Origin of the sequence: Mycobacterium mantenii (genome assembly GCF_010731775.1) — a bacterium.
GTDB classification, from domain to species: Bacteria; Actinomycetota; Actinomycetes; order Mycobacteriales; family Mycobacteriaceae; genus Mycobacterium; species Mycobacterium mantenii.
This window is the reverse complement of record NZ_AP022590.1, coordinates 2,752,644-2,808,332: the sequence shown is the minus strand read 5'-3', so window position 1 is coordinate 2,808,332 and position 55,689 is coordinate 2,752,644. Positions and strand designations below refer to the sequence as shown.

Sequence of the window (55,689 nt, the reverse complement as noted above, 5' to 3'; positions counted from 1 at the left end):
GGGCAGCACCGCCGAGTCGGCCACCGCGTCGATGGCCAGCAGCGCGTGGTTGGTGACCACGATGTCCGCGCGGCCCGCGTGACTCCTGGCCCGTTCGGAGAAGCACTCGGTGCCGAACGGGCAGCGCGCCACGCCGAGGCATTCCCGCGCGGCGACGCTGACCTGCGACCAGGACCGGTCCGGGACGCCGGGCTTGAGATCGTCGCGATCACCCGACTCGGTGCTCGACGCCCATTCGGTGAGCCGTTGCACGTCGCGGCCCAGGGCGCTGACCGCCATGGGGTTGAAGAGTTCTTCCTGCGGCCGGTCGTCGGCTTCGTCACCTTCGGCCGCCCCGCCGTTGTGAAGCTTGTTCAAACACAGATAGTTTCGTCGGCCTTTGAGCAAGGCGAACCGCGGGCGGCGCGGCAGCGCATCGGCCAGCGCGTCGACCAGCCGGGGCAGATCGCGATCGACGAGCTGACGTTGCAGGGCGATCGTGGCCGTGGACACGACGACGGGGGACTCGTCGTCGAGAGCATGGACGATCGCGGGCACCAGGTACGCGAGCGACTTGCCGGTACCGGTGCCGGCCTGCACCACCAGATGCTCCTCGGTGGCGAAGGCCCGCGCCACCGCAGCGGCCATCTCCTGCTGGCCGCTGCGTTCACTGCCGCCGAGCGCGGCCACGGCGGTGGCCAGCAGCTCGGACACGGACACGTCGGACGTGGCTACCCTCTTCGCAATTCGGGGCGGTGCTACCGCCGGCCGGCGGGAATCAGCGTCGTCGTGACCGCGGGATCGCCGTGCGACAAGTTCAGTCCCTCCCACGGCAGACTGCGCAGCCCGGAAGTTACCAGCTCGCGCGCCGCGGCGAGGTTCGGTTTGGACACCAGCTCGCCGCCGCGGACCAGCGGGACGGTCACCATCCGGGCCGGTCCGGAGACGGCGGGCCGATGGCCGGCCGGATACACCACCTCCTCGGTGATGATGCCCGACCCGCGCGCCAGGCGCAGCGCCTCCTTGCGCCCCCCGCGGGATTCCTTGTGGCTGCTGCGTTTTTGCACCGGCAAGCCGTCCACCTCGACGAGTTTGTACACCATGTTCGCCGTCGGGGCGCCCGAGCCCGTCACCAGCGACGTGCCCACGCCGTAGCTGTCCACCGGCTCGGCGGCCAAGGCCGCGATGGAGAACTCGTCGAGGTCACCGGAGACCACGATGCGGGTTCGGGTGGCTCCCAACTTGTCGAGTTGCTCGCGCACCTGGCGGGCCAGCACGCCCAGCTCGCCGGAGTCGATGCGCACCGCACCCAGTTCGGTGCCGGCGGCGGCCACGGCATTGGCCACTCCGGCCGTCACGTCATAGGTGTCCACCAGCAGGGTGGTGTCCACGCCGAGCGCTTCGACCTGTGCGCGAAACGCCGCCAATTCGGTCGATTCCGTAGCGGAGTCGGCGCGGGAGTACAGCATGGTGAACGCGTGCGCGGAGGTGCCCTCGGCGGGTATCCCGTAGCAGCGCCGCGCCTCCAGGTTGGACGACGCGGCGAAGCCGGCGAGGTAGGCGGCGCGGGCCGCCGCGACCGCGGCCTGCTCATGGGTTCGTCGCGACCCCATCTCGATCAACGGGCGTCCCCTGGCCGCACTCACCATGCGCGCCGCGGCGGACGCGATCGCGCTGTCGTGATTGAAGATCGACAGGGCCAGCGTCTCGAGCACCACGCATTCGGCGAACGTCCCGCTCACCGACAGCACGGGTGATCCGGGGAAATACAGCTCGCCTTCGGCGTAACCGTCGATGTCACCGCCGAACCGAAATTCGCGCAAGTACCGCAACGTATCTGGGTCGAGGAATTGCCCCAGCAACTGGCATGCCTGGTCATCGAAGGTGAACTGCGGCAGCGCCTCGAGCAGCCGTCCGGTTCCGGCGACCACACCGTAGCGGCGCCCCTGGGGAAGTCGGCGGGCAAAAAGTTCGAAGGTGGTCCGTCGATCGGCACTGCCGTCGCGCAGCGCCGCCGCCAACATCGTTAACTCGTACTTGTCGGTCAGCAGCCCAGTAACGACCGGGTCGTTCATTCCATAACGGTATCGGCTGCCATCGGGGGCTCGGTAACGTCGCCCATCCCTCGGTATCGTGTAGGCCATGGTTGTTATGTCAGCGCCCACGAAGCCGGGCACTACAGGACAACGAGAGTCCGCTCCGGTAGAGGCCACGACAAGCCCGTGGGTGACGATCGTCTGGGACGACCCGGTCAACCTGATGACCTACGTGACGTATGTCTTCCAGAAGTTGTTCGGCTACAGCGAGCCGCACGCCACCAAGCTGATGCTGCAGGTGCACAACGAAGGAAAGGCCGTGGTGTCCGCCGGCAGCCGGGAGTCCATGGAAGTCGATGTGTCCAAGCTGCACGCCGCCGGTTTGTGGGCGACGATGCAGCAGGACCGCTGAAGCCCGAGGCGCTGGCGATTCCCTGTGCGCAAATGGAAGCGGGTCGAGACCGCCGACGGTCCCCGTTTTCGGTCGTCACTGGCCTCCCATGAGGCCGCCCTGCTCAGAAACTTGGCGACGGCGATGATCGGTCTGCTCGATGAGCGTGAATCTTCTTCGCCCGCAGATGAACTCGAGGAGATCACCGGGATCAAAACCGGAAACGCCGAACCGCCGAAAGATCCCACACTGCGAAGGCTGCTGCCCGACTTCTACCGGCAAGACGACGAGGACGACGCGTCGCCCGATGCCGCGGACAGCCTCAACGCCGCCCTGCGCAGCCTGCACGAGCCCGACATCGTCAACGCCAAACGCGTTGCTGCACAGCGGTTGCTGGATACGGTGCCCGACGACGGCGGCCGCTTCGAGCTCACCGAGGAGGACGCGAACTCCTGGATCGCGGCGGTCAACGACATCCGGCTGAGTTTGGGTGTCATGCTCGAGGTCGGGCCGGAAGGCCCGGAGCGTCTGCCAGCCGACCATCCGCTGGCAGTGCACTTCGACGTGTACCAGTGGCTGACCGTGCTGCAGGAGTACCTGGTCTTGGTGCTCATGGGGCCCCGATGACCGCCGCGGACGCCGGATGAACGCCATCACCGACGTCGGGGGTATCCGTGTCGGCCACTACCAACGACTCGACCCCGACGCGTCCCTGGGCGCGGGCTGGGCCCGCGGGGTGACCGTCGTGCTCACCCCGCCGGGCACCGTCGGCGCCGTTGATTGCCGCGGCGGGGCGCCCGGCACCCGGGAGACCGACCTGCTGGACCCGGCCAACACCGTGCGGTTCGTGGACGCGGTGTTGCTCGCCGGGGGCAGCGCCTACGGTCTGGCCGCCGCGGACGGTGTTATGCGCTTCCTGGAGGAACGCGAACGCGGTGTGGCGATGGACGGCGGGGTGGTGCCCATCGTGCCGGGAGCGGTGATCTTCGATCTGCCGGTCGGTGCCTGGGAGTGCCGGCCGACGGCCGAGTTCGGTTACGCGGCCTGTGTCGCCGCCGAGGACGGCATGGCGACGGCTGTCGGCAGCGTCGGCGCGGGCGTCGGGGCCCGTGCCGGGGTGCTCAAGGGCGGTGTGGGAACGACCTCAACAACGCTGCCGTGCGGCGTGACCGTCGGCACGGTGGTCGTGGTGAATTCCGCCGGTGAGGTCGCCGACCGGGCCACCGGCCTGCCGTGGATGGCCGACCTGATTCACCAGTTCGCGCTGCGGCCACCACCGGCGGAACAGGTCGAAGCCTTCGCGCAGTTGCCGACGGCGTCCACTCCGCTGCAGAACCCGCTCAACACCGTCATCGGGGTGGTGGCCACCGATGCCGCGCTGAGCCCGGCCGCGTGCCGTCGCGTCGCCGTGGCCGCCCAGGACGGCCTGGCCCGCACCGTCCGGCCGGCGCACACCCCGTACGACGGCGACACCGTGTTCGCGCTCGCGACCGGGGCCGTGGAGGTGCCACCCGCGGCCGACGCACCCGCCTCGTTTTCGCCGGAGATGCGGCTGGCCGCCGAGGTGGGAGCCGCGGCGGCCGACTGCGTGGCGCGCGCCGTGCTGGTCGGCGTGTTCGCCGCGGATTCGATCGCGGGGATACCGACCTACCGCGACGTGTTGCCCGGGGCGTTTCCCCGATGAAAAGTTCACCGCCGTCCGCCCCGGTAACCTGCAGCTATGGCTAAGACCACCGGGCGTCCCGGCGCACCGGCGACCCGGGCGGAGCAGCCCGCGTGGACGGTGGGCGCCGCCACGATCCTGACCTTCGTGGCGCTGCTCTACCTCATCGAGTTGATCGATCAGCTGTTGGGCCATTCTCTGGACCTCAACGGCATCAGGCCGCGGAAAACCGATGGCCTCTGGGGGATCGTTTTCGCCCCGGTTCTGCACGCCAACTGGCAACACCTCGCGGCCAATACCGTCCCGATGTTGGTGCTCGGATTCCTGATGACGCTGGCCGGCTTGTCGCGGTTCGTGTGGGCCACCGCGATTGTGTGGATCCTGGGCGGCTTCGGCACCTGGCTCATCGGCGACTGGGGTAGCAACTGCGGCCCCACCGACCACATCGGAGCCTCCGGGCTGATCTTCGGCTGGCTCGCCTTCTTACTTGTCTTCGGGATTTTTGTGCGCAGATTCTGGAACATCGTCATCGGGTTGGTGGTGCTGTTCGCCTACGGCGGCGTCCTGCTGGGTGCCATGCCCGTGCTCGGTCAATGCGGTGGCGTGTCCTGGCAGGGCCACCTGTGCGGGGCGTTCGCCGGCGTCGTGGCCGCCTACGTGTTGTCCGCACCGGAACGTAAGGGCCGGACGTCGAGGAAAGTCGGCGCCGCTGCGCCGCGGCCCAAGACATGAGCTCGGCACTGGCGCCCATCGGGGTCTTCGACTCCGGTGTCGGGGGACTCACCGTCGCGCGGGCGATCATCGATCAGCTGCCCGACGAGGACATCATCTACGTCGGCGATACCGGCCACGGTCCGTACGGTCCGCTGACCATCCCCGAGGTCCGGGCGCACGCCCTGGCCATCGGTGACGATCTCGTCGGCCGCGGCATCAAGGCGTTGGTCATCGCCTGCAACACCGCGTCCGCGGCTTGCCTGCGCGACGCCCGCGAACGCTACGACGTGCCCGTCGTCGAGGTGATCCTGCCCGCGGTGCGCCGTGCGGTCGCCACCACCCGCAACGGGCGGATCGGCGTCATCGGCACCCAGGCGACCATCAACTCGCATGCCTATCAGGACGCGTTCGCCGCCGCCCGCGACACCGAAATCACCGCGGTGGCCTGCCCGCGCTTCGTCGACTTCGTGGAGCGCGGCGTGACGAGCGGGCGTCAGGTGCTCGGGCTGGCCGAGGGCTATCTGGAGCCGCTGCAGGCCGCGCAGGTCGACACCCTGGTGCTCGGCTGCACGCACTACCCGCTGCTGTCCGGGCTGATCCAGCTGGCGATGGGTGACTACGTGACGCTGGTTTCCAGCGCCGAGGAAACCGCCAAGGAGGTGCTTCGGGTGCTCACCGAACAGGACCTGCTGCGCCCGCATGACGCACCGCCCGCGACCCGGGTCTTCGAAGCCACCGGCGACCCCGAGGCATTCACCGCCTTGGCGGCGCGATTCCTGGGCCCGGCGGTCGCCGGTGTGCGGCCCGTTCACCACGTCCGGATCGATTAGCCGTGCCGACGAGATTCTCATCACATCAATGCGGCGATGTTTTCGGCACGGTCCCATCGGGCATGGCACAGTAGTGTCCGTGCGAATAACCGTGCTCGGCTGCTCGGGCAGCGTGGTGGGGCCGGATTCGCCCGCGTCGGGTTACCTGCTCCGGGCACCGGACACTCCGCCGTTGGTCATCGACTTCGGCGGGGGCGTTCTCGGCGCGCTGCAGCGCTATGCCGATCCCGGATCCGTGCACGTGCTGTTGTCGCATTTGCATGCCGACCATTGTTTGGATTTGCCCGGACTTTTCGTGTGGCGGCGCTATCACCCGACGCGCCCCGACGGTAAGGCGTTGCTGTACGGCCCCGGGGACACCTGGTCGCGGTTGGGCGCGGCGTCGTCCCCTTACGGCGGCGAGATCGACGACTGCTCGGACATCTTCGATGTCCAGCATTGGGTCGATGGCGAGCCGGTGACGATCGGTGCGCTCACGGTGACCCCCCGAGTGGTGGCTCATCCGACCGAGTCCTACGGCCTGAAGATCACCGATCCCTCCGGCGCGTCGTTCGTCTACAGCGGTGACACCGGTGCCTGCGATCAGCTCGTCGACCTGGCTCGCGGCGCCGATGTTTTTCTCTGCGAGGCCTCCTGGACGCACTCCCCGGACCGTCCGCCCGCGCTGCATCTGTCGGGCACCGAGGCCGGCCGGGCCGCGGCCGAGGCCGGCGTTCACGAACTGTTGCTGACGCACATCCCGCCGTGGACCTCGCGGGAGGACGTGATCAGCGAGGCCAAGGCCGAGTTCGATGGGCCGGTGCACGCGGTGGTGTGCGGGGAGACGTTCGATATCCGCCGCTCCGAGAGGGTCTGAGCCGGCCGCGGCCGTGCCGAGTCGCCCGGCTCCTCAGCGCGGGGCGCGCATGGTCGGCGGGCTAGTGTTGGCGTCGTGACGAGACGAGAAGACGGCCGCCTCGACGACGAGCTTCGGCCCGTCGTCATCACCCGCGGTTTCACTGACCATCCCGCTGGTTCGGTGTTGATCGAATTCGGCCACACCAAGGTGATGTGCACCGCCAGCGTCACCGACGGAGTGCCGCGCTGGCGCAAGGGTTCGGGCCTGGGGTGGCTGACCGCCGAGTACGCGATGTTGCCGTCGGCGACTCACTCTCGCTCCGACCGCGAATCGGTGAAGGGCCGCCTGTCCGGGCGCACCCAGGAGATCAGCCGGCTGATCGGCCGGTCGCTGCGGGCCTGCATCGACCTGGCGGCGTTGGGGGAGAACACCATCGCCGTCGACTGCGACGTCTTGCAGGCCGACGGCGGCACCCGCACCGCGGCCATCACGGGTGCCTTCGTGGCGTTGTCCGATGCGGTGACCTATCTCGCCGCGGCGGGCAAGTTGTCCGACCCGCGGCCGTTATCGTGTGCGATCGCGGCGGTCAGCGTCGGCGTGGTCGACGGCCGGATCCGGGTCGATCTGCCCTATGAGGAGGACTCCCGCGCCGAGGTCGACATGAACGTCGTCGCCACCGACACCGGGACCCTGGTGGAGATTCAGGGAACCGGCGAGGGCGCGACCTTCCCGCGCTCGACGCTGGACAAGATGCTCGACGTGGCCCTGGCCGCATGCGAGAAGTTGTTCGCCGCGCAGCGCGAGGCGCTGCAGCTCCCGTACCCCGGTGACCTTCCCGAGGGGGCTCCGGCGCCGAAGGCGTTCGGCAGCTGACCGTGCCTGATGGTGACGACCCGCTGCGCCCGGCTTCGCCGCCCTTGCGATCGTCACGGCTCCTGGTCGTCAGCCGCAACCCGAAGAAGCTGGCCGAGTTGCGCCGGGTGCTCGACGCTGCCGGCCTGACGGGGCTGACGTTGGCGTCGCTCGACGATGTGGCGCCGTTCGAGGAAGCACCCGAGACGGGCGCGCTTTTCGAGGACAACGCCTTGGCCAAGGCGCGGGATGCGTTCACCGCGACCGGGCTGGCAAGTGTGGCCGACGATTCCGGGCTGGAGGTGGCCGCGCTCAACGGCATGCCGGGTGTGCTGTCAGCGCGCTGGGCGGGCAAGCACGGCGACGACGCCGGCAATACCGCATTGCTGCTGGCGCAATTGCGCGACGTGCCCGACGGTCGGCGCGGTGCGGCGTTCGTGTCCGCCTGTGCGCTCGTCTCGGCCGCCGGCGAGGTCGTCGTCCGCGGTGAGTGGCCCGGCAGCATTGCCCGGGAACCGCGCGGCGACGGCGGTTTCGGTTATGACCCGGTCTTCGTTCCCCATGGCTTCGACCGCACCGCGGCAGAGCTGAGTCCTGCGGAGAAGGACGCGGTCTCGCATCGCGGTCGCGCGCTGCGGCTGCTGTTGCCGGCGCTGGAAACGCTGGCCCGGTCGGGTTAGAACGCTCCGCGGGGCATCGGCAGCAGGCATCACTCCAGTCCCGGCGCAGGATGATTGACGTTTTGCCCGCCCTTGAGCGACAACTTGCTATTGCCCGGCGTTGTCGCGCAAAGCTGGGCACTCGCGGTGCCATGCCGGAAAGAGACCGCTGGGACGGAGGTGACCTAGAGGCCGAAGCGCGCCTTGACGTCCCGGGTTTGGAAATGCTCGACGATGATGCCGAGCAGCGGGATGGTCCCGGAGAGCAGCACGCCCACCGTCTTGCCGAGCGGCCAGCGCACCTTGATCGCCAGGTTGAAGGCGGTCAGCACGTAGATGAAATACACCCAGCCGTGGACGACTTCGATCCAGCGGATCTCGTGGCCGAAGGCGAGGTGCGAGACGATCTCGTAGCACAGCGCGATCAGCCACAGACCGGTCGTCCACGCCATGATCCGGTAGCCGAGCAACGCGGTGCGGATCTTGTCGACGGGGACTGCGGGCACTGGCGCCCCGGGCGTCTCCGGTGTGGTCATGCGGTTGTCCTCTTCTGCTTTTCGGCGTCTTGCGCGGCGAGCTCGGCCAGGTAGGTGTTGTACTCCCGCAGCGCGGGGTCGTCGGGTTCCTGCGGCGTGGGCTTGGGTCGCTCGGGCAACAGCCCGGCGGGTATCTCGGTCATGGCGTCGGCGCTGCGCGGCGGTGGGCCTTCCTCTTCGTAGCGAACGAATTTGCGGTAGGCGTACACGCAGAACCACGCGAAAAGCGGCCACTGCAACGCATAGCCGAGGTTCTGAAATGAGCCGGAAACGGACTGGAACCGGGTCCACTGCCACCAGCCCAGGGCCAGGCAGCCGCATGCCGCGACGATCACCAGAGCGATCAGCGCCGGCCTGCGACGATGTGTAGTGGACACCCCTTGACCGTACCGCTCACGATTTGAGCCCGACGAATTCGTCGAGGGTGCCGCCGACGGGTCGGACCGTGAGCTGAGCGGTACGATCGGCAGGCTGCGGGCGTGGCGAAACTGGAATACGCGCCGGCTTTAGGTGCCGGTGCTCGAAAGAGCGTGAGGGTTCGAGTCCCTCCGCCCGCACTCATCCTCCAACGGCGACCGCTTGGTGGTCGCCCGTATCTAGCTTCGCTTGCGAACCGTTGTCCCCAGCAACCCAACGACAGTCGGCACCGCGGCGATGCGGGCAACCAGCATGGCGATGGCGGGATGATCGCCACCTGACCGAGGAAGCACAACATCAGGAACACGACGGCTAGCAGCACCAGCCAAATTGCGCCCTTCTGCGAAAATTTCTCATTGATTGCGACCTACTAACCGGGCGCAACGCTCAGAATGGCTTGAAGTTTCCCGTCGGACGGCCCAAGGCCGATTCGAATCGCATGGCCAGACGGTGGGCAGCAGCAAACGAAGTTCTCAGCACCCGACACCAAGATTTCCAACGATGTGAGCGTCAAACCCTCCATGGCGGGTACCTGAAACTCACACGACGGAAGGGAGACGTCATGCTCACCGGAAGAGAGCCCACACCGCCAGGCGAAAAAGCCGTCACCGCAGAAGAAATCGAGCTCGCAGAACGCAGGGCCGCCGTAGCCCGAGAACGCGCCGTTTGCGCGGGGCTGTCCGCGGCGCAAAGCTTCGAAGACTCCGCGATCCAGCACGAACGAGTCGCGAAGCTACAGGACCGGGCCGTCGAACGGGGCGTGCTCGACGTTGACAGGCACCGCAGGTCTGCGGTCTTCCACCGCAAAGCGGCGGAAGACGACCGCAAGCTGGCCGAGCTGAAGCGGAAAGAATCCGCGGATTTCGGAGCCGGCTGCTAACCGGAACTCTCAGTCCGCCACGAATCTGGCGCGCACCTCTGGCGCCGGCAGCGGACAACTGTCGTACTTGCCGCCGACGCGATAGCGGACGGCGGCGAACCTGTCGTAGAGCCAGTCGCGCAGCGGAGCCGGAATGGCGCGCGCGACCGTCAACAGCCGCCACGCTCCGCCGAGATAATCGGCCACCCGCAGCACGGCATCGGACCGGACGGCCACCCGCTCCGAGGGCCGGCCAGGATCATCGACGAACACCACCGAATCGACGCCGCCGATGTCCGGATGCCGCTCGATGATCGCCTTGGCGAAGACACTTTCCAGGGCCGCGAAGCGCAGGGGACCGGTGGGATCGACGCGAAGGATCGTGCGCACCGACCGATTGCACACCCCGCACACCCCGTCGTACAGGAGCACCGGCGCCGTTGACTCACCGCTCATACGTGCCACGTTACCGACGGGCACGGACGGCGGAGGGCACCGAGGTTGACCTATGGTTAGGCAACCCTTAGTTTGTGGGGTAACGTACCCAGCCGTGACCGGCTGGCCGGTGATCACCTAGTCGAACCCAGGGTGTACGCGGCCATTGCCGGCCGCCTCGATCCGTGGCCTCACGACGGTGGTTCCGCCGGGTCGTCAGATCGGTGAGGCCGTGCGGCGCGGAGCGCCGCAAGAAAGGACCGGTGATGGCACGCGGATTCTCCGGTGTGATGCTGCGCAGCTTCGGTGCGCGCGACCACACCGCGACGGTGATCGAAACCGTCCGGATCGCCCCGCATTTCGTGCGGGTACGCATGACCTCGCCCACGCTCTTCGAAGACGTAGATGCCGAACCGGCCGCGTGGCTTCGGTTCTGGTTCCCGGACCCGGACGGGTCGAAGACGGAATTCCAGCGCGCGTACACGATCTCGGAGGCTGACGTCCCCGCCGGACACTTCGCTGTCGACATCGTGCTGCATGACCCCGCCGGTCCGGCATCGCTCTGGGCGCGCACCGTGCAGCCCGGGGCGAGCATCGCGGTGATGGCGCTGATGGGATCGTCGCGATTCGACGTGCCCGACGAGCAGCCGGCCGGTTACCTGCTGATCGGCGACTCGGCATCCATCCCGGGAATGAACGGGATCATCGGGGTCGTCCCCGACGACGTTCCGATCGAGATGTACCTCGAACAGCACGACGACAACGACACGTTGATCCCTATCGCCCGGCATCCCCGGCTGCGCGTGCACTGGGTAGCGCGCCACGACGAGAAGTCGCTTGCCGCCGCGATCGAGAGCAGGGATTGGTCCGACTGGTATGCGTGGGCGACGCCCGAGGCCACGACGCTCAAACAGGTGCGAACCCGGCTGCGCGACGAATTCGGCTTCCCCAAATCCGAGGTACACGCCCAGGCCTACTGGAGCGCCGGGCGCGCGATGGGCACCCGGCGCGGCGATGAGCCGGACTCGCCCGACACCATCGCACCCGGTGTATCCGCGGAAGACCTTGCGGCGCAGCTGGAATCGGCTCCGCAGGCGTCCGACGCGCCGCCCGTCCCGGTGGCCCGCGGAAACTGGCGTGCCCAGGGTGCGGGCCGGCTGCTCGCCCCGCTGCGCTCGGCGCTGATCCTCTCGGGCGTGTTGCAGGCGGTGATCACGCTGGTGCAACTGGCGCCGTTCGTGTTGCTGGTCGAGCTGGCCCGGCTCCTGGTGTCCGGGGCGCCGGCGTCGCGTCTGGTCGACATCGGCATCGCCGCGGTGTCGCTGCTGGGCCTGGGGGCGCTGCTCGGCGCCGCCCTCACGCTCTGGCTGCATGTCGTGGACGCGCGGTTCGCCCGGGACTTGCGTTCGCGCTTGTTGCGCAAGCTGTCTCGGTTACCGCTGGGCTGGTTCACCGCACGCGGGTCGGGGTCGATCAAGCAGCTGCTGACCGACGACACGCTGTCCTTGCACTACCTGGTCACCCACGCCATCCCGGACGCGGTCGCCGCGGCCGTCGCACCGGTCGCGGTGCTGGTCTACCTGTTCGCCGTCGACTGGCGGGTGGCGCTGGTGTTGTTTGCGCCCGTGCTGGCGTACCTGGTGCTGACGTCGTCGCTGACCATTCAGTCCGGTCCACGCATCCCGCAGTCGCAGCGCTGGGCGGAGACGATGAGCGGTGAGGCCGGCGCATATCTGGAGGGCCAGCCGGTCATTCGTGTCTTCGGCGGTGCCGCCGCGTCCAGTTTCCGGCGCCGGCTGGACGAATACGTCGGCTTCCTGGTCGCCTGGCAGCGCCCGCTGGCCGGCAAGAAGACGTTCATGGACCTGGTCACCCGTCCCTCGACATTCCTCTGGCTCATCGCGGTCACGGGCACACTGCTGGTGGTCACCGGCCGGATGAATCCGGTCGATCTGCTGCCGTTCCTGTTGCTGGGCACCACATTCGGCGCGCGACTGCTCGGCATCGCCTACGGCCTGGGCGGCATTCGCGCCGGCATGCTGGCCGCGCGGCGCCTGCAGAACACGCTCGACGAGGCCGACCTCGCGGTGCGAGACCACGACGAGACCACCGGGGAGCCGGCGGGGACGGTGGTGTTCGACAACGTCGGCTTCGGCTACCGCCCCGACGTCCCGGTCATTCACGACGTGTCGCTGACCTTGCGGCCCGGCACGGTCACCGCGCTGGTCGGCCCCTCCGGATCCGGCAAGTCGACGCTGGCCGCCTTGCTGGCCCGGTTCCACGACGTCCAGCAAGGTTCGATATGCGTTGGGGGACAGGACATTCGGTCGATGACCGCCGACCAGCTCTACGCCCAAGTCGGATTCGTCCTGCAGGAAACGCAATTGGTGCACGGTACCGTCGCCGAAAATATCGCGCTCGCCGTTCCCGATGCCACCGCGGCGCAAATTGAACAAGCGGCCCGTGAGGCGCAGATCCACGACCGCATCATGCGACTGCCGAACGGCTACGACACCATGCTGTGCGCCGGAAGCGGGCTTTCGGGCGGTGAACGCCAGCGGCTCACCATCGCCCGCGCGATCCTGGCCGACACCCCGGTGCTGATCCTGGACGAGGCCACCGCCTTCGCCGACCCGGAATCGGAATACCTTGTGCAGCAAGCGCTCAATCGATTGACCCAGGACCGCACAGTGCTGGTGATCGCGCATCGCTTGCACACGATCACCCGGGCCCACCAGATCGCCGTACTCGACCACGGCCGCATCGCCGAACGCGGCACGCACGACGAGCTGCTGGCCGCCGACGGTCGGTACCGACGGCTGTGGGACGGCGGCCGTCGCGCGCAGGTGGCCGCCGGCGCGGCCGGCGAGGTGGCGCGATGATCCGCACCTGGTTGGGTCTGGTTCCGGCGGACCGCCGCAGCCGGGTCATCACCTACATGGTGCTGGCGTTGGTCTCCGTGGTGGTGCGCGCGGTGGCCACCGTGCTGTTGGTCCCGCTGGTGGGGGCGTTGTTCGGCGACGTCCCGCAGCGCGCGTTGGTCTGGCTGGGCTGGCTGACCGCCGCGACCGTGACGGGCTGGGTCATCGACACCGCCACCGCGCGCATCGGTTTCAACCTGGGTTTCGCGGTGCTGGATCACAGCCAGCACGACGTGGCGGATCGATTGCCCGGCGTGCGGCTGGATTGGTTCACCGCCGAGCACACCGCGACGGCACGGCAGGCGATCGCTGCCACCGGGCCTGAACTCGTCGGCCTCGTCGTCAACCTGCTCACGCCGCTGATCTCCGCCGTCCTGCTGCCCGCGGCTATCGCCGTGGTTTTGTTGCCGGTCTCCTGGCAGCTGGGGGTCGCCGCGCTGGGGGGCCTGCCGCTGCTGTTGGGCGCGTTGTGGGCGTCGGCGCGCCTGGCGCGCCGCGCCGATGCCGCGGCGGCCGACGCCAACAGCGCGTTCACCGAGCGGATCATCGAGTTCGCCCGGACCCAGCAGGCGTTGCGGGCCGCGCGGCGCGTCGAGCCCGCGAGGAGTCTGGTCGGCGACGCGCTGGCGGCACAACACGGCGCCACCATGCGTCTGCTCTCCATGCAGGTTCCGGGCCAGCTGCTGTTCAGCCTCGCCAGCCAGCTAGCGCTGATCCTGCTGGCCGGGGCGACCACCGCGCTGACCGTGAACGGAACGCTCACGGTGCCCGAGGCCATCGCGTTGATCGTCGTCATCGTGCGCTACCTCGAGCCGTTCACCGCCCTCAGCGAGCTGGCGCCGGCGCTGGAGAGCACCCGCGCCACGCTCGACAACATCCGGCGCGTGCTCACCGCGCCGCTGATGAACGCCGGAACCGCCGCGCTGGCGGGCACCGCGGCCCCCCGTATCGAGTTCGACGACGTGGTGTTCCGCTACGACGGCGCGGGCACGCCGGTGCTCGACGGGGTGAGCTTCACGCTGGAGCCGGGGAGCGCCACGGCGATTGTCGGGCCGTCCGGTTCGGGCAAGAGCACCATCCTGGCGCTGATCGCCGGGCTGCACGAGCCCACCGGCGGCCGGGTGCTGATCGACGGGGTGGACGCGGCGACGCTGGACGGCGAGGCCCGGCGGGCGGCCAGCAGCGTCGTGTTCCAGCATCCCTACCTGTTCCACGGCTCGATCCGCGACAACGTGTTGGCCGGAGATCCCGGCGCCGTCGACGAGCACTTCGCGCGGGCGGTGGCACTGGCGCGCGTCGACGAGCTCGTCGGGCGGCTGCCCGACGGCGCCGACACCGTCGTCGGCGAGGCCGGCTCGGCATTGTCCGGTGGTGAGCGCCAACGGGTCAGCATCGCCCGCGCGTTGCTCAAACCCGCGCCGATCCTGCTGGTAGACGAGGCGACCAGCGCTTTGGACACCGAGAACGAGGCCGCGGTGGTCGACGCACTCACCGCCGAGCCGCACTCGCGCACCCAGGTGATCGTCGCGCACCGGCTGGCCAGCATCAGTCACGTCGACCGCGTGCTGTTCCTCGACAACGGACAGGTGGTCGAGGACGGCGCCGTTGACGAATTGCTCGCTGCGGGCGGCCGTTTCGGCGAATTCTGGCGGCAGCAGCACGAAGCCGCCGAATGGCGCATTCTGGCCGACTAGCGCACCGCGATGAACCGCAACTCTTGCGGTATGCCTTACAGTTTGTCAGTCGGACCGAGCTGTCTGCGTACAGGAGGCGTGCTGCTTATGAGTGCTGTGCTGTCGATACCGCGTTACCCCGGCGACGTGACCCCGCAGTGGTTGTCGGCCGCGCTCAGCGGGAGCGGCGCACCCGTCGAGGTCGCCGACGTGGACGTGGTCGCGATCGGCACCGGACAGACCGGGGCGACCTACCGGGTGACCGCGCGCTATGCGACGGATCCCGGTGACCTGCCGCCGACCTTTGTGATCAAACTGCCCGCCCAGGACGATACGGTGCGCGACCGGGTGGTGATCGGCTACCGGAGCGAATGCGCGTTCTACTCCTCGGTCGCGGACCGGGTGCAGGTGCCGACGCCGCGGTGCTTTTACTCCGAAATCAGCGAGGACGCAATGGATTTCGCCCTGCTGCTGGCCGATCAGGCGCCGGCGGTGCAGGGGGATCAACTCGTCGGCTGTGGTGAAACCGAAGCGCGCCTTGCGGTTACCGCGCTGGCCGGCCTACACGCGCCGAGTTGGTGCGATCCCGTCTGGCTCGATTTCCCGGGCATCGCGTTCGGCCGGCCGGATGAAGCCGGCGCGGGCGGGATGGGTGAGGTGGCGAAGATGAGCGCCGACATCACACTGGAGAAGCTGGGCGACCGGATGAGCGCCGAAGACCGCGACACCTTCCGCGCGGCGATGGGTTCGATCGCGCCGTGGCTGCTGTCCGAGTATGACCGGTTCGCCTTGCTGCACGGCGACTACCGGCTGGACAACCTGCTGTTCGATCCCGAGCGCACCAGGGTCAGCGTCGTCGACTGGCAGACCCTCGGCGTCGGTTTGCCGGCCCGCGATCTCGCCTACTTCACCGCGACCAGCCTGAATTCGCAGCTGCGCGCCGGCATCGAAGAAGAGCTCGTCGCCGACTACCACCGCTCGCTGACGGCGCTCGGGGTCAGCGACTACGACAGCGAAACATGTTGGCGCGACTACCGGCTCGGGGTGTTGCAGGCACCGCTGATCTCGGCGCTGGGATTCGCGTTCGCCGCGGCCACCGAGCGCGGCGACGACATGGTGCTGACCATGCTCAGCCGCGGCTGCCGGGCGATCCGGGAACTGGGGACGCTGGACCTGATCGGCTGACAACTCAGAGGTCGCCGGTGAAATCGGCGCTCAGCCAGCGGTCCGGCCGGATGGTGAACAGCACCTCCTCGACGCCTTCCATGCTGCGCACGAACGCCCGGCCGCCCTCCTCGCCGAGGTAACGGATGGCGGTCGACTCCTGCAGGTCCGCCGGGGCCGGCTTGGTGGTCTCGACGACGGTGCCTTCCACCACCACGTACTGATACGGCGGCTCCTCGCGCTGGACCACCAGCGTCACCGCCCCCGTCTGCGCGATCAGGCGGGCCTTGCGGCTCGACACCCCGGTCATGATCCGGATGTCCCCACCGGGGGTGTAGTCGTACCAGATCGGCACACTGGCCGGCGGTCGGCCTTCGGTGGCGGCGACGGACAGCACCGCCACGTGCTTGTCGGCGAGAAACTCCTGGCGCTCGGTTTCGCTGAAGGCTTTCATGACGAGTGCAAACGCCGGGCCCGTGCAGCTATTCCCGTGCCATCTGGCGCCGAGGGCGATCAGTACTGCGTCGAACCCTGATCGACCGGGATCTGGGCCGCGGTGACCTTGCGCGACTCGTCGCTGGCCAGCCAGCACACGGTGTCGGCGATCTCCTCCGGCTCGGCGACCCAGTCGGGCAGAAACGGTGTGAGGACGTGCGACAGCTGTGGGTTGGTTTCCATCGTCTTGCCCACCGCCGTGACCATGTCGCCGGATCCCATCGGCGTGTTCACCGGACCCGGGTGCACACTGTTCACCCGGATCGAGTGCTTGCCCAACTCCGCGGCGAACGCCCGCGCCAACCCCGTGACGGCATGCTTGCTGGCGGTGTAGTGAATCATGAACGGCTGCATCTTCATTCCGGCCGCCGAACTGATCAGGATGATGGAGCCGCCGCGGCCGCCCTCGATGATCTTGTCCGCGCCCGCCATCACGGTGTTCCAGGTGCCCGTCACGTTGATGTCCATGACGTCGCGGAAGTTCTCCGGCGTGATCTCGTCCCAGGCCTGCGGGGCCGCGACCCCGGCGTTGGCGACGATGACGTCCAGGCGTCCCAGCTCGGCGACACCATCCGCGACGACCTTGCGGAGTTCGTCGAAGTCGCGGGTGTCCACGACCGAGGCGATGATCCGGCGGTCGGCCGCCTCGACCAGGCGCACGGTCTCGCTCAGGTCGTCGGGAGTCGCCGGGTCATAGGGCACGCAGGACGGCAGCTTGCCCGCGATGTCGACGGCGATGATGTCGGCGCCTTCGGAGGCCAGGCGCACCGCGTGCGCCCGGCCCTGCCCGCGTGCCGCGCCGGTGATGAATGCCACTCTTCCGGCAAGCTTGCCGCTCATAGTTGCTCCTCTGTTGGGTTCGGCGCGGCCACCGCTATCGCTGCGCCGCCTTGACGAGATTCGATCCGATGATCAAACGCTGAATTTCACTGGTGCCCTCGTACAGCCGGAGCAAACGCACATCGCGGTAGATGCGCTCGACGGCCACGCCCCGCATGTAACCCGTGCCGCCGTGAATCTGCACCGCGAGATCCGCGACGTTGCCGGCCATTTCGGTGCAGAAGACCTTGGCGGCCGACGGCGCGATCCGGCGATCCTCGTTCGCGACCCACAGCCGAGCGGCCTCGCGCACCAGCGCACGGCCGGCCATCACGCCGGTCTGCTGGTCGGCGAGCATGCCCTGCACCAGCTGGAAGCTTCCGATCGGCGTCCCGCCCTGCGTCGCGGTGGCGGCGTACGACACCGATTCGTCGAGTGCGCGTTGAGCGGCGCCCACCGCGAGCGCGGCGATGTGCACCCGTCCGCGGGCCAACGAGGTCATCGCCGCCCGGTATCCGTGGTCTTCACTGCCGCCGACGAGCGCGTCGGGGCCGACGCGGACGTCGGTGAAGTTGACGTCGGCTGTCCAGGCGCCTTCCTGGCCCATCTTGGCGTCCTTGGCGCCCACCTCGACGCCCGCGACGTCCGCGGGAACCAGGAAGACGGCGATCCCCGGGCCCTGGTCGTCGGCCGGGCGGGTCCGCGCGAACACCACGAAGAGATCGGCGACGGGCGCGTTGGTGATGAACCGCTTCTGGCCGGAGATGACCCAAGCCCCGTCTTTTTCGGAGCCGTCGCGAACGGCTTTGGTCCGCAGCCCGGCGGGGTTCGATCCGGCGCCGGGTTCGGTCAGCGCGAAGGAGGCGACGACGTCGCCGGACGCGATCGACTCCAGCCAGCGAGATTTCTGTTCGTCGGTTCCGAACCCGACCAGAACTTGCCCGGCGATGCCGTTGTTGGTGCCGAACATCGACCGCAGCGCCAGCGACGTGTAGCCCAACTCCATCGCCAGCTCGACGTCTTGCCTCAGGTCCAGGCCAAGGCCGCCCCACTCCTGGGGAATCGCGTAGCCGAACAGTCCCATCTTCTTGGCTTCGTCGCGCAGGTCGTCGGGGACGCGATCGGTGTCGAGGATCTCCTGCTCGCGCGGGACGACGACGCTGCGGACGAATTGCCTTGTCTGAGCCTGGATCTCGCGGAAGTCTTCGTCCGATACTTCAGCGAATTCGGCGGTCGCCATCGACTCCACGCTCCTCTCCCAGTCCGGGGCACCCCGGTTCAGAGCAGGATCCTATATCAAATATGATATTTGCCGGCACGTGCCCGGTGGAGGCGATAGCAGTGAAGGATGAGTGATCAGGTGTCGTTGTTGTCAGGTCAGACCGCAGTCATCACAGGCGGAGCGCAAGGGCTGGGGTTGGCGATAGCGGAGCGTTTCGTCGCCGAGGGTGCGCGAGTCGTGCTCGGTGATGTCAACCTCGAGGAAACCCAGGTCGTGGCCAAGCAGTTGGGCGGCGACGACGTCGCCGTCGCGGTCCGGTGCGACGTCACCCAGTCGTCCGACGTCGAAACGCTGATCCAGACCGCGATCGAGCGCTTCGGCGGCCTGGACATCATGGTCAACAACGCCGGCATCACCCGGGACGCGACGATGCGCAAGATGACCGAGGAGCAGTTCGACCAAGTCATCTCCGTGCACCTGAAGGGGACCTGGAACGGCACCCGGCTGGCCGCCAACGTCATGCGGGAAAACAAGCGGGGCGCCATCATCAACATGTCCTCGGTGTCGGGCAAGGTCGGCATGATCGGCCAGACCAACTACTCGGCGGCCAAGGCCGGCATCGTCGGCATGACCAAGGCGGCCGCCAAAGAGCTGGCATACCTGGGCGTCCGGGTGAACGCGATTGCCCCGGGCTTGATCCGCTCCGCCATGACAGAGGCCATGCCGCAGCGCATTTGGGATTCCAAGGTCGCCGAGGTGCCGATGGGCCGGGCCGGCGAGCCCAGCGAGGTCGCCAGCGTGGCGCTGTTCCTGGCGTCCGACCTGTCGTCGTACATGACCGGCACCGTTATGGAAATCACCGGCGGCCGACACCTGTGAGCGCCATGCGCCAGGCCGTGATTTGTGAGCCCGTCCGGACGCCTATCGGCCGCTACGGTGGGATGTTCAAGTCGCTGACCGCGGTTGACCTCGGTGTCACCGCACTCAAGGGGCTGCTGGAACGGACCGGGCTGGCACCCGACGCCGTGCAGGACGTGATCCTCGGCCACTGCTATCCCAACAGCGATGCTCCGGCGATCGGGCGCGTGGTGGCGCTGGATTCCGGTCTGCCGGTGACGGTTCCGGGCATGCAAGTGGACCGGCGCTGCGGGTCGGGCCTGCAGGCCGTCATCCAAGCGGGCCTGCAGGTGGGCAGCGGCGACAGCGATCTCGTCGTCGCGGGCGGCTGCGAGAGCATGAGCAACGTCGCCTTCTACTCCACCGACATGCGCTGGGGTGGTGCCCGCCACGGAGTACGGGTGCACGACGGGCTGGCTAGGGGACGCACGACCGCCGGCGGCCGCAACTACCCGGTGCCCGGCGGAATGCTGGATACCGCCGAGAATTTGCGCCGCCAGTACGGCATTTCGCGCCTGGAGCAGGACGAGCTCGCGGTGCGCTCCCACCAGCGTGCCGTTGCCGCGCAGAAAGACGGCGTCCTGGACTCTGAAATAATCCCAGTGATCATCCTCACCCGAAACGGTGAAGAAGTCATCGCCACCGACGAACACCCACGCGCCGACACATCGGTCGAATCGCTGGGCAAGCTCAAACCCGTTCTGGTAAAGGATGATCCGGAGGCGACGGTCACCGCAGGCAACGCCAGCGGGCAGAACGACGCCGCATCGATGTGCGTGGTCACCACGCCGGAGAAGGCCGACGAATACGGCCTGACGCCGTTGGTGCGCCTGGTGTCGTGGGGCGTGGCGGGGGTCGCACCCAACGTCATGGGCATCGGGCCGGTGCCCGCGACCGAGGTGGCCCTGGCCAAGGCTGGCCTGCAACTGTCCGACATCGACCTCATCGAGCTCAACGAAGCCTTTGCCGCCCAAGCGCTTGCGGTGATGCGGGAATGGAAGTTCGGCGCCGCCGATCACGAGCGGACCAATGTGCACGGTTCGGGGATCTCGCTGGGCCATCCGGTCGGCGCGACGGGCGGCCGGATGCTGGCGACCTTGGCGCGCGAGCTCGATCGCCGCGAGGCCCGCTACGGCCTGGAGACCATGTGCATCGGCGGCGGGCAGGGCCTTGCCGCCGTCTTCGAGCGGGTCGCATCCCGATGACCCGATCGGGGTTGCCGCTGGACGGCCTCACCGTGGTGGAGGTGTCGAGTTTCGTCGCCGCGCCACTGTGCGGCATGACGCTGAGTCAGCTTGGCGCGGAAGTCATTCGCGTCGACCCTGTCGGCGGCGCCTCCGACGTGCAACGGTGGCCGTTGGCGGCAGACGGCACCTCGATCTACTGGACCGGGCTGAACAAGGGAAAGCGCTCGGCCACCATCGATCTGCGCTCCCCGGACGGCCAGGAACTGGTCCAGCGGCTGATCATCGAGGGCGACGGCGTCGTCGTGACCAACGCCGCGGGCCTGTCCTGGCTCGGCCACGATGTCCTGACGGCCAAGCGCCCCGACGTGATTCACGTTCAATTGCTCGGGCGCGGTGACGGTTCCACCGGAGTGGACTACACGGTCAATGCGGGCCTCGGGTATCCGCTCGTCACCGGTCCGGCCGATCATGCCGGTGCGATCAATCACGTGCTGCCGGCCTGGGACGTGTGCTGCGGACTGTACGCCGCGCTGGCCGTCGTCACCGCCGTGCGCCACCGCGAACAGTCCGGGGCCGGGGCGCGGATCAGCCTGGCGCTGGAGGACGTGGCCCTGGCCACCGCCGCCAACCTCGGGCTGCTGACCGAGCCGCAAGTCGTGGGGACACAACGCGAACGGCTGGGCAACGCCATCTACGGCCAGTACGGGCAGGACTTCACCAGCAGCGACGGGGCCAGGTTCATGGTGGTTACGTTGACCAATCGGCACTTTCGCGACCTGCTCGCCGTGACCGGCACGGACGCCGCGGTGTCAGCCCTCGCCGAGGCGCTGGGCGCCGACTTCGGTTCCGAAGGCGACCGCTACCGCTACCGCGACGTGCTGTCGGGCCTGTTCGCCACCTGGTTCGGCGATCACACCGCCGACGAGATCACCACCGCCCTGTCCGGCACCACGGTGCTGTTCGAGCGGTACCGCACCTTCGCCGAGGTCGCAGCGGGACCGAAGGTCACTGACAATCCGATGTTTTCGCGATTGCGGCAGCCGGGTCTCGGCGACTACTTCGCCCCGGGCCTGCCTGCCGCGTTCGACGGTACCCATCCGGCCAGCGCGCCCGCGCCCGCCCTGGGGGCCGACACCGCCGACGTCCTGGCGCGTCTGGGCTTGAGCGCCACCGACATCGAGCGTCTGACGAACGCCAAGACCATCGCCTGCTGAGCGGCCGAAAGGGAAACACAGCACATGACCAAACTCGCCCAGACCCTCGGACTGACCGAGATCCAGACCGAGATCATCGCCACCGTACGGAAATTCGTCGAGAAGGAAGTCATTCCGCACGCGGCCGAGCTCGAGCGCGGTGACACCTACCCTCAGGAAATCGTGGACCAGATGCGGGAGATGGGCCTGTTCGGCCTGATGATTCCGCAGGAGTACGGCGGGCTGGGGGAGTCGCTGCTCACCTACGCGCTGTGCGTCGAGGAGCTGGCGCGCGGCTGGATGAGCGTGTCCGGAGTGCTCAACACACACTTCATCGTGGCGTACATGCTGCGCCAGCACGGCACCGACGAGCAGAAGCAGCGGTTCCTGCCCCGCATGGCCGCCGGGGAGACCCGCGGCGCCTTCTCGATGTCGGAGCCGGAGCTGGGTTCCGACGTGGCCGCGATCCGCACCCGCGCCCGGCGCAACGACGACGGCACCTACACCATCGACGGCCAGAAGATGTGGCTGACCAACGGCGCCACCTCGACGCTGGTGGCGGTGCTGGTGCGCACCGACGAGGGCTCGGACAAACCGCACCGCAATCTCACGGCGTTCCTCGTCGAGAAGCCGGTCGGTTTCGGCGAAGTCGTTCCCGGCCTGCGGATCCCGGGCAAGATCGACAAGCTGGGCTACAAGGGCATCGAAACGACGGAGATGATTTTCGACGGCTATCAGGCCGGCGCCGACGACGTTCTTGGCGGCACCACGGGGCAGGGCTTCTTCCAGATGATGGACGGCATCGAGGTCGGCCGGGTCAACGTGTCGGCGCGCGCGTGCGGTGTCGGGATTCGCGCCTTCGAGCTCGCGGTGCGCTACGCCCAACAACGTGAGACCTTCGGCAAGCCGATCGCCGAGCATCAAGCCATCGCATTCCAATTGGCCGAGATGGCGACCAAAGTCGAAGCCGCACACCTGATGATGGTCAACGCGGCGCGCCTGAAGGATTCGGGGGAACGCAATGACGTGGCCGCCGGGATGGCCAAATACCTGTGCAGCGAGTACTGCACCGAGGTCACCCAACAGAGTTTCCGGATCCACGGCGGCTACGGCTACTCCAAGGAATACGAAATCGAGCGGCTGATGCGTGACGCGCCGTTCCTGCTGATCGGAGAGGGCACCAGCGAGATCCAGAAGAACATCATCAGCAAGCGACTGCTCGCCGAGTATCAGGTGTAAGCAGATGAGCGTTCCGGATTTCGCTGCGCGGCCTCAACTTTCCGAGGACGTTGCGCGGATTATCCGCAGGCGGATATTCGACGGCACGTACGCCGCCGGATCGTACGTCCGGTTGGATCAATTGGCCGCGGAGTTGGGCATCAGTGTCACCCCGGTGCGTGAGGCGCTGTTCGCGCTGTGTGCCGAGGGCCTGATCAATCAGCAGCCGCGGCGCGGCTTTGCGGTGTTGCCGGTCACCGGACGCGACGTCACCGATGTGGCGAACGTGCAGGCGCACGTCGGTGGTGAATTGGCCGCGCGGGCGGCGCTCAACATCACCGACGAGCAGTTGCGCGAACTCAAGGAGGTCCAGGCGCAGCTGGAGACCGCCTACGCCGGCGACGAACACGAACACACCGTCCGGTTGAACCACGAATTCCACCGCGCGATCAATGTCGCGGCGGACTCGCCCAAGCTCGCCCAATTGATGTCACAGATCACCCGTTACGCCCCCGAATCGGTGTTTCCCGCGATCGAGGGCTGGCCCGAGCAATCGATGCAGGACCATCGGCGGATCCTGTCCGCCCTGAAAAAGCGCGACGACAAGCTCGCCCGCGCGGCCATGTCGGAACATCTTGCCGCCGGCGCGGTTCCATTGATCGACCACCTCGTTGCGCGTGGGGTGGTCGTCGAGGCCGGCCCCGGGTCTTCGTGAAGCCCCTGCGCCGGCATCTCTTGTTGCGCGCGCCCAACTAGGCATACGCTGCAACGCAAGGGGGGCAACAGGGCAGAGCGAGGAAGAATGTCCCCACCGCTTCGTGCATCGGCTGTGTGCGTCGTCTGCATTAGCGCACTCGCGTTCGCCGCACCGGCGAATGCCGACCTGCTCGACCCGATCCCGGGCAACGGTGTCTTTGTCGTCGGGCCCGACATCGCACCGGGCCTCTATCACACCGGCGGGTCGGGATCGGCCTTCGGAGTGTGGATCAACAACGTGCCGACCCAGGAGTCGATGTGCTCGTGGTTCACCTACAGCACGCCGGACGCGAACAAGGACCATGTGCTCCAAACGAACACCTCCATCGGCCCGATGTTCGCGAACATCAACTCATCGGTGAAGGCCTTCGAGTCGCAGAACTGTCAGCCCTGGACGCGGGTTCCCTGAGCCTCGTCGGCCAGCATCTCGCGCAGTCGGCGGATGTCGACCTTGCCGGTGCCGCCGCGCGGCACCTCGTCGTCGGAATCCAGCAGCAGCCAGACCGTCGGGACCTTGAAGGCGCTCAGCAGGGCACGTGCGGAGCCGCGCAGCTGTGCGGTAGTCAGTGCGCGATCGCCGCATACCACCACCGCGCCCACCCGATCACCCGTCGTGCCGGGCACATTGGTGACGAAGGCGTTGTCGATGCCGTCGATCGCGCGCAGCGCGCGCTCGACCTCGCTGGGGTAGACGGTCGCCCCGCTGGCCTTGAACATGTCGTCGGATCGCCCGTGGTAGAACAGGAATCCCTCCTCGTCGAGGTGGCCGAGGTCACCGGTGGGGTAGAAGCCGTCGGCGGTGAACAGGTCCTCGCGGGTCCGCCCGCAGATGCCGCGCAGCGTGTGCGGTCCGCGGATGTGGATCATGCCGGTGACGCCCGCCGCGACGGGCTCGCCGGTGTCGGTGTCGACAATGCGGATTTCCATGCCTGCGAACGGTTTTCCGCAACTGCCCCACGCGGTCGCGGGCATGTCGGTGTCGGCGGGATAGCCGCAGTACGGCCCGAAGGCCTCGGTCATGCCGAACAGCGTGGCCCGCGCGCCGGGTTGGGCGCGCTGCTCGGGAGGCAACAGGGCCTGCAGGCTTCCCGCCTGTAGAGCCGAGAGGCCAGCGTGGGCCTCGCCGGCGTGCCGTGCCAACGTCTCGGCTTGGTCCGGCCAGCCCCGAAACAGCGTGACCCGTTCGCCTTCCAGCAGTTTCAGGGTCGTTTCCGGCCGAGGTATTTCTTCGGTCACCAGGGTGGCGCCGGCCAGCAGGACGGACAGTATTCCGCTGCCGAAACCGCCCACCCAGAAGAATGGCATCGGCAGGTACAGGCGGGTTTCGGAAGTGATGCAACGCGCCGCCAGGCCCGACTGCACGGCGCCCAACGCGTTGCCGTGGGAATGGACGACTCCCTTGGGCGATCCGCTGCTGCCCGAGGTGAACATGATGACCAGCGGGTCGGCGGGCGCGACGGTCGCCGTCACGGCGTCGACGATGTTGCGGGCAGCTTCGCTCGCGACGGCGCTGTCGAGTCGGTCGATCGACCAAACCTGGCGCAACGCAGGGAGTTCGGCTTGCTGCGCCGTCTGCAGGGCGTCGAGGTAGCGGTGGCCGCGGAATTCCTCGACGCTGATCAGGAACTGTACTGCGGCCACTCGCAGTTGCGCGACCAGCTCCGCGGCCGTCAGCAGGGTGCTCAGCGGGACCAGCACCGCGCCGATGCGGGTCAGGGCGATGGCGACCCGCACCCAGCGGGTGCCGTTGGGCATGATGAGTCCTACCCGGGTACCCTTGCCGACGCCGGCTTCGATAAAGACCGCGGCGAGTTCCGTTGTGGCGTTGTCTAGCTCGTGGTAGCTGGTTCGAGAGTCCGGGTCGATCACCATCGGTTTGGGGCCGTATTGCGCCACCCGGGAACGTACCAACGCATCGATGGTGTATCCGGTTGCGGGCTCAGACATCGAAGAGCTTTCTGAGTTGTCGCATGTCGACCTTGCCACTGGACAGCAGCGGAACCTCGGCACTACACAGCGCGACGAAGCGCTTGGGAATCTTGTACGCGGACAGCTCCGTTCGGAGTCGTTCGGCCAGCGCGGCGCCGTCGAAATCCGCCGTACCGCCGTCCCGCACGACCACCGCCGCGACGAGCTGACCGCGCCGCACGTCGGGAATGCCGATCACATAGGCCGGCGCTCCGCCGGTGACCGTGCCGATGGCCTTCTCCACTTCGGCCGCCGAGACGTTGGCGCCCGACGTTTTGATCATCGCGCTGCGCCGGCCGACGAAATAGACGAATTTGTCGGCATCGACGCGCACCAGGTCGCCGCTGTGGAACCAGCCGTCGGCATCGAAACACTCTTCCCGGCTGCGTTTGTGGTAGCGCTGCATCAGGTACGGCCCGCGCAGGCACAGTTCGCCGATCTCGCCGACCGGTACGACGGCCGCGGTATCGGGATCGATGACCTTGGTCTCGAATCCCGGTGCCGCCCTTCCGAACGAGCCGCGCCGGTGCTCGGGTTGGTCGGACTCGTCATCGCCGATCAGCACGACGCTGCCGGCCTCGGTCATGCCCAGCATGTTGTGCCGCAGTTCCGGATCGGCCGGGCGGGCGTCGGGAGCCATGATCGGGTACAGGTTGCCGCGCCGCATCGACGACAGATCGCGCGCAGGGAAGCTCGGGTGGTCGCCGAGGTGGGCGATCCCCGCCGTGAACCCGTTGGTGATGGTCGGATTTTCGGCCTCGAGCAGGTCCAGCGTCGCACCCGCATCGGTGGCGTTGGAACACACCAGGGTCGATCCGGCCAGCAGGGTCGCCAGCAGGCCGAACGCCAGCCCGCCGATCCAGAAGAACGGCGAATTGCAGAACAATCGGTCGTCGGAAGTCAGACCCCGGATTTCGTTGAGGTTCTGCTGATGCGCGAGCAGGGCACCGTGGGTGTGCACCACTCCCTTCGGGGCGCTGGTGGATCCCGACGTGTACACGATCGCCAGCGGATCACATTCTGCGACGTCATCTTCCAGCGCCGTCAGGAGCGCGGGGTCGGTGGAATCGGCTAGCCGGTACACCGCCTCGTGAGTGACCGCGACGTGGCGCAGCTGGGGTGCCGCGGCACACAGCAATCGGGAACCGAGATCAGCGTCCGGGAGGATCTCGGATAGTCGCTGCACGTAATCGTGAGAGCGAAAAGAGGGGGCAGTCAACAAGATTGAAACGTCGCCGTCGACCAGTTGCTCGCGCAGCTCGCGGGCGGTGACGAAGGTGGAGAACGGGACCACCACGGCACCGATCCGGGTCGCCGCCAGCATCCCGACGACGAACTCGGGTCCGTTCGGATAGAGCAGGCCCACATGTGTTCCCTTGCCGGCGCCGAGGGCGATCAACCCGCGGGCCAGCTCAGCCGAGCGCCGATCAGCGTCGGCGTAGCTGATCCGGTCATCGTCGCAGACCAGCAGCGGGTGGTCCCCGCGAATGCGGGCTTGATGCCGCAGGATCTGGGCGCCCGTCAACGACTCAACGAGCATGATCGCGCTGCATTGTGGGCTCGCGGAAGAAGCCCCGAACCGCACCGAGATCGGCCTTCCCCGAAGGTGTTCGGGGGAGCGCGTCGACGATCGCGATTTCGGTGGGTATCTCGTAGCGAGCCAGTCGCTGGCGCAGATACGCCACCAGCTCGTCGGCCGACGCCGGCTGGCGGAGCTCGACCATCGCGACCGGCGTCTCGCCGAGCCGCTCGTCGGGTCGGGCGATCACGGCCGCACCGGCCACCGCGGGGTGGCTTTCCAAAGCGGCGCGAACGTCGTCGGGCATCACCTTGAAGCCGCCGCGGATTATCGCCTGGTCGGCGCGGCCGACGATCCAGAGAAAGCCATCATCGTCGATTCGCGCCATGTCGGTGGTCCGCATCCATTGCGCGGCGGGCCCCAGCTGGCCCGGCTTGACCTCTAGCAGGCCGACCTCGTCCGGGCCCAGCGGTGTTCCGTCCTCGGCGACCACCCGGAGCCGAGCGCCCGGATTGGCCCGACCGACGCTGCCCCTCTTGGTCTTCCAGTACCGCTGATGGTCGGAAAGGGTCCAGCCCGCGACGCCGCCACCGAATTCAGTTGCCGCATAAGAGGTCAACACCGGCACGCCGTACTTCTCGGTGAAGGCATCGGCATCGTCGGCCGACAGCGGCGCCGTCCCGCAGGTGACGGCCCGAAGGCTCTCCAGGTCGGCGCGCGAAAGGTCGGAATGCAATACCGTGCGCAGTGCGGCCGGTACCAGCGACGCCGCGCGGGGCCGGTGCTTGCGCACCGCCTCGGCCCATGCGTTGAGCTCGAATCGTTCCAGCAGCACGAACGGCCTCGCCTCGGTGATGCATTGCAACACGCGGAACACCCCGCCGATGTGCACCAGCGGCGAATTCACGATCGCGACGCCGCGGCGCGGCTCTACCGACGCCGGCGCGCGGTCGGGTTCGGCGTCCATCACGCTGCGCGCCAACATGTCGTAGCCGAGGTCGATTCGCTTCGGCGGGCCCGTCGTGCCGCTGGTCAGCATGCGCACGGCGACACCGGACGGCGGACCGGCGTCGACGGCGCGCGGCGCGGAAACGTCGTCGCCGTCCAGCAGGCCCGAGATCGTAACCGTCGGCGCGCCCGCGTCGACCAGCCTCGTCAGATCGTCGCGCTCGCCGACGATCACGGGAAGCCGCAGCCCGGCAACGTCGGTCTTGGTGCGCTCGTCACCGCGCGAGGGGTTGATGACCACGACCGTGCCACCGCCGAGCAGCACACCCAGAAACGCCGCGACGTGCCCCGGCCGGTTGCGCAGCAGCATCCCGACTTCCGCTCCCTCGGTTACGGCAGCGATGCGTCGCGCCGATGCGCCGACCCGAGCCCAGGAGATCCATTGGCCGCCATACTCGAGGGCATGCGACTCCGGTTGGAGGTCGAGCACGTCGGCGATGCGTTGAACCAATGGGTGACGCGACATCAGCGTATCTTTGGTGTCCAAGTGGCGCCCCGGGCCGGGGAATCGTGTTGAGCGGCGAGTTCCGCCGTGCCCAACGGGTTTCCCAGCCGGGTGTAGATCAGGCCCTGGTCCAATGCGGCGCGGTACGGTTTGTCCAGCGATTCCCAGATTGCCTTGACGGTGCCCTGGGTCGCGGCCGGCGGCTTGGCGGCGATGGCGGCCGCGATCTCGTGGGCACGATCCCACAGCGCCTCGGCGCCAACCACTTCCGATACCAACCCGATGCGCAGCGCCGTGTCCGCGCTGACTCGTTCGTCGTTTCCCATCAGTGCGATGCGCAACGTCTCGCCCAGGCCGATGCGCCGCATCAGGCCGATCGGTTCCAGCGCGCAGACCAGCCCGGCAGATACGTGCGAATCGAAGAAGGTGGCATCTTCCGAGCAGATGACCACGTCGGATTCGTTGATGAAGTAGAACGCCCCCGCGGTGCACATGCCCTGAACCGCACACACCACCGGTTTCCACATCTTCTGCCATTTGGGGCTGAGCAGTTCCCCGGGATCCTCATGGTTCCAAACGTTTTCGGGCTGGCCGTACGGTTTCTTGATATCCAGCCCGGCGCTGAACGCCCGGTCGCCGGAGGCGCGCAACACCACCGCATGCACCGAATCGTCGAATTTGACCATCCGCCACGCGCGGGCCATCTCCTCGCACATGGTGCGGTTGAACGCGTTGAGTTGCCCCGGGCGATTCAGCGTGATCGTGGCGACGTGGTCGTCCGCGTCGACCTCGAGCAGAATGGTTTCGAAGCTCATCGGCATTGCCAATTCGGTTTGCGCTTCTCGACGAACGCCCTGGGGCCTTCCTGCGCGTCCTCGGTGCGCAGCACGCGCTCGCGGAAGGTTTCGGCGAGTATCTCCGCCTCGTGCAGCGGCACGTTGAGGCTCTTGAGGATCGCCAGTCGTGTCCCCCGGACAGCCAGCGGCGCATTGGAATTCACGATATCGGCGATCTCGTGGGCCCGTTCCAGCAGGCGGTCGTGCTCGACGATCTCGCTGATCAACCCGAGCTCGTAGGCGCGCCCGGCGCTCATCCGCTCGTGCTTGCCCATCAGGGCCATTCGCAGCGCGATCGAGCGGGGCAACACCCGAGACACCCGCACCAGTTCCCGGCCGGCCACCAGCCCGATGCTGACATGCGGATCGAAGAAGGTCGCCTGCTCCGAAGCGATGACGATGTCGGTCGTGGTGACCCAATCCATGCCGGCGCCACAGCAGATTCCATTCACCGCGGTCAGCACGGGCTTAGCCATGGTGCGAAACGGGGGCGTGCCCTCCTGCGGCGCCTCCCATTGGTCGTACGTCGACAGGTAGGGCCGCTCGTAGATCACCTTGCCGTCTTCGGGTATCTCCTTGACGTCGGCGCCGGTGCAGAACGCGCGGCCGGTGCCGGTGACGATGATCAGCCAGACGTTGTCGTCGTTTTCGGCCTCGTCGTAGGCGGCGCGAAGCTCGGTGATCATGTGCGGGCTGAGCGCATTGAGGGCGTCCGGACGGTTCAGGGTGATGGTCGCGGTGTGCCCGTCGACCTCGTACTTGATCATGTCGAACGAATCAGTGGGCATCGGTCGTCCCTTCGTATGGCGCTGCGTATGAACGTCGAGTGTGGGCATATGGACGGATTCGAGGCAGTTCCCGTGCGTAGGGCCCACACTCGACGCCCAAGAGTTACCGTCCACGAAAATCCGGATCCCGTCGCTGGCGGAAGGCCTCCAAGCCCTCCTTGAAATCGCTTGTTCGGCAGGATAATTCCAGGTTGAACAGCTCCTGGGTCAGCGACTGGCTGAGCGTCGCATGCTGGCCGAAGTTCAGCGCCTGTTTGGCCAGCCCGATCGCCGCCGTCGGCCCGGTGGCCAGCCGGCCGACCAACTCCTCGGCGGCACGGTCGAGGTCGGAGCCGCTTACCGTTTGGTGAATCAATCCCCAGTCGGCCGCGTCCGGCGCGCCCACCTTCTCGCCGAGCAGCAGCATGCGCCTGGCCCGCGCCAGGCCGACGAGCCGGGGCAGAAGCCAGGTGGACCCCGAGTCCGGGCTGAACCCGCGGTCGAGGAACGGCTCCCAGAAGACCGCGTCGTCGGCGGCCACGGTGAAGTCGGCGGCCAGCGCGAGATTGCAGCCGAATCCCACGGCCCAGCCCCGCACGCTGCACACCACCGGGAGCTGGATGCCTGCGACGAGCTCGATCACGCGGTGCGCGGCATGGGGGATCCGCCGCACCAGGTCCCCCGTGCGGGGGCGTTCGCCGCCGGGATCGTTGGAGGCCACCCAGTCGGCGCCGGCGCAGAAGTCGTCGCCGGCGCCACGGATGTGCACGGCCCGCAGCGAATCGTCGGCGGCGGCATCGGTGAGTGCGTCGACTAACGACCGGATCATCAACTGCGTCAACGAATTACGTCGGGAAGGACGATCGAGCGTAACCAGCAACACCGCACCGTCGCGGTGCACTGTTACCGGACCCTCGGCACCGGCCGTGTCGGCCCCCTGACTCACCGTCGAATCCGGCCTTTCCTCGCCGATACGGTTACCCATACAGTAGGCAATACGATTGATACGCTGTATAAGTTAGCAAGGATACGCTGCCTGCGAAACAACGGGATGGAAGAGAAAACCACGGCCGCGCCGGCGACCACGCGGAGCGAAGCACTGAGGAGGAGCGGCGCCTATGCCGATCGAGGAGGGGCCCGCCGCGCCCGCGTCGACGAGCAACGGCGACGCCAGATTCGGCGAGGCGCCGCTTGCCCAGACGGTGGCCGCGGCGGCCGCCATGCGGCGCCTCAGCTCGCTGCTGGTGTCCCTCGAGCATCCGCACCGCGCGGTGGACGCCATGCTGGAGAAGTTCGCCGAGTGGGAATGCGAGCTGGCCGCCGCGACGCCGGCGGACAACGCGCCGCGCATCGGCGAAATGCCCGACGATCCCCGGCGCGTCTACCTGAACCACGCAACCGATATCGGTGCCTACAATCCGTGCTTTCCCGAATACCGGTTCGACCAACATGATGCCGAGAACGCAACGGGCACAGTCGAGTTCCCCCTGATATACGAGGGGCCGCCGGGCCTGGTGCACGGTGGCTTCCTGGGCGTCTTCTTCGACTGCGTCATTCAGCACCACAATTGCGTCACCGGGCTTTCCGGCAAAACGCGATCCCTCGTCGTGACCTTCCGCCGGCCGACACCGGTGTTGACCGAGTTGCGCTTCGACATCGCCCGCCTGCAGGGCGAGCGCGGCATCACGTCGACCGGGCGGCTGTTGCTCGACGACGAAGTCCTGTGTACCGGCGAGGTCAACACGCTGGCGTCACGGCCGGAGAAGCTTGCCGGATCGCGGTTCGGCAGGCGCCGAAAGGAGTCCGATTCATGACCGGCTCGAGCACCTCTGACGATCGCGTGCTCTTCGACGTCGATCCCGATCGGCGCATCGCGACCATCACGCTGAACAATCCCAAACAACGGAACTCCTATGACGCGGCCATGCGTGAGGCCGTCGCCCGTTGTCTGGACCGGGTGGCCGACGACGACGACCTCACGGTGGTGCTACTGCGCGGGGCCGAGGGAGTCTTTTCCACCGGTGCCGACATGAACAATGCCTACGGGTGGTATGGCTCGTCGGCGCCGGACGAGGCGGCCGGCGACGACCGGACCGCCAAACGCCGCCCCAGTCAGCGCCGGCGACTTACCGTGGACCGCAAGTCCTTTGGCTTCTATCACAATTTCATGGGCTTCCCGAAGGTGACGGTAGGCGAGATCGCCGGCTACGCCCTCGGCGGCGGTTTCGAGATGGCGTTGATGACCGACATCTCGGTGATCGCACGGGACACCAAAATCGGCATGCCGGCAACCCGTTTCCTGGGCCCCGCGCTCGGCAGCCTGCACATGTTCTTCTACCGGCTCGGGCCGGTGCTGGCCCGGCGCCTGTTGTTGACCGGCGACATCATCGAGGCGGGGGAGATTGAGCACCTCGGCGTCTTCACCGACACCTGCGCTCCCGGCGCGGTGACGGCCCGGGCGCGCTATTGGGCCGAGAAGGCGGCGAAGATGCCCGCCGACGGTGTCGTCATCGCCAAGGAGGCATTCCGGCTTGTCGAGCAGAGCCAGGTGTACCAGGGCGAAGAGGTCGCCAGCTACCTGTTCCACGCCTTCGGCACGAACCTGCAATTCGGGCCGGGCGAATTTAACTTCGTCAAAACCCGGGCGCAGCACGGCGCGAAGGAAGCGTTTCGGTTACGCGACGAGCACTTCCACGTCCCGGAACCCGAGGGCTGACAAGCGGTTTGGAGCGGGGGCTAGCGAGCAGCTGCCGCCTTGGTTCGGCCGCGCGTGGAAGCCGACTTGGCGGGCTTGCGTTGCCGTGCCGGCGCCGCCTTGCCGTCCTTCGAACCCTTGCTCTCGTCGATCAGCCGGCCGGCGTGATCGAGGATGCAGGTGAGCCCGTACTCGAAATTGGTTTCATCGGGCGCTCCGATGCGGTGGCCTATCCGGGTTACCTGGGCTAAAAGTGGGGTCTTCTCCGGGTCGATGGACACGACGTCTTCGATGGCGCGGGGTCCGACGTCCGACGATTGATTCTTTTCGTAGAGCCGTTGCAGTACCACCGAACCGCGTACGTGAACCGAAATCGCCGAATAGGTGTCGAACGCATCCTCCGGTGACAGCCCGGCCTGCACCAGATTGGCAACCGCCTTTTCCATCTCCTGAGCGCCCATCCGCGCCGCCTTCGGGGAAAGGGCCGCCCGAATCAGAATCAGGTCGCACAGAATTGGGTTGCCCATGAACGTCTTACGCATCAAGCGCGCATGGTTGGCCAATGTCTCGCGCCAGTCGCTGGCTTCGACATAGGGGGTGGCGAACACGTACTTGCTCAGCGCACGGTCGGTCATCGCGTTGAGCAGGTCGTCCTTCTTGCGGAAGTACCAGTAGATGCTCGTCACACCGACACCGAGATGTTTGCCGAGCAGCGGCATGCTGAGGTTGTCGATCGACACTTCCTCCGCGAGTTCGAATGCGCCGCTGATGATGTCATCGGGATTGATGGACCCGCGTTCGCGCCGTTGGCGCTTATCGGCGGTTGCCTGTTTTGCCACTACGGGCACCTCCATCAAAATTCTGTTCCGTACATGCGGTCTGGCAGCCGTACTGCCGGTACAGTTGAATTTACCGGCACTTCTCTTCTGACCTGCGTATACGCCTTCGTGTCGCATTCTTCCTCTGCTACTGTAATACCTATCGTAGGCTTTTTGGTAAACCGGCTGGACAGGCGAAAATGACCAGACTAGAGCTACGGATTACGCAATGGATCTAGGGCTGGCGAATGCCACTGCGGTGGTGGTCGGCGGTAGCCGCGGCATGGGATTGGCTACGGCGCGTTGCCTCGCCGACGAAGGCGCCCGGGTGGCGGTGGTGGGCCGTAGCCGCGACGCCCTCGACGCCGCGGCGAGCGATCTCACGCAACGTGGTAGCCCGGACGCGATCGGATTGACCGCCGACATCGGCGATAACGATGCGGTCGGTGACGTGTTCAGCGAGCTTGCCCGGCGATGGGACGGCGCACTCAACGCCCTTGTCATCACGGTGGGGCCGGGCGCCGCGGGAACGTTCGAGGATCTGACCGACGACCAGTGGCGCCAGTCGGTCGAAGACGGCGTGCTGGGGATGGTGCGCTGCGTCCGTGCGGCGCTTCCGCTGCTGCGCAAGGCGCAATGGGCGCGGATCGTCAACTTCTCGGCGCACTCGACCCAGCGGCAAAGTGTCATGCTGCCCGCCTACACCGCGGCGAAATCGATGCTGACCAGCGTCTCGAAAAACCTGTCCCTGCTGCTGGCCAAAGACGAAATCCTGGTCAACGTGGTGTCACCCGGCAGCATCGCGTCGGAATCCCTGGTCGGCTGGGCGAAGTCGGTGGGGGTGGACGGTAACGACCCCTATGCCCTGATGGAGGCCATTGCCAAGCATTTCGGTCATCCCGCGCACCTGCCGCGTGCGGGCCTGCCGGACGAAATCGGTCCGGTCGCCGCGTTCCTCGCCTCGCGGCGTAACTCCTACATGACCGGTGCCAACATCAACGTCGATGGCGGTTCAGACTTCACCTGACGACGGGTCGAAGAAATCGATTGGCAGACAAAAGGAGTCGATTGTGGCTACGGCAGCAGAGGCGCGCACGTGGGCGCCCGGCGCATTGCGGGGGATCGGTGACTCCCTCTACACCCCGTTCTGCGGCACCGACGGCGATGACATCGACTGGGACGCCTACCGGACGCTGGTGCGCTATTGCGTCGGCGATCTCGGGCATCCGATGTTGTGGTGTACCAGCGGGATCGCCGAGTTCTGGTCGCTGACCCTCGATGAGCGGAAACGCCTGCTGGAGGTGGCCGTCGTGGAAGCGCGCGGCATCAATCCCGACGTCGTGGTGCAGGCGTGCACGGCGGCCAATTCGGCGAAGGACTGCGTGGACCTGACGCTGCACGCTCAGGAGGCGGGCGCTGACATTGCCTACATCCAAACGCCGATGATGGAGGCGCACGGCGGCGAGGGCGTGTTGCGCTTCTTCAAATACGTTGCCGCGCGCACGGATATCGCTTTGGGCATGTTCAATTCGCCATCCTCGGGTTATGTGTTGACGCCCGCCGAAAGCGCCCGGATCTATGACGAGGTTCCGGCCGTGTGCGCAACCAAGGAGGGTGCCTTCCGGCCGGCGAGCAGCCGGAAGCTGCATGAATTGGCACCCGGTCTGGCCGTGTGGGAATGCGACAAGACGGTGTACCGGGCCGGCTGGCTGCGCGACGGTATCGTCTGTCCCGCGCAGCTGGGTACCGCGGGGTATCTCTTCGAAACGCCTGCGCGACGACTGTTTTCCGAATATTGGGATCTGATTCAGAGTGACAAGCTCGTGGAAGCCATGGATTACGGTCGCGAATCCGGCCTGGACCAGTTCGACCTCGACATCGGGTCCTGGTGGACGTGTTACCCGGGACGAGCGGATTATTTCACCCACTGGGGCGGGGCATTCAAGTACGCGGCGTCGCTGCTGGGCCTGCCCATCGGTGCGTATCCGCATTCCCGCCCGCCGCAAGCCGAGCTGCCCGCCGAGGCGAAGGCTCAGATCGAAAACGCCTACCAGCGGCTGGGCTTGCTCGAAAACGCATTGCAGTAGCGGGATTACACAGCGAAGCGGACCCGGTCGCCGACCGGGTCCGCTCCACTGGCTGGGCCGTTACTGCTGCTCGGCCCGCTCACGCTCCTCGTAGGCCTTGGCCTTGCCGCGGGCTTTCTCGGCGGCCGCTTCCTTCTTGCCGGCGTTGCGCTGCGCTTCCGCCTTGTCCTGCTGGGCCTTGCCCTCTTCGACCAGGCCGTCGTTGTTGATGATGATCCCGATGACCTGCTTGGTCTTCCCAAGGGCATCCTCGATGATGCCGCGAACGAGTTCGATCGGGCCGCTCTTGCTGTCAACCATTGCAACTACCTCCCCATTGTCGGCTGCTTGTTCTGGGTTTCCCGATCCCGCGGTCGATGCAAACGTGGCGGCAACGTGTCACACGCCACAACATTTAAGTCTTGCCACGTCGCCGGCGGTTTGCGCCCGATAGTGGGCCGCCCCTGGCGGTTCGGGAGTTACGGGCCCGTCAAAATCGGTGTGCCGGGGATCGTCGATCCGCGGGGGCAGGAGCGTCGCTTCGGCGTCCGAAACCGCAGTTTAGTCGTGGTTTTGCGCCCTGATGGCCGCGGTTGTGGAATGCGGTACCGATAGGTATACAGTATGGGTACAAACTCGCCTGTTCAGCTATGAGGGGACGGTCTGATGAGCGCCGCCGACCGTGTGGTCACCGATGAGGCGGTGCTGTACGAGACCACTGATACCGGTGTTGCGATTCTGACGTTCAATCGTCCGGATCGTCTCAACGCCTGGGGCCCCGACATCGCCGCCGGGTTCTACGCGGCGATCGACCGCGCCGAGCAGGACCCGGCTGTCCGGGCGATCGTGCTGACCGGCCGCGGCCGGGGGTTTTGTGCGGGTGCGTATTTGGGCGCACCGAGTTCGGCACCCAGCTACGGCGAGACGATGGAGAAGGCTGGTCAGACGAATCTGGCCGACTTGGTCGGGGAGCGCCCACCCCACTTTGTGACGACCCTGCGCAAGCCCGTCATCGCGGCGATCAACGGTGCCTGTGTCGGCATCGGGCTGACCCAGGCGCTGATGTGCGATGTGCGGTTCGCCGCCGCCGGCGCGAAGTTCGGCGCCGTATTCGCCCGGCGCGGTCTGATCGCGGAGTTCGGGATCTCGTGGATACTGCCGCGGTTGACCAACTGGGGTGTCGCTCTCGATTTGTTGCTGAGCGGACGGACCTTTCTCGCCGAGGAGGCCGCCGAGTTGGGTCTCGTCAAAGAGGTTGTTGCGCCGGACGATCTGCGCAAGCGCGCCCTGGACTATGCCGAGGACATCGCCGCCAATTGCTCTCCGGCGTCGATGGCCGTGATCAAGAGGCAGGTCTACGGTGACGCGAACCGCGACGTCGTACAGGCCAATTCGCTCGCCGAGGTTTTGTTGCACGAGGCCATGCCGCGCCCCGACGTCATCGAGGGCATCACGAGTTTTCTCGAGAAGCGGCCGCCGCGATTCCCCTCCCTCGATTCGACCGACGCTTGATGTTCGCCGGCAAGGCGGAAAGGATTGATCATGGCTGACTTGGGTTACCAGGCGATCGACGTTGACAACCACTACTACGAGCCGCTCGACTCTTTCACCCGTCATCTGGACAAGAGGTTCAAGAGCCGCGGCGTGCAGATGCTCAGTCAGGGCAAGCGCACCTTGGCCGTGATCGGGGGCCGGGTCAACCACTTCGTCCCCAATCCCACCTTCGACCCGATCATCGTCCCGGGCTGTCTGGATCTGTTGTTCCGCGGCGAGATTCCCGAGGGTGTCGACCCGGCGTCGCTGATGAAGGTCGAGCGGCTCGGCGAGCACCCGGAGTACCAGAACCGCGATGCCCGCGTCGCGGTGATGGACACTCAGGACATCGAGACGGTGTTCATGCTGCCGACCTTCGGGTGCGGAGTCGAGGAGGCGCTCAAGCACGACATCGAGGCGACGATGGCGTCGGTGCATGCGTTCAATCTGTGGCTCGACGAGGATTGGGGCTTCGACCGGCCGGACCGTCGAATCATTGCCGCGCCGATCATTTCGCTGGCCGACCCGGCCGAGGCGCTCAAGGAGGTCGACTTCGTGCTGGGGCGGGACGCAAAGCTGGTGCTGGTGCGGCCGGCGCCGGTACCCGGGTTGGTCAAGCCGCGGTCGTTGGGCGATCCCAGCCACGACCCCGTGTGGGCCCGGTTGGCCGAGGCGGGTGTTCCGGTGGGGTTCCACCTGTCCGACAGTGGTTATCTGCACATCGCGGCGGCGTGGGGCGGCAAGGCGACGTTCGAGGGCTTCGGCGCCAAGGATCCGCTGGACAACGTGCTGCTCGACGACCGTGCGATTCACGACACGATGGCCTCGATGATCGTGCACGGCGTCTTCACCCGTCATCCGAAACTCAAGGCGGTCAGCATCGAGAACGGTTCTTACTTCGTGCACCGACTGATCAAGCGCCTGAAGAAGGCGGCGAACACCCAACCGCAGTATTTCCCCGAAGACCCTGTGGAGCAGTTACGCAACAACGTGTGGATCACCCCCTACTACGAGGACGACCTGCCGGAGCTTGCCGAAGCCATCGGTGTCGACAAGATTCTGTTCGGTTCCGACTGGCCGCACGGAGAAGGCCTCGAATCGCCGGTGTCGTTCGCCGAGGAGCTGAAGGGCTTCAGCGAGTCCGATGTTCGAAAGATCATGCGGGACAACGCGCGAGATCTGCTCGGCGTCCAAGTCGGCTCGGCCGCTTGATCGACTTGATAACCCAAGGCCGGCTACGCCCGTGAGTGAATGGACCATAGGGGCGGTTCTCGACGAAATCGCCGACGTTATCCCCGACCGCACGATGACGGTGTGTGGTAACCGTCGCAGCACCTTCCGCGAGTCGGCCGAGCGCACCCGCCGGCTGGCGAACTTCCTGGCCAGCAACGGGTTAGGGGCACACCGGGAACGCGCAGCCCTGCAGAACTGGGAGTGCGGGCAGGACCGGGTGGCGCTGGTCATGCACAACGATCTGTACCCGGACATGGTCATCGGCTGCCTCAAGGCCCGGACCGTCCCGGTGAACATCAACTACTACTACACGCCGCGCGAGGTCGCGGAGCTGCTCGATTACGTCCAGCCCCGAGCCGTCATCTACCACCGCGGGCTGGGCGAAAAATTCGCCGACGTGCTCACCGCCGCCGGCGTTGACGTGTTGTTGTCGGTCGACGACGGAAGCGGTGCCCCGAAACTGCCCGGCGCGGTGTCTTTGGATGACGCGCTGGCGCAGGGGGATACCGACCACGGCGTGACGGCATCCCCGGACGATCTGCTGATGATCTGCACCGGCGGCACCACCGGTCGGCCCAAGGGTGTGCTGTGGCGCCAGTCCGACATCTATGTGTCGTCGATGGTCGGCGCGGACCATGCCTGCGCCCGGGAGATCCACGACAAGGTGCGCGGCAAGGCCGGCGCACCGTGGTTCGCGGTCTCGCCGTTGATGCACGCGGCCGGCATGTGGACGGCCTTCTCGGCGGTGATGGCAGGTACGCCCGTGGTGCTCTACGACACCTCCAGAAAGCTTGACCCGCATGTGGTCTGGGAGACGGCCGAGCGTGAGAAGGTCGGCATGATGACTATGGTGGGGGATGCCTACGCCGCTCCGCTGGTGGCGCAGTTGCGGGGCGGCTCCTACGATTTGTCGTCGCTGTACGCCATCGGCACCGGCGGTGCCGCAACGAATCCGAAGTATCAGCAAGCCCTGCTGGAGCTCTTACCCCACATCACCCTCATCAACGGTTACGGCTCATCGGAAACCGGGAACCTGGGCTTCGGCCACAGCCGGCGCGGCACCCAGGCCGACACCTTCACGCTGCGCGAAGGCGGATTGGTTCTCTCCGAGGACTACAGCCACTTCCTGTCCCCCGGAGAGTCGGAGGTGGGCTGGGTTGTCAGGGAAGGGCGAATACCGTTGGGATACTTCAACGATCCCGACGCCACCCGCAAGACCTTCCCCGAGATCGACGGCAAGCGGGTGGTGATATCCGGCGACCGGGCCGGACTGGAACTCGACGGGGCGTTGCGGTTGTACGGCCGCGACTCGTTGGTGGTCAACACCGGTGGCGAGAAAGTTTTCGTCGAGGAGGTCGAGGAGGTGCTGCGCGCCCACCCGGCGATCGCCGACGCGCTCGTGGTCGGTCGCCCCAGCGAGCGCTGGGGCGAAGAACTCGTCGCCCTCATCGAACTCCGGGTTGGTGCCGCCGCCGGCGCCGAGGAGTTGCACACGCTGTGCACGTCGCGACTGGCGCGGTTCAAGGCGCCCAAGGAATTCTTCGTCGTCGAGCAGGTCCAGCGCTTGGGCAACGGCAAGGCCGATTACCGTTGGGCGAAACGTCACGCGACAGCAAAGGCGCCGATGTCGACATGAAAGCTATCGATTGCCTGGTCAACGTGCACTTCGGCGAGACCGAGCAGCAGCCGACCTGGATGATCAAGGTGCGTGACGACTACTTCAAGGGGCCGGCGTCCATGTTCGAGCCGGTCGAGTTGGCCAAGCTGCTCGACGAGATGGACGCCCAGGGTGTGCGCAAAGCCATCCTGATGGACAACCTCGCCAAGCCGTCGGTGACCGCGCGCAAATTCGTCGAGGAGAAGCCCGAACGTTTTGCCCTGGCGATGGGTGGGGTCAACCTGTTGCGGCCGATGCCGTCCCTGCGGGAACTGTCCGCCATCGTCAATGACCTGCCCGTCGCCTATGCCGCTGTGGGGCCGAGCTTTTGGGGTGACGGTCAGTACCCGCCCAGCGACGCCGTCTATTACCCGCTGTACACCAAGTGCGCCGAGCTCGAGCTGCCGCTGTGTGTCAACACCGGCATTCCCGGGCCGCCCATCCCCGGGGATGTGCAGAATCCGATCCACCTCGACCGGGTCTGCGTGCGATTCCCGGAACTGAAGCTGTGCATGATTCACGGGGCAGACCCGTGGTGGGACATCGCGATCAGGTTGTTGATCAAATACGCCAATCTGCGCCTGATGACCTCGGCGTGGTCGCCAAAGAGGTTGCCGGAGAGCCTGTTGCACTACATGCGGACTCGCGGACCGAACAAGGTGATCTTCGCTTCCGACTGGCCGGTGCTGAAAATGCACCGCGTCGTCCCGGAAGCCGCCGGGCTGGACCTGCCCGCCGACGTGCTCGACAACTATCTGTACAACAATGCCCAAGAATTCTTCTTCGCTGGCCGGGAGAAAGGCTGAGGATGGACCGCTACGAACTACGTAGACTCGACTACAGCCTGACGCCGGATCACGAGGCGTTGCAGGCCGCCTACCGTGATTTCTTCAAGACGCACTGTTCGATCGAAACCGTGCGCGCCGCGGAGGAGACCGGATTCGACAAGAATCTGTGGGAGCGGTTGTGCGCCATGGGCGCAACGAGCATGGCGGTCCCGGAATCCGCGGGCGGGGACGGGGCGACGCTCGTCGATCTGACGTTGGTGGCCGAGGAGATCGGCCGGTCGCTGGCGCCGGTACCGTGGATCGACCAGGTCTGCACCGCACGGCTGCTCGCGCGTCTCGGCGCGGCCGAACCCGACGTCGTCCACGGCAAGCGACTCGCCGCATTCGATCCGCAGCACGACATCGCGTCCGGCACTCGGCTCCTGCCCACCGGGTCGATCGCCGACCAGATCATCGTGCGTGATGGCGCGGACGTCGTCGCGCTCACGTTCGGCACGCGCCCGACCAAGGTGGACAACATCGGCCGGCTGCCGATGGCCTGGGTGGATCCGGCGACCGCCGACACCCGCACCGTGCTGGCCGGCGGCTCCGATGCGTTGACGGAATATCAACGGGCGTTGGATGAGTGGCGGGTGCTGAGCGCCGCTGCGTTGGTGGGCCTGGTGGAGGAGACCATGACCATCGCGGCCGAGTTCGCCAAGACCCGCTACACGCTGGGTGTGCCGATCTCGACATTGCAAGGCATCTCTCATCCGCTGGCCAACATCGCGATCACCGTGCAGGGCGGCCGCAATCTGGCGCGGCGCGCGGCCTGGTTCCTGGACAACGAGCCGCACGAGCGACCGGAGCTGGCGCCCTCGGCGTTCGTGTTCATGGCGGAGGAGGCGGCGAAGGCCGCCACCATGGCGGTACATATCCAAGGCGGACTTGGTGTTTCGGCGGAGGCGGCCGCGACGGCGTATCTGGTGCGTGCCCGTGGCTGGGCACTGGCCGGTGGGGATCCCGGCGCCAGCGCCAAGTACATCGGCGAGCTCGTTGCCGCACGCGAGAATGGAAAGGGCGCCTAAGTGGACTTCTCACGGGTCACGCTGTCCGACGACGATCAGCGCTTCCTCGGGGAAGCGCGTGATTTCCTGCGCACGCACGTGACAGAAGACGTCAAGCGCCGGGACCGGGAAACGGGCGACAACTTCGACGAAGGGGCGCACCTGGCATTGGGTGCCGCCGGCTACCTCGAACGCGAATGGAAGTCGGAAGCCGACGGCGGCTTCAGCCGGTTGCGTCGCCGCATCTGGGAGCTGGAGAAGCGGCGCGCGCACGTGCCCTGGGTGACCTGGGGGACCACCGCCATGGTGGCCCGTTCGGTCGCGAGGTTCGGCTCCGCCGAGCTGCAGGACGAGGTGTTACCGGGCGTCTTCAGCGGGCACGTTCGCCTGTGCCTGGGCTACACCGAGCCCGAAGGCGGGTCCGACATCGCCACCTGCAAAACCCGCGCGGTCCGCGACGGCAACGGTTGGGTCATTAACGGGTCCAAGATGTTCACCACCGGAGCGCACAACTGCCAGTACGTTTTCCTCATCACCAATACCGATCCGGACGCTCAGAAGCACAAGAGCCTGACCATGTTCCTGGTCCCGCTGAACTCTCCGGGCATCGAGATCCAGGGCATCCGCACCGTCGACGGCGACCGCACCAACATCGTCTACTACAGCGACGTGCGCGTCGACGACAAGTACCGCCTGGGCGATGTGAACGCGGGCTGGACGGTGTTGCGTGAACCCCTCAACACCGAGCACGGTGCGGTGGCGGCCGCTCCGGACGGGCTGCAGGACGTGTCGATCATGATGCATCAGGCCGGTTTCATGGCCGACGCCCTGGACAAGGCCGCGGCCAAAGTCGCAGAGCGAAACCCGAACGGGCGCAGGCTCATTGACGACTCGGCCGTGGCATATCGCTTGGGGCGCAGCGCCGCACGGATGGAAGCGTCGCTGAGCGCGCCGAGCATCTTCGGTCGCGTCGCCCTGGCGCAGACGATGCGTGACATCTCCCCGGACCTGATGGACATCCTCGGCACCGCGTCCACCCTGCCCAACGGCACCGACGGCGCGGCCGACGACGGCGCCGCGGAGTACGTTTATCGCTTCGCGCCCCTGGTCGGGATTTACGGCGGCACCCTCGAGGTGTTCCGCAACATGATCGCGCAGTACATGCTGGGCTTGGGCAAGCCGGCGTACGCGCCGCCGGTCAAAAAGGTCTCCTGACTTCGGTCTTGGCGCGCGTCAAATCTAAGCCACCCCGTCATCCGTGCCCGTAGATGACCCGCAGCATCTTGAGGTTGATACGGACGAAGCGCCCGAACTGGACGAAGACGTTCTGACGCATCCGCAGCGTCGAATGGGTGGGCAGCGGTGCGTCGGCAATACGCTCGGCTGTCAGCGCATTCACGTCTGAGTAGGTGTTCTCGTCCATCGCGTGCCTCTCACTCAGGATCAGCCACCAGAACGGGCGGGCTCGCCTTGTAAAGGCGCACTCGAACGCCGCGCCCTCGCAGGTGCAGGTGCCGGTGCCGTGTTCGACGCCAATTACCAGGCGCTGCTTCTCGCCTGCCTTCAACTTGGCGACGACCAGGTCGAGCGCCTCCACCGCCTCGGATCGCCGTGGCGAGCCCCTGATGAAACGTGATCCCCTTGCGCTGGTAAATCGGTTTGAGGGGAAGGAGTAACTCCTCGGTCAAAGCCGGCAATTCGACTAACGCCAGGATGCTCCAAGGTCAGAATGCGCGTGGTGATGTCCCAGTTCTAGGGCCCATTGACTCTATCGGGGGTGGCCTAAGTGCTACATCGTTCAAAACATGACTGATAGGCCCGAATTGGGGAGGGTCACCACCAGCGAGGCTCAACAGCCCTCTGCCAATGAATCATACGAGCGGCCGAGTCGGCTGGGTCAGATCGCGGCATGGGTGGGCATCGTTGCCGGTGTGGTGTTCGTGACCGCCGTCATCTTTTTCTCTGGTGTCGCGCTGGCCATGTCCACATACGAGGGCGGATGGCCACACCGTGATTGGGTGGACGACGCTGATGGCAACGCAGGCAGGTGCCCGATGATGAACCCAGGCGGCATGATGCCACCGGGAGGCCCGCGTTCGGTGGGGCCGCCCGGAAGGTAACCGGCCCAGATCTTCGGAGGGAGAATACCCCTACCCGTATAGGTGTTGTTATGAGTATGACGAAAGACCGCCACCACCAGGTCCTAGACGACCTCAATCTGCAGCACCGCGCCCTGCGCAAGATGATCCCCGAGGTATATCGGGGATTTGCAGAGATGAGTAACGGCGCGTTGTCCTCGGGCGCTTTGGACAGGAAATTCAAGGAGCTGATCGCGATGGCGATCGGCGTCGTGGCCGGCTGCGACGGTTGCATCGCCTCCCACGCCCAGGGGGCAGCCCGTGCCGGCGCGACTAAGGAGGAGGCCGCGGAGGCGATCGGCGTCAGCATCCTTATGCACGGCGGGCCCGCGACGATCTACGGTGCTCGTGCCTATGACGCGTTCTGCGAATTCGCAGACGAGACCGCGAATACCGGCGCCGGATCGCCTCAATGATTTGTTATGCAGGACCGTCGGTGGCCCCGGGTGTCGCTGGCGTCTTCGGCCTCCCTGCGGGGCCGGCCCAGAACCCCGAAAGGAACACTGATGACCGTCAAAACACTGACCGGCGCCGATTTCGAGTCGACGATACGCGCAAATCCGATCGTGTTCGTCGACTTCTGGGCCCCTTGGTGCGGACCGTGTCGGGCTTTTGCGCCGACCTTCGAACGGTCGGCACAAAACCACCCGGATATCGTGCACGCCAAGGTGAACCCCGAAGCCGAGCGCGCACTTGCCGCTGCCGTCGGCATCCGGTCGATTCCGACAATCATGGCATTCCGTGAGGGAACCCTCATCTACAGTCAGCCGGGAGCAATGTCACCCGCGGTGCTGGGCAACCTGATCGGTCAGATCGAAGGGCTCAACATGGAGGCGGTCCGTGCGAAGATCGCTGAGCGCAAAGCTGCGGTAAAGGCGTAGCGGCCGAGGCTGTTTCGCCCTACCATAGAGAACAACCGTGTGCTATCTCGTGCGTTGCAGCCACTGCGGCAAGATCACGTGGGCGGGCTGTGGTCAGCACGCCGAGAGCGTGATGAAAAATGTGCCCACCGACCAACGGTGTACCTGCAGGCGTAGCGGCGCCAGGTAATGGCGTTCATGTCGCACGGCGCGGCCGGCATCGGCTCCTCGGCGCCCACCCCGCTCAGGTGGTGAGGATCGTCGCCGCGGCGGTGCCCGGCGCGCCATAGAGCTGAGTGAATCCCACCTTTGGGTTGCCGGGCACTTGGCGCCCGCCCGCCTCACCGCGGAGTTGGCGCACGATTTCGTGGATCTGCCGCAGGCCGGAGGCGCCGATGGGCTCGCCGTTGGCGATCAGCCCGCCGTCGGTGTTGACCGGCATCGCCCCGTTGATCTCGGTGGCGCCGTCGGCCAGCAGCTTCTCCTGATCGCCGTGCTCGCAGAATCCGCACTCGGCCATGTGGATGATCTCGGCGCCGGCGTCGGTGTCCTGCAACTGGATCACGTCGACATCGTCGGGGGCGATGCCGGCCTTCTCGAACGCGCTACGTGCGGCGTAAACCGTTGGGGCCACGTCTTCTTCGACGGGAGCGCAGGTGGTGTTCACCTCGTAGGCGCCGTAGCGGCGGGTGCGGACCTCCACCGCCCGCAGGTAGACGGGCTTGGCGGTGTAGCGGTGCGCGATGTCCGCGCGGCACATGACCACGGCCGCGGCCCCCTCGTCGGGCGCACAGAACATGTATTGGGTCAGCGGATAATTGAGCATCGCCGAGTTCAGGATGTCTTCTTCGGAGATCGGCTTGCGGCGAAATGCGTTGGGGTTCATGGCCCCGTTGCGGAAGTTCTTGGCGGCGACCCTGGCCAGGGTCTGCTGGGAGATGCCGTGGTCGTGCAGGTAGCGGTTGGCCTTCATGCCGAAGAACTGAGTCGTGAGGTATTGCCCGTTCTCCGCATACCAGCGCGGCATCCCAACCAGGGCGGGGTCCTCGGTGAACGCTCCCCGCGGGTGCTTATCCAGCCCGACGGCGATCCCGATGTCGTAGTCGCCCAACCGGATGCCGTCGGCGCACGCCTTGGCGGCGCTGGCCGCGGTCGCGCACGCGTTGAACACGTTGGTGAACGGGATGCCGGTCAAGCCGACCATGCCGACGATCGCGTCCGGGTTGGCCACCGTCCAGCTACCGCCGGTGGCGAATTGGACGTCCCGCCAAGCGATACCGGCGTCGGCAACCGCGGCGAGGATGGCGTCGACGCCCATCTGCATCGCCGACTTCCCCTCGAAGCGCCCGAACGGGTGCAAACCCACGCCGATGATGGCGACATCGTTGCTATTGGAGGTCACGCAATGGCTCCTGCGTCCTTGAGTTCCTCGATGCGGTCCCAGTCCATGCCCAGCTCCATCAACACCAGCTCGGTGTGCTCGCTGGCCTGCGGCGCGCGCGTCGTCGTCAACGGCTCGTGGTTGAACTGCACGGGGCCGCGGACCACCCGGAACGGCTTGCCGCCGGCGGCGAGCTCGACCTCGGCGATCATGTCGTTAGCGATGGCCTGCTCGTCGTCGATCAGGTCGATGAGGCTCTGGAACGGTGCCCATTGGCCCTTCATCGTTTTGAGGTGTTGCCGCCAATAGTCAAAGGGCTTGCCGGCAAAGGCCTTTGCGATCAGTTCGGCGGCGGCGTCGGCGTTCTGGATCAGCGGAAGCACGTCGGAGAAGCGGGGATCGTCGGCCGCCTCGGGGATGCCCAGGTGCTCGAACGTGTCGCGGATCAGGCCGGTCGGGCTGATGATGCACAGGTTGATCGTGCCGCCGTCGGAGGTTTCGTAGTTGCCCATGAACGGGTTCACCGACTGCGCGCCGGAACCCGGCATCGGGGTGCGCATGACCTCGCCGGTCTCCATGCCCTGCGTCACGCTGGCGCCCGCCGCCCACCAGGCCGTGCTCAGCAGCGACACGTCGAGCTCGACGGCCTCGCCGGTGCGCTCTCGGTGCAACAGCGCGGCCGAGATGCCACCCGCGATGAACATGCCGCCGATCGAATCGCCGAACGCGGGAATGCCTTGTCCCAGTGCACCGCCCAGCTCCTCCGGTGTCAGCGCGTAACCGATGCCGCTGCGCGTCCAGAACGCCGTTCCGTCATAGCCGCCGGTGTCACGCTCGGCCCCTTTGTCGCCGTAGGCCGAACCGCGGGCATACACGATGTTCGGGTTCACCGCGCGGATGTGCTCCACGTCGAACTTGTGCTTCTGTCGCTGCGCGGGCATGTAGTTGGTGAGGAACACGTCGGCGGTCTTGGCCAGCTCGTAGATCACTTCCTGACCGCCCGGCGTCGAGACGTCGATGCCAACGCTGCGTTTGCCCCGGTTGGGATGCTCCATCAGCGGGTGCCGCTCCGGATCGAGTTGAATGCCACCCATGTTGATGAAGCCCCGTTGGGTGTCGCCGCGCAGCGGGTGTTCGACCTTGATGACGTCCGCTCCCCAGTCCGCGAGGATCGCTCCCGCCGCCGGGACGAAGGTGAACTGCGCAAGTTCCAGGACCCGAAAGCCCGCCATGACTTTGACCATTTTGTGGACCCTACTTCGCGTCGAACGTCACCGGAAGCGCATTCGGTGACCGGAAGGGCTGACCGTGGATGTGCGGGTCATCCTCGGTCAGCAAGCTGACGTTGGTCAGCCGGTTCAACAGGCATTCCATTGCGACGCGCGTCTCCAGCCGCGCCAGATGCAATCCCAGGCAGGTGTGCTCACCGGCGGCGAACGAGATGTGCGGCGTGGGCTTGCGGAAGATGTCGAATTCTTCGGGGCGTTCCCAGCGCCGCTCGTCGCGGTTGGCTGATCCGATGCACACCCCGATCACCGAACGTGCCGGAATCTTCACACCTTCCAACTCGGTGTCCTCGGTCGTGAAGCGTTGCACGGTGGTCAGCGGTGTTTCGTAGCGCAGCCCTTCCTCGATGGCGGGTGCCAGAAGCTCGCGGTCGGCTTGCAGCGCGGCGAACTGCTCCGGGTGCGTGAGCAACAGATAGAGCAGGTTTCCCGAAGAGCGGTAGGTAGTTTCCAGCCCGGCGGGCAGCAGCAGCCGCAGGAACGAGTAAATGGCTTCGTCGCTGAGCTTTTCGCCGTCGATCTCCGCGGTGACCAGGTCGCCGATGATGTCCTCGGTGGGCTTGGACTTGCGCTGTTCGATCTGCTCGACGAAGTACTCCTTGAGCGCCGTCGACGCCTCGAAGGCACGCTCGTAGCTGACGTGGTAGCTGATCAACTGCACGGCGCGGGTGTGGAACATCGGCAGGTCGTCATCGGGCAGCCCGAGCAGCCGGGCGATGACCCGGGTGGGAAATTCGAAGGTGAACTGCCGGACCAGGTCGGCCCTGCCGGTCTCGATGAATTCGTCGATCAGGGCATTGCAGATCGGCCGCACAATGGTCGGCTCCCAGCGGGCCAGCGCCTTCGACTTGAATGCCGCGGACACCAGGTTGCGGTGTTCGCGGTGCTTCTTGCCCTCCATCGCGAGGATCGTCGGACCCATGAACAGGCCGATGGTCTTGTCGTACGGCTTGGAACTGAACACCCGGCCGTCCCGGAACACCGTGTTGACCGCGTCGAACGACATTGCGGAGTACTCCCGCTTGGGCATCAGGGACTCCGGCGTCTTGGAGTAGTCCATCACCGAGCCGGCGAACACGCCGGCCTCTCGCCGTTTGCGGGCAAAGAACGGGTAGGGGTCGCGCAGGCTGACGGTCTCGTCGCCGGCACCGGCGGCGGTGTGAACGTTGGTCGTCACCTGATCTCCAGCATCTTGATCTCAGCACGATCGAACACTTCTTCGTGAGATCGTACTGTAATTATTACAGTAGGCAATATGGGCATGACCGGGCGAGGCCGCTCGCCGGCCCGGACACCGAAGGTGATTCATGAGCACACTCGACGAACGCCCTCACGGCACAGTCGAACAGCGTTCTAGCGGTCGGCGTGCGCGGAGTTGGTCAGCCTCGCGGCGCGCGCCAGCAGGCCCGCGTAGCGCACACCGAGCAACCGCGGCATCGCGGCCATCGCGCGCCCGTCGGCCCCGATGAGGATTCTGGCCTGATTCCTTTCGGCCCCACGCAAAATGAGCTGGGCGGCCTTGGTGGGAGAGGTGAGTGCAGCGCGGTCGAAGAGTTTGGCCGCGACCTCGGGATCCTCGGTGTCCGACGTGCGCATGTTGGCTCCGAAGTTGGTACGCACGACACCGGGATGCACGCAGTGCACGGTCACGGGACGGCGTTCGATGATCATCTCCTGCCGCAGCGCTTCGGTGAAGCCACGCACCGCGAACTTCGAAGTGCTGTAGGCGCCTTGGTAGGGAATCGCGATCAGGCCGAAGGCGCTGGACAGGTTGATCAACCGGGCGGGGCGTCGCGGCGAACCGGCCTCGATGAGTTGTGGCAGAAAGGCTTTGGTCCCGTTGATGACGCCTCCGACGTTGATGCCCATCAGCCAGTCGAAGTCCTGCCAGGACATGTCCGCCACGCTGGCGAACAGGTCGACTCCGGCATTGTTGAACAGCATTGCCGCGGGGCCGTGCTGGCGGCGCACCTCTTCGGCGAAGCTCATCACCGCATCCCGGTCGGCGACGTCGACCCTATAGGGCGTGACCTGCCCGGCGGGACACGCCGCCTGGGTCTCGGCCAGGCCGTTCGGGTCGATATCGGATGCCGCGACGTGCGCCCCATCCCGGGTAAGCGCCCGCGTCAAGGCGCGGCCGATACCGGAGCCGGCACCGGTTACCACTGCGACACGACCTTGGTACTTCATGAGTTTGTCACGCCTCCACTCCTGCCTCGACGATCCGGCGGATCCGGTTTACCGAAACGTCGAGGTTCTTCTGCAGATCTCCGCGACGGTCCCGGACGAGCAAGAACAGGTGCTCGAATGCGACCGCGCCGAACGGAAGCCGAACGCACATCCGGAACGTTTCGGTGAGACGCGTTGTGCCGGAGGTGGAACCGGGCTCGATGAGGTACGTCCATTGCGTCCAGTCCTTACCCATCGCCTGAACGACGAATGAGAACCTGTGTCCGGTTCGGCTTCGACGACGTCGGCAACGGTGCGCCACCGGCCCAGGCGACGGCGGTTCCAGGCCTGGAAACGGTCCGGCCCCAGCCACTTTGCGCGCGTTGTCTCCGGACTCCACTCCGGAATGCGGGTGACGTCGGAGACGACGGCGTAGATCCGCTCCGGGGAGGCCCGCACTTCGGTCGATGCCGTGAGCGTCTCGTCCTGTTGCAGCAACGACATGATCTACGCCTTCCCGCGGCGGGCCGCCGGCAGCACCGGTCAGCCGTTCCCCGCTTGCTCGCGCGCCCAACGGTAGTCGGCCTTGCCCGACGGGCTGCGTTCGATGACCGGCCGGAACACGACCGCTTTGGGGAGTTTGTAGCGCGCAAGCGTCTGCGCGGCGTGCGCCACCAGTTCTTCGGACTCGGCGCTGGCTCCCGGTGCAAGCGCCACCACGGCGACGACCTCCTGGCCCCACCGTTCGCTCGGCCGGCCGGCGACCACCACGTCGGCCACCGCGGGATGCGACGCGATGGCCGTTTCGACCTCCTCGACGAAGATCTTCTCGCCCCCGGAGTTGATGGTGACCGAATCCCGGCCCAGCAATTCGATGGAGCCGTCGGTGCCGTGGCGCGCGCGGTCACCGGGGACGGCGTACCGGACGCCGTCGATCACCGGAAATGTCTTGGCCGTCTTGGCCGCATCGCCCTTGTAGCCGAGCGGAACATAGCCCCGCTGCGCCAGCCAGCCCATCCCGTCGTGGCCCGGATCCAGGATTGCCGTCAGGTCCTCGCCGGCCACGAAGGTGTCCGGCCCGGCGTTGAACGTGCCCGTGGCCACCGCCCCCGACGTCGACATGTGGTGCATCTGCGCCCCGGTCTCCGACGAGCCGACGCCGTCGATGACAACGGCGTTCGGCAGCGCTTCGATCAGGCGTTGCTTGACGTACGGGGTCAGCAGCGCGCCGCCGTTGGCGACGACCGTCAGCGACGACACGTCGGCGATCCCCTTCTCGATCGCGGCGACCAGGGGGCGCGCCATCGCATCGCCCACCACCGTGACCACCATGACTTTTTCCCGCTCGATGGTGCGCACCACGTCGTCGACGTCCAAATGATCGACGACCGTGGGAAAGACGACGGACTGCCCGGTGGTGATGGCGGTCATCACGCTCCACTGGGCCGCACCGTGGATCAGCGGCGGCAGAATCATCAGCTTGGTACCCGCGCCTGAGGCGGCACGTTCGACGATCTCGTCGATGGAGTTCGACGGCTCGCCGGTCATGAGATTCCGGCCGCCGAACGAGGTCATGAAAATGTCGTGCTGGCGCCACAACACGCCCTTCGGCATGCCCGTCGTGCCACCGGTGTACAGGACGTACAAGTCGTCGGCGGAGGGCTGCACCGGCGGCGGTTCCGGCGACACCGACGCCAGGGCCGCCTCGTAATCGACTGCGCCCTCGACCAAGTCGTTGCCCGAGTCGTCCGCGATCTGGATCAGCACGCGCAGCTGTGGCAGGTCCGGCAGGATCTCGGCCACCCGCGGCGCGAACGCGGCGTGGTAGAGCAGCGCGGTCGCGCCGGAATCCGCCAGCAGATATTGCAGCTCGCTTTTCACGTAGCGGAAGTTGACGTTGAACGGGGCGACTCGCGCCTCGAAGGTGCCCAGCAGGGCCTCGACGAATTCGTTTCCGTTGTAGGCGTAGAGGCCCAGCAGGTCTTGGCCCACCTCGTGGCCGCCCAGCGCGGCGCGCTCGGTGTGGCATCCCAGTCCCTGGGCGTGCAGGTACGCTGCCAGCCGGCTGGAGCGCTCGATCACCTGCTGGTAGGTGTAGCGCCGATCCCCCTGGATGATCAGCTCCCGATCGGGGATGGCGGCGGCGACCGCCTTCGCGACGGCCGGAACCGTGAATGCTGTTGTGGTGTCGGACATCGTGCCACTCACGGCTGGTGGGGTAGCAAACGAACCATCAAGCCGTTGGCTTCGCTGAGCAAGGTTCCATCGGCGGCTATCATAGTAGCGTCAATGAAAACTTTCCTACCCTCGACGCTGGTGATGCGGCCATGGGCGGTCAGCGGCTGTTCAATGGGGGTGATGTTGCGGAAGTCGACGTGCAGATAGGCCGTGCGCGTCGGCCGGATGCCCGCGGTGGTCACGACCATGCCGAACAGCCAGTCATAGAACAGCGGGATCATGCCGCCGTGCACCGCCCGGTTGCCGCCGATGTGCGACGTGGTGAAGTGACCGGCCATCCGCACGCCGTCGCGACCGGACTCGGTCAACAGCCAGGGCGGCATGAGGGGATGGGCCAGGCCGGGCAGGCTCAGCACCCGGCCGGCCACCGCCTCGGTCTCCGGGACCTCGTGGCCCTCCAGCAGCGCGCAAGCGTCCTCCAGGTGCGCGGTCGCGGCGGCCCACAGCGCGGGGTCCGGCTTAGTGGACACGGTCAGGTCCTGCAGGCGACGCAGAGCGGCGACGAACGGGCCCAGTTCCGCGGGAGCGTGCTCCACGGGGGTGACATCGGGGAATCCGCCACGCACTTCGGGCGCCGTTTCGGTCATCGCGTTCCCTCGTCCCATGCCCGGAGCAGATCGTCGGTGCTGGTGATGGTGGCCAGCAGCGACAGCGTGTTGGCGATCATCGCTGCACCATAGTCGGCGGGTACACCGGCGACCGCATCGCGGGGCAGGACCACCCGGTAGGCGGCGTTGACGGCGTCCATGACGAGATTTGGGATTGCGATGTTCAGCGAAACGCCAACCACGACAATGGTCGACACCCCGAGATTGCGCAGCACCGCGTCCAGGTCCGTGCCGCCCATCGGGCCCACGCCGTGCCACCGGCGCAACGCCAAGTCCGAAGGCTCCGGCCCCAATTCGGGCAGCAGCTCCGCACCCGGCGTGCCGGGCGTGATGTCCACCCGGCTGCCGCCGCCCATCGCGAAAATCTTCGCGTTGTGATTGGAGCCGAGCCCGTCGGGCCGCCGCTGCACCAGGCAGTGCACGACGCGCACCCCGGCCGCCCGGGCCGCGGGCAGCAGGCGCGCGATGTTGGGCAGCGCCTCGCGGCGGGCCTCCTCGGCGAGCATCGCCAGCCCGGCATCGGGGCCCATCACCGCACCCTGGCACTCCTGGGTGACGATCGCGGTGCGCTCGGGTGCGACCAGTCCGGCCAGCCGGTCCGTCATGCGGGGGCGCCCGCCGGAGCGACATCATAGAATTGTGTCGCCCATTTCCTCAGTGCCATATAGCCTTTCGCGTCGACCTTGGACAGCGCGGGGTGTTCCACGTATTTCTGGTAGCGCCAGATTTGCAGGTCGTCGAACACGGTGGACAGGAATTGTTTCTCGATGACCTCCCGCAGTTTGCCGTCGGGAATGGCCGCGGTGTCGCCGGGGAGCCGCGGCCACCAGATCGAGTAGAACAGGTCCGAGCATTCGTCGTCGACCGGTGTGCAGGTGAAGATCAGCCGATGATTCTGTGCGCCCTCGAAGACGCTGATCGCACCGCCGAGGCCGAACAAGTGGCTGTGGAAGCGCAACGCGAGATCGTCGGGGTTGTCGCTACGCGCATCCGGCCAGCCCGCGACGAACCGCCATTCCTGGTCGACGATCTTCCAGTCCAGCACCCGGGGCGTCACGGTGGCGTGGTGCACGTACTCGAAATGCGCACTGTCGGAGGCATTCTCGGCCACGATTTGCGGATGCACCGGTTCCCGTTCCGCGCGCCGGGAAAATTCCGGGTACGCCCGGTAGTACGCCGCCGGATCGGTCTCGAATTGCGGGAACTTGTGGAAGATGTCCGGCATCTCCCATTGCGGCTCCTTGCCGTCCGGGTGGTGCCAGACGAAGACGCAGTCGTACTGCTCCCGCACGGGGAACACCTTGAGCCGTAGCCCGCGGTTGGGCCGGTCCGGCTGATAGGGGATGTATCGGTTGGTGCCGTCCGGACCCCAGCGCCATCCGTGGAAGGGGCATTCGACGCAGTCGCCGATCACCTTGCCGCCATGGCCGATGTGCGCGCCGAGGTGTTTGCAGTGTGCTTCCAGGACGTGCAGCTCACGTTGTTCGTCCCGGTAGGCCACCAGATCCTCGCCGAAATAGTGCAGCGGCCGGACCTCGCCGATGGGGAACTCCGGCGACCAGCCGACCATGAACCAGCCGGTGACCTTCCAGGTGAATGGGACTTTCACGCGAAGCCTCTCAATTCCCGATAGATACTAAGTCCGTTACAGTATAGATTTCAGCAGTCTGGTTCGTAAGCGGCAAGGGAGTGACATGACTGAGGCGGCTGACGAGCTGGAAGCGCTTCGCCAGTTGAAGGCACGCTACTGTCGCTTTCTCGACACCAAGGACGTCGAAGCCTGGCGCGACGTGTTCACCACCGACGTCGTAGTCAGGCTGGACATGGCGGTGTCGACCGCCGGCGCCGATCCCATGACCGCGGCACCGATCGAAGGCGTTGACAACTTCGTTCCCGTGGTGATGGGCGGGCTCGAGAACGTAGGCGACCCTGCACTTCCTCTGCAGGAAAGTCACACCCCCGAGCTCAGCCTCACCTCGGCCACCACCGCGACCGGCATCTGAGCGATGGAGGACCTGCTGATCTTCGGTGACGGCCGCGAGTTGTACGGGGCCGGTCACTACCACGAGACCTACCAGAAGAGCGACGGCCGCTGGCGGATCAAAAGCCTGCACCTGACCCGAACCATCTTGAAGATGACCGGTGGTGACGATGGCCGAAGCTGACACATCGTTCGATGTGCTCATCATCGGCGCCGGATTCTCCGGGCTGTACATGCTGCACCGGCTGCGGCAACTCGGGATATCGACCCGGGTGCTCGAGATGGCCGGAAACGTCGGCGGCACCTGGCTTTTCAACCGGTACCCGGGTGCACGATGTGACATCGAGAGCATCGAATACTCCTACAGCTTCTCCGAAGAGATTCAGCAGGAGTGGGTTTGGACCGAGTCGATGCCGGCCCAGCCCGAGATCGAGGCCTATCTGAACTTCGTGGCCGACCGGCTCGACCTCCGTCGCGACATCCAATTCGGCACCAAGGTCGTCGCGATGACGTTCGACGAAGGGGCCGGCGTGTGGCTGGTGCGCACCGAAGCCGGCGAATCCTTCCGGGTGCCGTTCGTCGTCGCCGCCTCGGGCATTTTGTCGGTGCCGCTGGAACCCGACATTCCCGGAATGGACACCTTCGCCAGGACCTCACTGTTCACCAGCCGCTGGCCCGAGGGCGGCGCGGACCTCACCGGCAAGCGCGTCGGCGTCATCGGCACCGGCTCGACCGGCGTTCAGCTCATTCCGGTGGTTGCCCGAGAAGCCCTGCACCTGAGCGTGTTTCAGCGCTCGCCCGCCTACACGCTGCCCTGGCGGGTGCGCCGGTTCGAGCCGGGCGAACTCGACGAGATGAAGGCGCGTTACGACGACATTCGGGCTGCCCAACGAGC

Annotated in this window: 57 protein-coding genes, 1 tRNA gene and 2 pseudogenes (2 of these 60 running past the window's edge); 33 read left to right on the top strand and 27 right to left on the bottom strand. The window is 66.6% G+C overall.

Annotation, left to right across the window (positions count from 1 at the left end):
- Together G6N50_RS12585 and G6N50_RS12580 are read right to left on the bottom strand one after the other, a co-directional pair.
- On the bottom strand, positions 1–699 hold the start of the coding sequence (locus tag G6N50_RS12585) for an ATP-dependent DNA helicase (protein WP_142275484.1). Its footprint begins 1,302 nt before the window's first position; 699 of the gene's 2,001 nt are visible here — the first part of the coding sequence; the start codon lies at positions 697–699; the stop codon falls past the left edge of the window.
- Between the two features lie 38 nt (positions 700–737).
- On the bottom strand, positions 738–2,054 hold the full coding sequence (locus G6N50_RS12580; RefSeq protein WP_083094291.1) for a nicotinate phosphoribosyltransferase: 1,317 nt from the start codon (positions 2,052–2,054) through the stop codon (positions 738–740).
- Positions 2,055–2,121: 67 nt separating this feature from the next.
- Here G6N50_RS12580 and clpS point away from each other — a divergent pair, with 67 nt between their 5' ends.
- From clpS to rdgB, 8 genes are all read left to right on the top strand, one after another.
- Positions 2,122–2,427 carry an ATP-dependent Clp protease adapter ClpS gene (gene clpS, locus G6N50_RS12575; protein WP_067096345.1) on the top strand — a complete coding sequence of 102 codons (306 nt, stop codon included), beginning with the start codon at positions 2,122–2,124 and terminating at the stop codon, positions 2,425–2,427.
- 24 nt (positions 2,428–2,451) lie between these two features.
- Positions 2,452–3,033 carry an oxidative stress transcriptional regulator AosR gene (aosR, locus tag G6N50_RS12570; protein ID WP_083094290.1) on the top strand — a complete coding sequence of 194 codons (582 nt, stop codon included), beginning with the start codon at positions 2,452–2,454 and terminating at the stop codon, positions 3,031–3,033.
- Positions 3,034–3,049: 16 nt separating this feature from the next.
- Positions 3,050–4,090: a P1 family peptidase gene (locus G6N50_RS12565; RefSeq protein ID WP_083094289.1), complete on the top strand. Its 1,041-nt coding sequence runs from the start codon at positions 3,050–3,052 to the stop codon at positions 4,088–4,090.
- 36 nt (positions 4,091–4,126) lie between these two features.
- On the top strand, positions 4,127–4,801 hold the full coding sequence (locus G6N50_RS12560) for a rhomboid family intramembrane serine protease (protein ID WP_083094288.1): 675 nt from the start codon (positions 4,127–4,129) through the stop codon (positions 4,799–4,801).
- Entirely contained in the window at positions 4,798–5,613 is an 816-nt protein-coding gene (gene murI / locus G6N50_RS12555; protein WP_083094287.1) for a glutamate racemase, read from the top strand. The genes G6N50_RS12560 and murI overlap by 4 nt, the downstream gene beginning before the upstream one ends.
- Before the next feature lie 73 nt (positions 5,614–5,686).
- Entirely contained in the window at positions 5,687–6,469 is a 783-nt protein-coding gene (locus tag G6N50_RS12550; protein ID WP_083094286.1) for a cyclic nucleotide-degrading phosphodiesterase, read from the top strand.
- Between the two features lie 75 nt (positions 6,470–6,544).
- Complete coding sequence (rph, locus tag G6N50_RS12545; RefSeq protein WP_083094285.1) at positions 6,545–7,324, top strand: ribonuclease PH; 780 nt, start codon at positions 6,545–6,547, stop codon at positions 7,322–7,324.
- A 44-nt stretch (positions 7,325–7,368) separates the two neighbouring features.
- Entirely contained in the window at positions 7,369–7,983 is a 615-nt protein-coding gene (rdgB, locus tag G6N50_RS12540) for an RdgB/HAM1 family non-canonical purine NTP pyrophosphatase (RefSeq protein ID WP_083094354.1), read from the top strand.
- Between the two features lie 164 nt (positions 7,984–8,147).
- On the opposite strand, the gene G6N50_RS12535 is transcribed toward rdgB, so the two are convergent.
- Together G6N50_RS12535 and G6N50_RS12530 are read right to left on the bottom strand one after the other, a co-directional pair.
- Positions 8,148–8,498, bottom strand: a complete 351-nt coding sequence (locus G6N50_RS12535) for a DUF3817 domain-containing protein (protein WP_083094284.1) — start codon at positions 8,496–8,498, stop codon at positions 8,148–8,150.
- On the bottom strand, positions 8,495–8,875 hold the full coding sequence (locus tag G6N50_RS12530; RefSeq protein WP_083094283.1) for a hypothetical protein: 381 nt from the start codon (positions 8,873–8,875) through the stop codon (positions 8,495–8,497). Before G6N50_RS12530 ends, G6N50_RS12535 begins: the two co-directional genes overlap by 4 nt.
- Positions 8,876–8,971: 96 nt before the next feature.
- Here G6N50_RS12530 and G6N50_RS12525 point away from each other — a divergent pair.
- Both G6N50_RS12525 and G6N50_RS12520 read left to right on the top strand, forming a co-directional pair.
- A tRNA-Leu gene (locus tag G6N50_RS12525) sits at positions 8,972–9,055 on the top strand.
- A 422-nt stretch (positions 9,056–9,477) separates the two neighbouring features.
- Positions 9,478–9,795, top strand: a complete 318-nt coding sequence (locus tag G6N50_RS12520) for a hypothetical protein (RefSeq protein WP_083094282.1) — start codon at positions 9,478–9,480, stop codon at positions 9,793–9,795.
- 9 nt (positions 9,796–9,804) lie between these two features.
- Here G6N50_RS12520 and G6N50_RS12515 read toward each other — a convergent pair whose 3' ends face one another.
- Positions 9,805–10,230 carry a thiol-disulfide oxidoreductase DCC family protein gene (locus tag G6N50_RS12515; RefSeq protein WP_083094281.1) on the bottom strand — a complete coding sequence of 142 codons (426 nt, stop codon included), beginning with the start codon at positions 10,228–10,230 and terminating at the stop codon, positions 9,805–9,807.
- 245 nt (positions 10,231–10,475) lie between these two features.
- Between G6N50_RS12515 and G6N50_RS12510 the strand changes: the two genes are divergently transcribed.
- From G6N50_RS12510 to G6N50_RS12500, 3 genes are all read left to right on the top strand, one after another.
- The gene (locus G6N50_RS12510) at positions 10,476–13,091 is read left to right on the top strand and encodes an ABC transporter ATP-binding protein/permease (protein WP_083094280.1); all 2,616 of its coding nucleotides are present in this window, start codon (positions 10,476–10,478) and stop codon (positions 13,089–13,091) included.
- A complete protein-coding gene (locus G6N50_RS12505) occupies positions 13,088–14,824 on the top strand; it encodes an ABC transporter ATP-binding protein (protein WP_083094353.1) in 1,737 nt (578 codons plus the stop codon). The genes G6N50_RS12510 and G6N50_RS12505 overlap by 4 nt, the downstream gene beginning before the upstream one ends.
- An 87-nt stretch (positions 14,825–14,911) precedes the next feature.
- Positions 14,912–15,988, top strand: a complete 1,077-nt coding sequence (locus G6N50_RS12500; protein ID WP_083094279.1) for a phosphotransferase family protein — start codon at positions 14,912–14,914, stop codon at positions 15,986–15,988.
- Positions 15,989–15,992: 4 nt separating this feature from the next.
- Here G6N50_RS12500 and G6N50_RS12495 read toward each other — a convergent pair whose 3' ends face one another.
- The 3 genes from G6N50_RS12495 to G6N50_RS12485 are packed head-to-tail and all read right to left on the bottom strand — an operon-like array spanning position 15,993 to position 18,521.
- Positions 15,993–16,421 (bottom strand): pyridoxamine 5'-phosphate oxidase family protein, encoded by a 429-nt coding sequence (locus tag G6N50_RS12495; RefSeq protein WP_083094278.1) that lies wholly within the window; start codon positions 16,419–16,421, stop codon positions 15,993–15,995.
- Between the two features lie 59 nt (positions 16,422–16,480).
- Positions 16,481–17,302 (bottom strand): mycofactocin-coupled SDR family oxidoreductase, encoded by an 822-nt coding sequence (locus tag G6N50_RS12490; protein WP_083094277.1) that lies wholly within the window; start codon positions 17,300–17,302, stop codon positions 16,481–16,483.
- A gap of 34 nt (positions 17,303–17,336) precedes the next feature.
- Positions 17,337–18,521, bottom strand: coding sequence for an acyl-CoA dehydrogenase family protein (locus G6N50_RS12485; RefSeq protein ID WP_083094352.1), 1,185 nt, complete (start codon positions 18,519–18,521; stop codon positions 17,337–17,339).
- Positions 18,522–18,629: 108 nt separating this feature from the next.
- Between G6N50_RS12485 and fabG the strand changes: the two genes are divergently transcribed.
- The 6 genes from fabG (at position 18,630) to G6N50_RS12455 (ending at position 24,163) form a co-directional block, all read left to right on the top strand.
- A complete protein-coding gene (gene fabG, locus G6N50_RS12480; RefSeq protein WP_083094276.1) occupies positions 18,630–19,382 on the top strand; it encodes a 3-oxoacyl-ACP reductase FabG in 753 nt (250 codons plus the stop codon).
- A 5-nt stretch (positions 19,383–19,387) separates the two neighbouring features.
- On the top strand, positions 19,388–20,605 hold the full coding sequence (locus tag G6N50_RS12475) for an acetyl-CoA C-acetyltransferase (RefSeq protein WP_083094351.1): 1,218 nt from the start codon (positions 19,388–19,390) through the stop codon (positions 20,603–20,605).
- Entirely contained in the window at positions 20,602–21,801 is a 1,200-nt protein-coding gene (locus G6N50_RS12470) for a CoA transferase (RefSeq protein ID WP_083094275.1), read from the top strand. Before G6N50_RS12475 ends, G6N50_RS12470 begins: the two co-directional genes overlap by 4 nt.
- 24 nt (positions 21,802–21,825) lie before the next feature.
- On the top strand, positions 21,826–23,019 hold the full coding sequence (locus G6N50_RS12465; RefSeq protein WP_067837895.1) for an acyl-CoA dehydrogenase family protein: 1,194 nt from the start codon (positions 21,826–21,828) through the stop codon (positions 23,017–23,019).
- Positions 23,020–23,023: 4 nt separating this feature from the next.
- Entirely contained in the window at positions 23,024–23,713 is a 690-nt protein-coding gene (locus tag G6N50_RS12460; RefSeq protein ID WP_083094274.1) for a GntR family transcriptional regulator, read from the top strand.
- 87 nt (positions 23,714–23,800) lie between these two features.
- A complete protein-coding gene (locus tag G6N50_RS12455) occupies positions 23,801–24,163 on the top strand; it encodes a hypothetical protein (protein ID WP_083094273.1) in 363 nt (120 codons plus the stop codon).
- Here G6N50_RS12455 and G6N50_RS12450 read toward each other — a convergent pair.
- From G6N50_RS12450 to G6N50_RS12425, 6 genes are all read right to left on the bottom strand, one after another.
- The gene (locus tag G6N50_RS12450; RefSeq protein WP_083094272.1) at positions 24,139–25,701 is read right to left on the bottom strand and encodes a class I adenylate-forming enzyme family protein; all 1,563 of its coding nucleotides are present in this window, start codon (positions 25,699–25,701) and stop codon (positions 24,139–24,141) included. The two genes, G6N50_RS12455 and G6N50_RS12450, sit on opposite strands and share 25 nt — an antisense overlap.
- Positions 25,694–27,262 carry a class I adenylate-forming enzyme family protein gene (locus G6N50_RS12445; RefSeq protein WP_083094271.1) on the bottom strand — a complete coding sequence of 523 codons (1,569 nt, stop codon included), beginning with the start codon at positions 27,260–27,262 and terminating at the stop codon, positions 25,694–25,696. The genes G6N50_RS12450 and G6N50_RS12445 overlap by 8 nt, the downstream gene beginning before the upstream one ends.
- Complete coding sequence (locus G6N50_RS12440; protein WP_083094270.1) at positions 27,252–28,715, bottom strand: class I adenylate-forming enzyme family protein; 1,464 nt, start codon at positions 28,713–28,715, stop codon at positions 27,252–27,254. The genes G6N50_RS12445 and G6N50_RS12440 overlap by 11 nt, the downstream gene beginning before the upstream one ends.
- Entirely contained in the window at positions 28,715–29,515 is an 801-nt protein-coding gene (locus G6N50_RS12435; protein WP_083094269.1) for an enoyl-CoA hydratase/isomerase family protein, read from the bottom strand. The genes G6N50_RS12440 and G6N50_RS12435 overlap by 1 nt, the downstream gene beginning before the upstream one ends.
- Positions 29,506–30,318, bottom strand: coding sequence for an enoyl-CoA hydratase/isomerase family protein (locus tag G6N50_RS12430; RefSeq protein WP_083094268.1), 813 nt, complete (start codon positions 30,316–30,318; stop codon positions 29,506–29,508). Before G6N50_RS12430 ends, G6N50_RS12435 begins: the two co-directional genes overlap by 10 nt.
- Before the next feature lie 103 nt (positions 30,319–30,421).
- The gene (locus G6N50_RS12425; RefSeq protein WP_083094350.1) at positions 30,422–31,243 is read right to left on the bottom strand and encodes an enoyl-CoA hydratase/isomerase family protein; all 822 of its coding nucleotides are present in this window, start codon (positions 31,241–31,243) and stop codon (positions 30,422–30,424) included.
- 172 nt (positions 31,244–31,415) lie between these two features.
- On the opposite strand from G6N50_RS12425, the gene G6N50_RS12420 reads away from it, so the two are divergent.
- On the top strand, positions 31,416–32,111 hold the full coding sequence (locus G6N50_RS12420) for a hotdog family protein (RefSeq protein WP_083094267.1): 696 nt from the start codon (positions 31,416–31,418) through the stop codon (positions 32,109–32,111).
- On the top strand, positions 32,108–33,013 hold the full coding sequence (locus G6N50_RS12415; protein WP_083094266.1) for an enoyl-CoA hydratase/isomerase family protein: 906 nt from the start codon (positions 32,108–32,110) through the stop codon (positions 33,011–33,013). The genes G6N50_RS12420 and G6N50_RS12415 overlap by 4 nt, the downstream gene beginning before the upstream one ends.
- Positions 33,014–33,033: 20 nt before the next feature.
- Here G6N50_RS12415 and G6N50_RS12410 read toward each other — a convergent pair whose 3' ends face one another.
- On the bottom strand, positions 33,034–33,846 hold the full coding sequence (locus G6N50_RS12410) for a TetR/AcrR family transcriptional regulator (RefSeq protein WP_083094265.1): 813 nt from the start codon (positions 33,844–33,846) through the stop codon (positions 33,034–33,036).
- Between the two features lie 193 nt (positions 33,847–34,039).
- Between G6N50_RS12410 and G6N50_RS12405 the strand changes: the two genes are divergently transcribed.
- Positions 34,040–34,837 carry an SDR family NAD(P)-dependent oxidoreductase gene (locus G6N50_RS12405; protein ID WP_083094264.1) on the top strand — a complete coding sequence of 266 codons (798 nt, stop codon included), beginning with the start codon at positions 34,040–34,042 and terminating at the stop codon, positions 34,835–34,837.
- Between the two features lie 43 nt (positions 34,838–34,880).
- On the top strand, positions 34,881–35,897 hold the full coding sequence (locus tag G6N50_RS12400; RefSeq protein WP_083094263.1) for a dihydrodipicolinate synthase family protein: 1,017 nt from the start codon (positions 34,881–34,883) through the stop codon (positions 35,895–35,897).
- A gap of 60 nt (positions 35,898–35,957) precedes the next feature.
- On the opposite strand, the gene mbp1 is transcribed toward G6N50_RS12400, so the two are convergent.
- Positions 35,958–36,197 (bottom strand): microaggregate-binding protein 1, encoded by a 240-nt coding sequence (gene mbp1, locus G6N50_RS12395; protein ID WP_083094262.1) that lies wholly within the window; start codon positions 36,195–36,197, stop codon positions 35,958–35,960.
- Positions 36,198–36,542: 345 nt separating this feature from the next.
- On the opposite strand from mbp1, the gene G6N50_RS12390 reads away from it, so the two are divergent.
- The 6 genes from G6N50_RS12390 to G6N50_RS12365 are packed head-to-tail and all read left to right on the top strand — an operon-like array spanning position 36,543 to position 43,348.
- Entirely contained in the window at positions 36,543–37,388 is an 846-nt protein-coding gene (locus G6N50_RS12390; RefSeq protein ID WP_083094261.1) for an enoyl-CoA hydratase, read from the top strand.
- Positions 37,389–37,418: 30 nt separating this feature from the next.
- Positions 37,419–38,621, top strand: a complete 1,203-nt coding sequence (locus tag G6N50_RS12385) for an amidohydrolase family protein (RefSeq protein WP_083094260.1) — start codon at positions 37,419–37,421, stop codon at positions 38,619–38,621.
- A 31-nt stretch (positions 38,622–38,652) separates the two neighbouring features.
- Positions 38,653–40,278, top strand: a complete 1,626-nt coding sequence (locus G6N50_RS12380; protein ID WP_083094259.1) for an acyl-CoA synthetase — start codon at positions 38,653–38,655, stop codon at positions 40,276–40,278.
- A complete protein-coding gene (locus G6N50_RS12375) occupies positions 40,275–41,105 on the top strand; it encodes an amidohydrolase family protein (RefSeq protein WP_083094258.1) in 831 nt (276 codons plus the stop codon). The genes G6N50_RS12380 and G6N50_RS12375 overlap by 4 nt, the downstream gene beginning before the upstream one ends.
- A 2-nt stretch (positions 41,106–41,107) precedes the next feature.
- Positions 41,108–42,154 carry an acyl-CoA dehydrogenase family protein gene (locus tag G6N50_RS12370; protein ID WP_083094257.1) on the top strand — a complete coding sequence of 349 codons (1,047 nt, stop codon included), beginning with the start codon at positions 41,108–41,110 and terminating at the stop codon, positions 42,152–42,154.
- Positions 42,155–43,348, top strand: coding sequence for an acyl-CoA dehydrogenase family protein (locus tag G6N50_RS12365; protein ID WP_083094256.1), 1,194 nt, complete (start codon positions 42,155–42,157; stop codon positions 43,346–43,348).
- 37 nt (positions 43,349–43,385) lie between these two features.
- Here G6N50_RS12365 and G6N50_RS29375 read toward each other — a convergent pair whose 3' ends face one another.
- The gene (locus G6N50_RS29375) at positions 43,386–43,730 is read right to left on the bottom strand and encodes a hypothetical protein (RefSeq protein WP_232068953.1); all 345 of its coding nucleotides are present in this window, start codon (positions 43,728–43,730) and stop codon (positions 43,386–43,388) included.
- Positions 43,731–44,309: 579 nt separating this feature from the next.
- On the opposite strand from G6N50_RS29375, the gene G6N50_RS12350 reads away from it, so the two are divergent.
- Positions 44,310–44,687, top strand: a complete 378-nt coding sequence (locus G6N50_RS12350; RefSeq protein WP_083094348.1) for a carboxymuconolactone decarboxylase family protein — start codon at positions 44,310–44,312, stop codon at positions 44,685–44,687.
- A gap of 90 nt (positions 44,688–44,777) precedes the next feature.
- Positions 44,778–45,152, top strand: coding sequence for a thioredoxin family protein (locus G6N50_RS12345; RefSeq protein WP_083094255.1), 375 nt, complete (start codon positions 44,778–44,780; stop codon positions 45,150–45,152).
- Positions 45,153–45,375: 223 nt separating this feature from the next.
- Here the strand turns inward: G6N50_RS12345 and G6N50_RS12340 are convergent, their stop codons facing one another.
- From G6N50_RS12340 to G6N50_RS12300, 10 genes and pseudogenes are all read right to left on the bottom strand, one after another.
- Positions 45,376–46,533: a thiolase family protein gene (locus tag G6N50_RS12340; RefSeq protein ID WP_083094254.1), complete on the bottom strand. Its 1,158-nt coding sequence runs from the start codon at positions 46,531–46,533 to the stop codon at positions 45,376–45,378.
- Positions 46,530–47,744 carry a CaiB/BaiF CoA transferase family protein gene (locus G6N50_RS12335; protein WP_083094347.1) on the bottom strand — a complete coding sequence of 405 codons (1,215 nt, stop codon included), beginning with the start codon at positions 47,742–47,744 and terminating at the stop codon, positions 46,530–46,532. The genes G6N50_RS12340 and G6N50_RS12335 overlap by 4 nt, the downstream gene beginning before the upstream one ends.
- A 22-nt stretch (positions 47,745–47,766) precedes the next feature.
- Positions 47,767–48,975 (bottom strand): cytochrome P450, encoded by a 1,209-nt coding sequence (locus G6N50_RS12330; protein ID WP_083094253.1) that lies wholly within the window; start codon positions 48,973–48,975, stop codon positions 47,767–47,769.
- A 176-nt stretch (positions 48,976–49,151) separates the two neighbouring features.
- Entirely contained in the window at positions 49,152–49,988 is an 837-nt protein-coding gene (locus G6N50_RS12325) for an SDR family NAD(P)-dependent oxidoreductase (RefSeq protein WP_083094252.1), read from the bottom strand.
- 7 nt (positions 49,989–49,995) lie between these two features.
- Positions 49,996–50,223 (bottom strand): hypothetical protein, encoded by a 228-nt coding sequence (locus G6N50_RS29370; RefSeq protein WP_232069058.1) that lies wholly within the window; start codon positions 50,221–50,223, stop codon positions 49,996–49,998.
- A 59-nt stretch (positions 50,224–50,282) separates the two neighbouring features.
- Positions 50,283–50,471: pseudogene (locus G6N50_RS29365) on the bottom strand (SRPBCC family protein); the annotation flags it as partial.
- 39 nt (positions 50,472–50,510) lie between these two features.
- Positions 50,511–52,163, bottom strand: a complete 1,653-nt coding sequence (locus G6N50_RS12315) for an acyl-CoA synthetase (protein ID WP_083094251.1) — start codon at positions 52,161–52,163, stop codon at positions 50,511–50,513.
- An 8-nt stretch (positions 52,164–52,171) separates the two neighbouring features.
- On the bottom strand, positions 52,172–52,792 hold the full coding sequence (locus G6N50_RS12310; RefSeq protein ID WP_083094250.1) for a PaaI family thioesterase: 621 nt from the start codon (positions 52,790–52,792) through the stop codon (positions 52,172–52,174).
- The gene (locus G6N50_RS12305) at positions 52,789–53,418 is read right to left on the bottom strand and encodes a cysteine hydrolase (protein WP_083094249.1); all 630 of its coding nucleotides are present in this window, start codon (positions 53,416–53,418) and stop codon (positions 52,789–52,791) included. The genes G6N50_RS12310 and G6N50_RS12305 overlap by 4 nt, the downstream gene beginning before the upstream one ends.
- A complete protein-coding gene (locus G6N50_RS12300) occupies positions 53,415–54,422 on the bottom strand; it encodes a Rieske 2Fe-2S domain-containing protein (RefSeq protein ID WP_083094248.1) in 1,008 nt (335 codons plus the stop codon). Before G6N50_RS12300 ends, G6N50_RS12305 begins: the two co-directional genes overlap by 4 nt.
- Positions 54,423–54,507: 85 nt before the next feature.
- On the opposite strand from G6N50_RS12300, the pseudogene G6N50_RS12295 reads away from it, so the two are divergent.
- Both G6N50_RS12295 and G6N50_RS12290 read left to right on the top strand, forming a co-directional pair.
- A pseudogene (locus tag G6N50_RS12295) lies at positions 54,508–54,978 on the top strand (nuclear transport factor 2 family protein).
- Positions 54,965–55,689, top strand: the 5' portion of a protein-coding gene (locus G6N50_RS12290) for a flavin-containing monooxygenase (RefSeq protein WP_083094247.1). 898 nt of this gene lie beyond the right edge of the window; 725 of the gene's 1,623 nt are visible here — the first part of the coding sequence; it begins with the start codon at positions 54,965–54,967; the stop codon falls past the right edge of the window. The pseudogene G6N50_RS12295 and the gene G6N50_RS12290 overlap by 14 nt, the downstream one beginning before the upstream one ends.

Bases quoted from the DNA above. Each gene is read 5' to 3' on its own strand.
- G6N50_RS12565 (WP_083094289.1), top strand. From the start codon at position 3,050: ATGAACGCCATCACCGACGTCGGGGGTATCCGTGTCGGCCACTACCAA.
- G6N50_RS12580 (WP_083094291.1), bottom strand. From the start codon at position 2,054: ATGAACGACCCGGTCGTTACTGGGCTGCTGACCGACAAGTACGAGTTA.
- G6N50_RS12560 (WP_083094288.1), top strand. From the start codon at position 4,127: ATGGCTAAGACCACCGGGCGTCCCGGCGCACCGGCGACCCGGGCGGAG.
- G6N50_RS12410 (WP_083094265.1), bottom strand. From the start codon at position 33,846: ATGGAGGTGCCCGTAGTGGCAAAACAGGCAACCGCCGATAAGCGCCAA.
- G6N50_RS12465 (WP_067837895.1), top strand. From the start codon at position 21,826: ATGACCAAACTCGCCCAGACCCTCGGACTGACCGAGATCCAGACCGAG.
- G6N50_RS12505 (WP_083094353.1), top strand. From the start codon at position 13,088: ATGATCCGCACCTGGTTGGGTCTGGTTCCGGCGGACCGCCGCAGCCGG.
- G6N50_RS12305 (WP_083094249.1), bottom strand. From the start codon at position 53,418: ATGACGGACCGGCTGGCCGGACTGGTCGCACCCGAGCGCACCGCGATC.
- G6N50_RS12460 (WP_083094274.1), top strand. From the start codon at position 23,024: ATGAGCGTTCCGGATTTCGCTGCGCGGCCTCAACTTTCCGAGGACGTT.
- G6N50_RS12335 (WP_083094347.1), bottom strand. From the start codon at position 47,744: ATGGCGGGCTTTCGGGTCCTGGAACTTGCGCAGTTCACCTTCGTCCCG.
- G6N50_RS12450 (WP_083094272.1), bottom strand. From the start codon at position 25,701: ATGTCTGAGCCCGCAACCGGATACACCATCGATGCGTTGGTACGTTCC.
- G6N50_RS12415 (WP_083094266.1), top strand. From the start codon at position 32,108: ATGACCGGCTCGAGCACCTCTGACGATCGCGTGCTCTTCGACGTCGAT.
- G6N50_RS12435 (WP_083094269.1), bottom strand. From the start codon at position 29,515: ATGCCGATGAGCTTCGAAACCATTCTGCTCGAGGTCGACGCGGACGAC.
- G6N50_RS12385 (WP_083094260.1), top strand. From the start codon at position 37,419: ATGGCTGACTTGGGTTACCAGGCGATCGACGTTGACAACCACTACTAC.
- G6N50_RS12310 (WP_083094250.1), bottom strand. From the start codon at position 52,792: ATGACCGAAACGGCGCCCGAAGTGCGTGGCGGATTCCCCGATGTCACC.
- G6N50_RS12495 (WP_083094278.1), bottom strand. From the start codon at position 16,421: ATGAAAGCCTTCAGCGAAACCGAGCGCCAGGAGTTTCTCGCCGACAAG.
- G6N50_RS12470 (WP_083094275.1), top strand. From the start codon at position 20,602: ATGACCCGATCGGGGTTGCCGCTGGACGGCCTCACCGTGGTGGAGGTG.
- G6N50_RS12325 (WP_083094252.1), bottom strand. From the start codon at position 49,988: ATGAAGTACCAAGGTCGTGTCGCAGTGGTAACCGGTGCCGGCTCCGGT.
- G6N50_RS12475 (WP_083094351.1), top strand. From the start codon at position 19,388: ATGCGCCAGGCCGTGATTTGTGAGCCCGTCCGGACGCCTATCGGCCGC.
- G6N50_RS12420 (WP_083094267.1), top strand. From the start codon at position 31,416: ATGCCGATCGAGGAGGGGCCCGCCGCGCCCGCGTCGACGAGCAACGGC.
- G6N50_RS12370 (WP_083094257.1), top strand. From the start codon at position 41,108: ATGGACCGCTACGAACTACGTAGACTCGACTACAGCCTGACGCCGGAT.
- G6N50_RS12430 (WP_083094268.1), bottom strand. From the start codon at position 30,318: ATGCCCACTGATTCGTTCGACATGATCAAGTACGAGGTCGACGGGCAC.
- murI (WP_083094287.1), top strand. From the start codon at position 4,798: ATGAGCTCGGCACTGGCGCCCATCGGGGTCTTCGACTCCGGTGTCGGG.
- fabG (WP_083094276.1), top strand. From the start codon at position 18,630: ATGAGTGATCAGGTGTCGTTGTTGTCAGGTCAGACCGCAGTCATCACA.
- G6N50_RS12315 (WP_083094251.1), bottom strand. From the start codon at position 52,163: ATGTCCGACACCACAACAGCATTCACGGTTCCGGCCGTCGCGAAGGCG.
- G6N50_RS12445 (WP_083094271.1), bottom strand. From the start codon at position 27,262: ATGCTCGTTGAGTCGTTGACGGGCGCCCAGATCCTGCGGCATCAAGCC.
- clpS (WP_067096345.1), top strand. From the start codon at position 2,122: ATGGTTGTTATGTCAGCGCCCACGAAGCCGGGCACTACAGGACAACGA.
- G6N50_RS12350 (WP_083094348.1), top strand. From the start codon at position 44,310: ATGACGAAAGACCGCCACCACCAGGTCCTAGACGACCTCAATCTGCAG.
- G6N50_RS12500 (WP_083094279.1), top strand. From the start codon at position 14,912: ATGAGTGCTGTGCTGTCGATACCGCGTTACCCCGGCGACGTGACCCCG.
- G6N50_RS12345 (WP_083094255.1), top strand. From the start codon at position 44,778: ATGACCGTCAAAACACTGACCGGCGCCGATTTCGAGTCGACGATACGC.
- G6N50_RS12375 (WP_083094258.1), top strand. From the start codon at position 40,275: ATGAAAGCTATCGATTGCCTGGTCAACGTGCACTTCGGCGAGACCGAG.
- G6N50_RS12455 (WP_083094273.1), top strand. From the start codon at position 23,801: ATGTCCCCACCGCTTCGTGCATCGGCTGTGTGCGTCGTCTGCATTAGC.
- G6N50_RS12390 (WP_083094261.1), top strand. From the start codon at position 36,543: ATGAGCGCCGCCGACCGTGTGGTCACCGATGAGGCGGTGCTGTACGAG.
- mbp1 (WP_083094262.1), bottom strand. From the start codon at position 36,197: ATGGTTGACAGCAAGAGCGGCCCGATCGAACTCGTTCGCGGCATCATC.
- G6N50_RS12510 (WP_083094280.1), top strand. From the start codon at position 10,476: ATGGCACGCGGATTCTCCGGTGTGATGCTGCGCAGCTTCGGTGCGCGC.
- G6N50_RS12485 (WP_083094352.1), bottom strand. From the start codon at position 18,521: ATGGCGACCGCCGAATTCGCTGAAGTATCGGACGAAGACTTCCGCGAG.
- G6N50_RS12515 (WP_083094281.1), bottom strand. From the start codon at position 10,230: ATGAGCGGTGAGTCAACGGCGCCGGTGCTCCTGTACGACGGGGTGTGC.
- G6N50_RS12490 (WP_083094277.1), bottom strand. From the start codon at position 17,302: ATGAGCGGCAAGCTTGCCGGAAGAGTGGCATTCATCACCGGCGCGGCA.
- G6N50_RS29370 (WP_232069058.1), bottom strand. From the start codon at position 50,223: ATGGGTAAGGACTGGACGCAATGGACGTACCTCATCGAGCCCGGTTCC.
- G6N50_RS12405 (WP_083094264.1), top strand. From the start codon at position 34,040: ATGGATCTAGGGCTGGCGAATGCCACTGCGGTGGTGGTCGGCGGTAGC.
- G6N50_RS12520 (WP_083094282.1), top strand. From the start codon at position 9,478: ATGCTCACCGGAAGAGAGCCCACACCGCCAGGCGAAAAAGCCGTCACC.
- G6N50_RS12535 (WP_083094284.1), bottom strand. From the start codon at position 8,498: ATGACCACACCGGAGACGCCCGGGGCGCCAGTGCCCGCAGTCCCCGTC.
- G6N50_RS12440 (WP_083094270.1), bottom strand. From the start codon at position 28,715: ATGTCGCGTCACCCATTGGTTCAACGCATCGCCGACGTGCTCGACCTC.